The sequence below is a fragment of the Sorangium sp. So ce426 genome, assembly GCF_051475585.1.
Lineage (GTDB): Bacteria > Myxococcota_A > Polyangia > Polyangiales > Polyangiaceae > Sorangium > Sorangium cellulosum_B.
Genome location: NZ_CP150341.1, coordinates 6421576 through 6478605, shown reverse-complemented (window position 1 = coordinate 6478605; position 57030 = coordinate 6421576). Strand labels below are relative to the sequence as shown.

At 71.6% G+C, this 57030-nt stretch carries 46 protein-coding genes and 1 pseudogene (2 of these 47 cut by a window edge); 22 read left to right on the top strand and 25 right to left on the bottom strand.

Translation table 11 applies throughout. The features are described from left to right. Positions 1-426 carry the 5' portion of a GNAT family N-acetyltransferase gene (locus WMF44_RS24035; protein ID WP_437301433.1) on the bottom strand. Its footprint begins 723 nt before the window's first position, so 426 of the gene's 1149 nt are visible here — the first part of the coding sequence; the start codon lies at positions 424-426; its stop codon lies off the left edge, out of view. Further along, positions 416-1552 carry a quinone-dependent dihydroorotate dehydrogenase gene (locus WMF44_RS24030; protein WP_437301432.1) on the bottom strand — a complete coding sequence of 379 codons (1137 nt, stop codon included), beginning with the start codon at positions 1550-1552 and terminating at the stop codon, positions 416-418. The genes WMF44_RS24035 and WMF44_RS24030 overlap by 11 nt, the downstream gene beginning before the upstream one ends. 294 nt (positions 1553-1846) lie before the next feature. On the opposite strand from WMF44_RS24030, the gene WMF44_RS24025 reads away from it, so the two are divergent. After that, positions 1847-3139, top strand: a complete 1293-nt coding sequence (locus WMF44_RS24025) for a M18 family aminopeptidase (protein ID WP_437301600.1) — start codon at positions 1847-1849, stop codon at positions 3137-3139. Positions 3140-3205: 66 nt separating this feature from the next. Here the strand turns inward: WMF44_RS24025 and WMF44_RS24020 are convergent, their stop codons facing one another. Beyond that, entirely contained in the window at positions 3206-4258 is a 1053-nt protein-coding gene (locus WMF44_RS24020) for an agmatinase family protein (RefSeq protein ID WP_437301431.1), read from the bottom strand. Between the two features lie 433 nt (positions 4259-4691). On the opposite strand from WMF44_RS24020, the gene WMF44_RS24015 reads away from it, so the two are divergent. Then, positions 4692-5636, top strand: coding sequence for a fatty acid desaturase family protein (locus tag WMF44_RS24015; RefSeq protein ID WP_437301430.1), 945 nt, complete (start codon positions 4692-4694; stop codon positions 5634-5636). 238 nt (positions 5637-5874) lie between these two features. On the opposite strand, the gene WMF44_RS24010 is transcribed toward WMF44_RS24015, so the two are convergent. Both WMF44_RS24010 and serC read right to left on the bottom strand, forming a co-directional pair. Further along, positions 5875-6195, bottom strand: coding sequence for a KGG domain-containing protein (locus tag WMF44_RS24010; RefSeq protein WP_044965509.1), 321 nt, complete (start codon positions 6193-6195; stop codon positions 5875-5877). Positions 6196-6669: 474 nt separating this feature from the next. Continuing rightward, positions 6670-7755 carry a 3-phosphoserine/phosphohydroxythreonine transaminase gene (serC, locus tag WMF44_RS24005; RefSeq protein ID WP_437301429.1) on the bottom strand — a complete coding sequence of 362 codons (1086 nt, stop codon included), beginning with the start codon at positions 7753-7755 and terminating at the stop codon, positions 6670-6672. A 193-nt stretch (positions 7756-7948) separates the two neighbouring features. Between serC and WMF44_RS24000 the strand changes: the two genes are divergently transcribed. Beyond that, positions 7949-8935, top strand: a complete 987-nt coding sequence (locus tag WMF44_RS24000) for a ferritin-like domain-containing protein (protein WP_437301428.1) — start codon at positions 7949-7951, stop codon at positions 8933-8935. Positions 8936-8949: 14 nt separating this feature from the next. Continuing rightward, positions 8950-10116: a 1-aminocyclopropane-1-carboxylate deaminase/D-cysteine desulfhydrase gene (locus tag WMF44_RS23995; protein WP_437301427.1), complete on the top strand. Its 1167-nt coding sequence runs from the start codon at positions 8950-8952 to the stop codon at positions 10114-10116. 37 nt (positions 10117-10153) lie between these two features. Here the strand turns inward: WMF44_RS23995 and WMF44_RS23990 are convergent, their stop codons facing one another. Further along, positions 10154-10783 carry a hypothetical protein gene (locus WMF44_RS23990; RefSeq protein WP_437301426.1) on the bottom strand — a complete coding sequence of 210 codons (630 nt, stop codon included), beginning with the start codon at positions 10781-10783 and terminating at the stop codon, positions 10154-10156. Positions 10784-10942: 159 nt separating this feature from the next. On the opposite strand from WMF44_RS23990, the gene WMF44_RS23985 reads away from it, so the two are divergent. Then, positions 10943-12154, top strand: coding sequence for a hypothetical protein (locus WMF44_RS23985; protein ID WP_437301425.1), 1212 nt, complete (start codon positions 10943-10945; stop codon positions 12152-12154). 63 nt (positions 12155-12217) lie between these two features. Here the strand turns inward: WMF44_RS23985 and WMF44_RS23980 are convergent, their stop codons facing one another. Beyond that, complete coding sequence (locus tag WMF44_RS23980) at positions 12218-13270, bottom strand: rhomboid family intramembrane serine protease (protein ID WP_437301424.1); 1053 nt, start codon at positions 13268-13270, stop codon at positions 12218-12220. Positions 13271-13521: 251 nt separating this feature from the next. Between WMF44_RS23980 and apaG the strand changes: the two genes are divergently transcribed. Continuing rightward, complete coding sequence (gene apaG, locus WMF44_RS23975; protein ID WP_044965505.1) at positions 13522-13905, top strand: Co2+/Mg2+ efflux protein ApaG; 384 nt, start codon at positions 13522-13524, stop codon at positions 13903-13905. A gap of 233 nt (positions 13906-14138) precedes the next feature. Here the strand turns inward: apaG and clpA are convergent, their stop codons facing one another. The 6 genes from clpA to WMF44_RS23945 form a co-directional block, all read right to left on the bottom strand. Further along, positions 14139-16454 (bottom strand): ATP-dependent Clp protease ATP-binding subunit ClpA, encoded by a 2316-nt coding sequence (gene clpA / locus WMF44_RS23970; RefSeq protein ID WP_437301423.1) that lies wholly within the window; start codon positions 16452-16454, stop codon positions 14139-14141. Next, a complete protein-coding gene (gene clpS / locus WMF44_RS23965; RefSeq protein WP_044965503.1) occupies positions 16451-16774 on the bottom strand; it encodes an ATP-dependent Clp protease adapter ClpS in 324 nt (107 codons plus the stop codon). The genes clpA and clpS overlap by 4 nt, the downstream gene beginning before the upstream one ends. Before the next feature lie 272 nt (positions 16775-17046). Then, positions 17047-19623: a glycogen/starch/alpha-glucan phosphorylase gene (locus tag WMF44_RS23960; protein WP_437301422.1), complete on the bottom strand. Its 2577-nt coding sequence runs from the start codon at positions 19621-19623 to the stop codon at positions 17047-17049. A gap of 183 nt (positions 19624-19806) precedes the next feature. After that, positions 19807-20121, bottom strand: a complete 315-nt coding sequence (locus WMF44_RS23955) for a hypothetical protein (RefSeq protein WP_437301421.1) — start codon at positions 20119-20121, stop codon at positions 19807-19809. Between the two features lie 117 nt (positions 20122-20238). Continuing rightward, a complete protein-coding gene (locus WMF44_RS23950; protein ID WP_437301420.1) occupies positions 20239-21021 on the bottom strand; it encodes a DUF899 domain-containing protein in 783 nt (260 codons plus the stop codon). Further along, positions 21018-21170, bottom strand: coding sequence for a hypothetical protein (locus WMF44_RS23945; protein WP_437301419.1), 153 nt, complete (start codon positions 21168-21170; stop codon positions 21018-21020). The genes WMF44_RS23950 and WMF44_RS23945 overlap by 4 nt, the downstream gene beginning before the upstream one ends. Positions 21171-21269: 99 nt before the next feature. Between WMF44_RS23945 and WMF44_RS23940 the strand changes: the two genes are divergently transcribed. Then, positions 21270-22583, top strand: coding sequence for a helix-turn-helix domain-containing protein (locus WMF44_RS23940; RefSeq protein ID WP_437301418.1), 1314 nt, complete (start codon positions 21270-21272; stop codon positions 22581-22583). A 38-nt stretch (positions 22584-22621) separates the two neighbouring features. Then, on the top strand, positions 22622-23275 hold the full coding sequence (locus WMF44_RS23935) for a Vgb family protein (RefSeq protein ID WP_437301417.1): 654 nt from the start codon (positions 22622-22624) through the stop codon (positions 23273-23275). A 36-nt stretch (positions 23276-23311) separates the two neighbouring features. Here WMF44_RS23935 and WMF44_RS23930 read toward each other — a convergent pair whose 3' ends face one another. Beyond that, positions 23312-25654, bottom strand: coding sequence for a DUF3160 domain-containing protein (locus tag WMF44_RS23930; RefSeq protein ID WP_437301599.1), 2343 nt, complete (start codon positions 25652-25654; stop codon positions 23312-23314). Between the two features lie 642 nt (positions 25655-26296). On the opposite strand from WMF44_RS23930, the gene WMF44_RS23925 reads away from it, so the two are divergent. The 3 genes from WMF44_RS23925 to lspA all read left to right on the top strand — a co-directional run bounded on the left by WMF44_RS23925 (position 26297) and on the right by lspA (position 29969). After that, on the top strand, positions 26297-27979 hold the full coding sequence (locus WMF44_RS23925; RefSeq protein ID WP_437301416.1) for a DUF1588 domain-containing protein: 1683 nt from the start codon (positions 26297-26299) through the stop codon (positions 27977-27979). A gap of 22 nt (positions 27980-28001) precedes the next feature. Then, positions 28002-29387, top strand: coding sequence for a DUF1552 domain-containing protein (locus tag WMF44_RS23920; RefSeq protein WP_437301415.1), 1386 nt, complete (start codon positions 28002-28004; stop codon positions 29385-29387). A gap of 90 nt (positions 29388-29477) precedes the next feature. Beyond that, complete coding sequence (lspA, locus tag WMF44_RS23915; protein ID WP_437301414.1) at positions 29478-29969, top strand: signal peptidase II; 492 nt, start codon at positions 29478-29480, stop codon at positions 29967-29969. 159 nt (positions 29970-30128) lie between these two features. Here lspA and WMF44_RS23910 read toward each other — a convergent pair whose 3' ends face one another. The 5 genes from WMF44_RS23910 to WMF44_RS23890 form a co-directional block, all read right to left on the bottom strand. After that, positions 30129-30878 (bottom strand): hypothetical protein, encoded by a 750-nt coding sequence (locus tag WMF44_RS23910; RefSeq protein ID WP_437301413.1) that lies wholly within the window; start codon positions 30876-30878, stop codon positions 30129-30131. 46 nt (positions 30879-30924) lie between these two features. After that, on the bottom strand, positions 30925-31389 hold the full coding sequence (locus WMF44_RS23905) for a DUF3565 domain-containing protein (protein WP_437301412.1): 465 nt from the start codon (positions 31387-31389) through the stop codon (positions 30925-30927). 137 nt (positions 31390-31526) lie between these two features. Continuing rightward, positions 31527-32822, bottom strand: a complete 1296-nt coding sequence (locus WMF44_RS23900; RefSeq protein ID WP_437301411.1) for a ferritin-like domain-containing protein — start codon at positions 32820-32822, stop codon at positions 31527-31529. Positions 32823-33093: 271 nt separating this feature from the next. After that, a complete protein-coding gene (locus tag WMF44_RS23895; protein ID WP_437301410.1) occupies positions 33094-33540 on the bottom strand; it encodes a hypothetical protein in 447 nt (148 codons plus the stop codon). A gap of 404 nt (positions 33541-33944) precedes the next feature. Further along, positions 33945-38207 (bottom strand): hypothetical protein, encoded by a 4263-nt coding sequence (locus tag WMF44_RS23890; protein ID WP_437301409.1) that lies wholly within the window; start codon positions 38205-38207, stop codon positions 33945-33947. A 444-nt stretch (positions 38208-38651) separates the two neighbouring features. Between WMF44_RS23890 and WMF44_RS23885 the strand changes: the two genes are divergently transcribed. The 6 genes and pseudogenes from WMF44_RS23885 (at position 38652) to WMF44_RS23860 (ending at position 42877) form a co-directional block, all read left to right on the top strand. Continuing rightward, positions 38652-39749, top strand: coding sequence for a Nif3-like dinuclear metal center hexameric protein (locus WMF44_RS23885; protein WP_437301408.1), 1098 nt, complete (start codon positions 38652-38654; stop codon positions 39747-39749). A gap of 130 nt (positions 39750-39879) precedes the next feature. Continuing rightward, entirely contained in the window at positions 39880-40251 is a 372-nt protein-coding gene (locus WMF44_RS23880) for a hypothetical protein (protein WP_437301407.1), read from the top strand. Next, positions 40251-40514 carry a hypothetical protein gene (locus WMF44_RS23875; protein WP_437301406.1) on the top strand — a complete coding sequence of 88 codons (264 nt, stop codon included), beginning with the start codon at positions 40251-40253 and terminating at the stop codon, positions 40512-40514. Before WMF44_RS23880 ends, WMF44_RS23875 begins: the two co-directional genes overlap by 1 nt. A 240-nt stretch (positions 40515-40754) precedes the next feature. Next, a complete protein-coding gene (locus WMF44_RS23870; protein WP_437301405.1) occupies positions 40755-42215 on the top strand; it encodes an MATE family efflux transporter in 1461 nt (486 codons plus the stop codon). A 57-nt stretch (positions 42216-42272) separates the two neighbouring features. Continuing rightward, positions 42273-42482 carry a hypothetical protein gene (locus WMF44_RS23865; protein ID WP_012237004.1) on the top strand — a complete coding sequence of 70 codons (210 nt, stop codon included), beginning with the start codon at positions 42273-42275 and terminating at the stop codon, positions 42480-42482. Further along, positions 42479-42877 (top strand): annotated as a pseudogene (locus WMF44_RS23860) (type II toxin-antitoxin system VapC family toxin). The gene WMF44_RS23865 and the pseudogene WMF44_RS23860 overlap by 4 nt, the downstream one beginning before the upstream one ends. A 47-nt stretch (positions 42878-42924) precedes the next feature. Here the strand turns inward: WMF44_RS23860 and nudC are convergent. The 4 genes from nudC to WMF44_RS23840 form a co-directional block, all read right to left on the bottom strand. Next, positions 42925-43770, bottom strand: coding sequence for an NAD(+) diphosphatase (gene nudC / locus WMF44_RS23855; RefSeq protein ID WP_437301404.1), 846 nt, complete (start codon positions 43768-43770; stop codon positions 42925-42927). Positions 43771-43943: 173 nt separating this feature from the next. Continuing rightward, positions 43944-44255 (bottom strand): type II toxin-antitoxin system RelE/ParE family toxin, encoded by a 312-nt coding sequence (locus WMF44_RS23850; protein ID WP_437301403.1) that lies wholly within the window; start codon positions 44253-44255, stop codon positions 43944-43946. An 18-nt stretch (positions 44256-44273) separates the two neighbouring features. Next, complete coding sequence (locus WMF44_RS23845; protein ID WP_437301402.1) at positions 44274-44498, bottom strand: hypothetical protein; 225 nt, start codon at positions 44496-44498, stop codon at positions 44274-44276. 208 nt (positions 44499-44706) lie between these two features. Next, complete coding sequence (locus WMF44_RS23840) at positions 44707-47448, bottom strand: ATP-binding protein (RefSeq protein ID WP_437301401.1); 2742 nt, start codon at positions 47446-47448, stop codon at positions 44707-44709. A gap of 284 nt (positions 47449-47732) precedes the next feature. On the opposite strand from WMF44_RS23840, the gene WMF44_RS23835 reads away from it, so the two are divergent. From WMF44_RS23835 to WMF44_RS23820, 4 genes are all read left to right on the top strand, one after another. Beyond that, complete coding sequence (locus tag WMF44_RS23835; protein WP_437301400.1) at positions 47733-48089, top strand: hypothetical protein; 357 nt, start codon at positions 47733-47735, stop codon at positions 48087-48089. A gap of 22 nt (positions 48090-48111) precedes the next feature. After that, positions 48112-48507, top strand: a complete 396-nt coding sequence (locus tag WMF44_RS23830) for an HNH endonuclease (RefSeq protein ID WP_437301399.1) — start codon at positions 48112-48114, stop codon at positions 48505-48507. A gap of 216 nt (positions 48508-48723) precedes the next feature. Further along, entirely contained in the window at positions 48724-51033 is a 2310-nt protein-coding gene (locus WMF44_RS23825; RefSeq protein WP_437301398.1) for a serine/threonine-protein kinase, read from the top strand. Positions 51034-51097: 64 nt separating this feature from the next. Further along, a complete protein-coding gene (locus tag WMF44_RS23820; RefSeq protein WP_012236999.1) occupies positions 51098-51421 on the top strand; it encodes a hypothetical protein in 324 nt (107 codons plus the stop codon). Positions 51422-51437: 16 nt separating this feature from the next. Here the strand turns inward: WMF44_RS23820 and WMF44_RS23815 are convergent, their stop codons facing one another. Beyond that, complete coding sequence (locus tag WMF44_RS23815) at positions 51438-51746, bottom strand: rhodanese-like domain-containing protein (protein WP_231865002.1); 309 nt, start codon at positions 51744-51746, stop codon at positions 51438-51440. Between the two features lie 107 nt (positions 51747-51853). Then, positions 51854-54745, bottom strand: coding sequence for a hybrid sensor histidine kinase/response regulator (locus WMF44_RS23810; protein WP_437301397.1), 2892 nt, complete (start codon positions 54743-54745; stop codon positions 51854-51856). 350 nt (positions 54746-55095) lie between these two features. On the opposite strand from WMF44_RS23810, the gene WMF44_RS23805 reads away from it, so the two are divergent. Further along, on the top strand, positions 55096-57030 hold the 5' portion of the coding sequence (locus WMF44_RS23805; protein WP_437301396.1) for a DEAD/DEAH box helicase. The gene runs 645 nt beyond the window's last position; the window shows 1935 of its 2580 coding nt (coding positions 1-1935); the start codon lies at positions 55096-55098; the stop codon falls past the right edge of the window.

Here is a 57030-nt window from a genome sequence, read left to right as displayed (position 1 = left end):
GCGGCTCCGCGCGACCAGCTTGCGGAGCGTCTCGGCGAGGACGGGCAGCAGCGCCGGGCGGTCCTCCGGCCGCCGCACGAGCAGCCGCGGCGTCGTCGCGGGGGTGAACGGCACCGCGACGACGAGCTTCGGGTAGTACGGCGCGCCGATCTGGTGGGACGCAGAGGCCCAGCCGTGGTCGAAGACGAACTCTCCCTCGCTGTTGTCCTTGAGGTAGGCGGGCGCCGCGGCGAGCAGCGCCCCCTCGGCCCGGAGCGTGATGTGGTGGGGCAGCCAGCCCGCCGCCTCGCCCACGCACCCCGTCCGCTCGAGCGCGTCGAACCACGCCCACGTGAGGAACGGCGCCTCGCTCACCCCGTCGAGCGCGTTCCACTCGCTCTCCGGGATGTCGCGGATGGTGTCGTGGACGTGCGCTTCAAGCTCCATGGCCGATCATAGCAGCGCGCGTCGCGCCGCCTGGCCGGCTCACGAGGTCCTGGATCGATCGCGCGCCGGAGCGGGCCACGAGGTCCGACAGCCCGCGCGCGATCGCGGCGGGGAGCAGCGGGCCGCCGTAGATGAAGCCGGTATAGAGCTGCACGAGGTCGGCGCCCGCCTGGAGCTGGTCCATCGCGTGCTCCGCCGACTCGATGCCCCCGGCGCCGATCACCGTGACGTTGCTCCCGAGGCGCGCGCGGACGCGCCGCACCATCGCGAGCGAGCGCTGCCGGAGGGGCGGGCCGCTCAGCCCGCCCGCGCCCATCGCCTCGACGGCCGCCAGGCTCGTCGCGAGCCCGTCGCGCCGCACGGTCGTGTTGGTCGCGATGACGCCGGCGAGGCCGACCTCCTCGACCACGGCGAGCAACGCCTCGAGCTCCTCGTCGCCGAGGTCCGGGGCGACCTTGATGAGCAGCGGCAGCGGCGCCCCGGCGGCGCGGTTCTCCCGCGCGATCGCGGAGAGCAGCGCGCGCGCGATCGCCGGCCCCTGCATCGCGCGGAGGTCCTTCGTGTTCGGCGACGACACGTTGATCACGACGAAGTCGGCCGCGCGCCGCGCCTCCCGGAAGCTCGCGAGGTAGTCGTCGATCGCGGGCTCGATGGGATCGAGCGGCGCGACCCTGGACTTGCCGATCGAGATGCCCACCGGCACGCCGACGGCCGCCGCGCCGCCGCGGCCGAGCAGGCGCTCCGTGACGCGGGCCGCGCCCTGGTTCGGGAACCCGAGCCGGTTGATGAGCGCCCGGTCGGCCGGCAGCCGGAAGAGGTTCGGCGGCGGGTTCGCGGCCTGGGGCTGCGCCGTGACGGTGCCGAGCTCGACGAAGCCGAACCCGAGGGCGGCGAGCGCGCGGGCCCGGCGGGCGTCCTTGTCGAAGCCGCCCGCCACGCCGAGCGGGGAAGGGAAGTCGAGCCCCATGGTGCGCACGGCGATGCGCCCATCCCGGGGCGCGAGGCGGGCGTGCACGAGGGCGCGGAGCGGCGCTGCGTGCTCGAGCGGGGCGAGCGCGAGCATGCCGAGCTCGTGCGCAAGGCTGGGCGGCAGCGCGAAGAGGAGCGGTCGGACGAGGCGGTACATCGGGTCGCGTCTCCGTTACGGGTTGCGGCGCGCGGCGCCGGAGGAGGTCCTGCGAGCCGCGCGGTGGTGGCGGATACCATGGCGCACCGGCCGCGTGGGCCGCCATCTCGGCGCGTGGCGTGAGCGAGCGCGCGCCTCCGCACGCACGGAGGCGCGCGCCGGCGCGCCGGGCGAGGCCCGGCGGCTCTGCTAGACTCCGCGCCCTCCATGACGCCCCCCGACATCCTCGATCGCACAGGCGATCCCAGGCCACTGACCGACCTTGGCGAGCGCTTCGCGAGGAGCGCGGACGAGATGGCGGCGCTGCGCGAGCGCGGCGTCGCGGCCGCCCGCGACCTCTGCGCCTTCATCGATCGCTCGCCGACGCCGTACCACGCCGTGCGCGAGGTCGCCTCGCGGCTCGTGGCGGCCGGCTTCTCGGAGCTCGGGGAGCGCGACGCGTGGGCGGTCGCTCCGGGCGATCGCCGCTTCGTCATCCGGGGCGGGTCGACGATCGTCGCGTTCGTGGTCGGGGCCGAGCACCCGGCGCTCGGCGGCTTTCGCGTCATCGGCGCGCACACCGACTCGCCGAACTTCCGGGTGAAGCCGAGCGCCGAGCTCTCGCGGAGCGGCTACCAGCAGCTCGGGGTCGAGGTCTACGGCGGCGTCCTGTACTCGACCTGGCTCGACCGCGATCTCAGCGTGGCCGGCCGCGTCCACGTGCGCAGGGATGGGCGGATCGAGCGCCTCCTCGTCGACCTGGGCCGCCCGGTCGCCCGCGTCCCGAACCTCGCGATCCACCTGAACCGCGGGGTCAACTCCGAGGGGCTCGTGCTGAACGCGCAGAAGCACCTCGTCCCCGTGATCGGCCTGGGCAAGGAGGCCGATCTCAACGCCCTGCTCGCGCGCGCGGTCGACGCGCCGCGCGACGCCATCCTCGGCTTCGATCTCTGCCTGTACGACACGCTCAAGGCGTCGCTCGGCGGCCTCTCCGACGAGTTCATCTTCGCGTCCCGCCTGGACAACCTCGCGAGCTGTCACGCCGCGACGGCCGCGCTGATCGGCGCCGCTCCTTCCGCGGCGACGCGGGTCATCGCGCTGTACGACCACGAGGAGTGCGGCAGCCGGAGCGCCGTGGGCGCGGCGGGGAGCGTGCTCCGCGACGTGCTCGCGCGGATCGTCGACGTCTACCCGGGGCGCGAGCCGCAGGCGTTCGCCCGCGCGATGGCCGGGTCGCTGCTCGTCTCGGCGGACATGGCCCACGCGGTGCACCCGAACTATGCCGATCAGCACGAGCCGCGCCACGCCCCGCAGATCAACCGCGGGCTCGTGATCAAGTCGAACGTGAACCAGTCCTATGCGACCGACGGCGCGACGGCCGCCGCGCTCGAGGCGCTCTGTCACGACGTGGGCTACGCCCCCCAGCGCTTCGTCGTGCGCAGCGATCTCCCCTGCGGCAGCACGATCGGCCCGATCACGGCGGCCTCGCTCGGCATCGCCACGGTCGACGTCGGCGCGCCGATGCTCAGCATGCACTCGTGCCGCGAGATGGCCGGCACCCTAGACGTCCACCTCGCATCCGAGACCTACCGCCGCGCGCTTTCGTGAGCGTCTTCCGGATCTGCGCATCGCTGAAACTCCGGCACGACGCGGCGCAGCGGGTGACCGCTGCGCCTAGCGGTTGCGGGTGTCGTGGGAGAGAAGCGTGAAGCCGATGAGCTTGTAGAGGAGGCGGGCGCCGACGTTGCCGTCCCAGTCGTCGGCGTCGTCCTTCGGCGCGACCTCGTTCAGGTCGAAGCCGACGATGCGCCGGCCGCTCTTCTGGATGCGGCCGATCAGGGCGACGGCTTGCTGGAACGTCAGCCCGCCGGGGACTGGCGTGCCGGTGCTCGGACACAGCGTCGGATCGAGGCCGTCGATATCGAAGCTCACATAGACGTCGTCGGGGAGATCCTCCACGATCGAGTCGGCGATCAGGTGGAACGGCTCGCCCTCGAAGAGCCGATCGGCGATCGAGGCGTCGATGTGGGCGACGATGCGCCCGTTCGACTCGCGGATGAACCGGAGCTCGTCTTCGCTCATGTCGCGCAGCCCGACCTGGACGATCCGCGGGATCTTCGGGTGGTTCGTCGCGACGTTGTGCATGATCGAAGCGTGGGAGTCGGTGAATCCCTCGTACGCGTTGCGGAGATCGGCGTGCGCGTCGATGTGCAGGATCCCCATTCCCGGGTAACGCGCGGCGTGCGCCGCGATCGCGCCGTAGGGGGAGGAGTGATCACCGCCGATGACGCCGACGAGCTTGCCCCGCTCCATCCAGCGCATGGCGATCTCCGTGACGCGCTCGTTCAGCCGGCGGGAGAGCGCGTTGACCGCCGCGAGGCGCGCCTCCAGGTCCCGGTCGCCAGCGACCTCCCCGTGCGCCGCGATCACCGGCTCGGCCGCGGCGCACGCCTCCGCGTTCCAGCGCACGATGTCCGGATCGACGTCGAGCATCGCGATGCCCTGCTCGTACGGTCTGCCCGTGTGCAGGTCGAAGAGGTCGACCTGCCGGCTGGCCCGCAGGATCGCCCCCGGGCCCTTGGCGGCGCCGCGGCGGTAGGACACCGTCGGCTCCCACGGCACCGGGACGAGGACCACCCGGGCGTCCTCGGCAGTGTGTGGCAGCCCGTAAATCCCGTTTCCGATGGCGGGACCGTTCGGATCGAAGCCGAGAGGGGATGAGCTCACGCGGCCACGTTGGCGGTTCGCGACCAGGTCGTCAAGCGCGAGCCGCCTCTTGCCCAGCGCACGCCGGAGCGCGCCGGAGCGCGCCGGAGTGCTCCGCCGCACGCGCCGCCGAGCACCGGCGGAGCGGCTTCCTCACCGGCACACCGGCGGAGCGGCTTCCTCACCGGCACACCGGCTCCCACGCCTGCACACCGGCGCGAGGTGCGTAAAGACGATCGCACCGAGCGTGAGACATCGGCGTGAAACACGGATGTCGGGTGGGGATGGCGCGGAGCGCTCGTCGGAATGCAACTTCGGGCTTCCAGCTGCGACGAAATGCGCTAGGAAGAGCGCCGAGACGATGGGCCGCTGCGCCCGTCCGGGCCGGTCAGCGCCGCTCGGCGCTGCCGGTCGGTTCGGCGCGTGGTCCTGGTAGTAGCCGCGAAGAACAGCCATGCTCCGGTACCGCGCCGATATCAAGACACTCCTCTTCGTCGCGACGTATTTCGTGCTCGTGGCGGTGCAATGGGTCTACGCGCCGCGCGCGCTATGGCTCGCGATTCCGCTCCTCGCCACGACGTGCGTGTTCTCGTTCCTCGGAGCGGTCGCGACCCACAACGCGGTCCATTGCCCCGTGTTCCGGCGGCGATGGATGAACCGCGCGTTCCAGGTCGCGCTCACGCTCACCTACGGGCACCCCGTCAGCGCCTACGTCCCGGGCCACAACCTCAGCCATCACAAGTACACGCAGTCCCGGCGTGACGTGATGCGGACGACGAAGGTGCGCTATCGGTGGAACCTGCTGAACGGCCTCTTTTTCATGAGCCGCGTGGTCCGGGACATCCTGCCCGCCGACATGCGCTACTTCAAGGCGATGTACCGGCGGAACCCGCCGTGGTTCCGTCAGATGCTCCTCGAGTCGGCGGTGTTCCTCGGCGCGACGGGGGCCTTGCTCGCGCTCGACTGGCAGAAGTTCCTCCTCTACGTCCTGATCCCCCACCAGTACGCCGCGTGGGGGATCGTGACCATGAACTACCTCCAGCACGACGGCTGCGACGAGGACAGCGAGTACAACCACTCGCGCAACTTCGTCGGCCGGCTGGTCAACTGGTGGACGTACAACAACGGCTTCCACTCCATCCATCACATGGAGCCCGGCCTCCACTGGAGCCTCCTGCCGGCGGCGCACGCGCGGCGCGTGGCGCCCTTCATCCACCCGGGCCTCGACCAGCCGTCGCTCCTCGCCTACCTCTTCCGCAGCTTCGTCTGGCCTGGCAAGCGCCTGCGCTACGACGGCGCCCCGGTCGTGCTCCCGCCGGAGGAGCCCGACGAGGAATGGATCCCCGGCCCGAAGGAGACGCCCAGCGACGTCTCGCTGGGCGCGATCGCGCCCGGCTGACCCGCCGGCGCCTGCCCTGCGCTGGAGGCTCGGCGCCGCCCTCCTGGGCGGCGCGCCGGGTGTCTGGCCGAGATGTGCGGGGCGGGCCACGCCGGCGCGGCGCGCGCGGTCCTGTGGCGCCTGGAGACCTCCCGAGAGGCACCTTGCGGCGACGACCGGGAGGCCAGGGTCGTGGCCGTCGCGAGGGGGTAGGGGGCTGGCCCGGCGCCCCCGGCGCCGGGCCGTGCGCGTCCCCTGGTCAGCGCGGCTGATTCTCCCGCGGCTGGTCCCCCCGCGACTCGCCGCCACGACGGCCGATCTCGGCCATGTGCTGGCGATCGCCGCTCACGGCCTCGCCGCCTTTGCGGCCGATCTCGGCCATGTGGGCCCGGTCCTGGCTCACGCGCTCGCCGCCACGGCGACCGATCTCGGCCATGTGCTTGCGGTTCTGGCTGACGACCTCGCCGCCCTTCTTGCCGGCGGCGCGCGCCTCGTCGCGCGTGAACTCGTGCGCCGTGCCCTTCTCGTGGGCTGCCTTCCCGCCCTTGCTGGCGATCTTGCGCTGACGGTCCTCGTCCATGGCGGCGAAGCCACGCTGCTGCCGCTCGTTGGCAGCCCGCTGCGACGCTGAAGAAGGCGGGGGTTCGCTCGGCGAGGCCCCTCTCTCCTCCTGGCCCTCCTCACTCCTGGAAATCATACGATCATCCATGCTCGCCATCATCCTCTCCTTACGGTTGGCTCGCTCGATTCAGGTCTCCGAACGGGGCCTGCGAGCCGGTAAAGGACGGCGTTCCCCCCGTCCCCTCCCAGTGCTGGTCAGGGAGCGGCGTTCGCCGTCCCCTCCCGGTGCTGGTCGGGGAGCGGCGTTCACCGCCTCCCTCCCAGCTGCGGAAAGGCCGACAGACCCTTTCCGCGAAGGCCTGTTGTGCCGGGCGGAACAACGTCAAGCGGGCTGAAGGTTGGGACGCGACGAATTAGGGGGAGGTTCGCCGAGCGTGTTTTGGAAACAGCGGCGAACCTGGAAATACCGAGAACGTCGTGCTCCCGCCGCGAGTCAAGCCCTCTTGGCGAAATCCCGCATGAACGCCGTGAGGCGCTCCACCGATGCAACGGGTACTGCGTTGTAGATCGAAACCCGGATACCCCCGGTCGACCTGTGTCCGGCGAGCCCCACCATACCCTCCTTTGCGGCCTCGGCGACGAAGCGTTTTTCCATCTCCTCGCTGGCCAGCCGGAACACCACGTTCATGAACGAGCGGCTCTCCTTCTCGACCGGCGCCCGGAAGACGTCCGGGTGCGCGTCGATGGTTTCGTACAGCAGCTCACCCTTCTTGCGATTCCGTCGCTCGACCTCCTCGAGCCCACCGATCTCAAGCGTATACGCGAGCACGTTGCGCATGAGGTAGATTGCGAATGTCGGAGGTGTGTTGTAGAGCGAGTTGTTGGCAGCGTAAGTGGCATAACGGAAAATGACGGGAATGTCTTTTCGGGCACTGTCAACGAGATCCTTGCGGGCGAGCACGACCGTGATCCCGCTCGGTCCGATGTTCTTCTGGGCGCCGGCGTAAACCAGGGCAAACCTGGAGATATCCATCTTTCGCCACAGGATGTCGGACGACATATCCGCGACGAGCGGCACGTCGCCCGTATCGGGCAGCCAGTGCCACTGCGTGCCGAACAGCGTGTTGTTCGTCGTCATGTGGACGTAGGCGGCGTTCGGATCGAGCGAGAGCTCTCCCTGGTGGGGGATGCGGGTGTACCGCTTGTCGACGGCGGTGCTGCCGGCCACGCGCACCGTCCCGACGCGCTTCGCCTCCTCCAGGGCCTTCTCCGACCAGCCGCCGGTCAGGATGTAGTCGGCGCTCCTGCCGGGCGGCAGGAGGTTCATCGGCACGACCGCGAACTGCATGGCCGCGCCGCCCTGCATGAACAGCACGTGGTAGTCGTCCGACAGGCCGAGCAGCTGCCGGAGCAGCGAGATCGCCTCGTTGTGCACCGCCTCGAACGCCTTGCCGCGGTGGCTGTGCTCCATGATCGACATGCCCGTCCCCTCGAAATCGAGGAGCTCGCGCTGCGCGCGCTCGAGGGCGGGGAGGGGGAGCCCGGCAGGGCCGGCGTTGAAGTTGTGGACACGCGCCATGGTGCTTCTCCTGAGGTTCAAGTCGGCGGTCCCTGATGCCGCCGTGTCGGCCGTATACCACGGGGGGCGCCGCCTCCGCCGGACGGGCCGAGCAGGGGCGCCGCCCCGGCGGATCGCGCCGCGCCGGGCCCTTCGCCTCGGACCTGCCGGCGGCCGCGATCTGGGCTAAATTCACCGCTCCGGAGGGCGAGTGATGCTGGTGACCCGCGAAGAGATGGCGTTCGATTTCCAGGGCGCCAGGCTCGATCCCGTCAAGGACAAGGACGTGATCGTCTGGGCCGTGCAGCAGTTCCTCTACGGGGAGATCACCGGCGTCCAGATTGGGCACTGGCTCTACAACGCCCCCGACCTGGAGTCCGCGCGCTTCCTCGCGCGCCAGGCCGTCGAGGAGTTCCAGCACGTCGGCAACTTCCTCCGCATCCTCGAGATCCTGGGCGCGCCGCCGGACAAGGCCGCCTGGAGCGTGCGCTTCCTCGCGACCGGGCTGATGGGCGGGGACTGGGCCGAGCACGTCGCCCTCGAGATGGCCCTCGGCGAGGGCCTCGTCCTCCAGGCCTTCTACGCGATGATCGAGACCGTGGATGAGCCGGAGATCGTCGCCATCCTGAAGCGCGGCGTGCGGCAGGAAGAGCGGCACGTCGATTTCGGCGAGCAGCAGACGAGGAAGGCCATCGCGGGCAGGCCGGCGCTCCGGAGGCGGCTGCTCGGCCTCGCGCTCGTGTCCCTCTGGGGCGTGTCGCGGCTCGAGGCGTTCATGAAGAAGCGCCTGCCGATGGACCACCCGGCGCTCAAGCGCCTGCCCGATCTGGTGCGCCACACGGTGCGCGTCGCGGAGCTCCGGCTCATGCGGATCGGCCTGACCGAGGCGCCGATCTCGTCGATGTCGGCCGGCCGCAAGCTCGCGCTGGTGGCGGAGGCGTACGGGGGCAAGCTCGCGCTCGGCCTCGCGTCGTGGGTGCTCTCGGTGCTGCTCTTCCCGCTCCGGCTGCTCGGCCTCGCGGGGCCGAAGCGGCTGACGGACACGTACCTGAGCGATCCCCTGGTCGCGCGCGGCGGCCGCCTCGGCGCTGGCGCGGAAGCTGGCACGGGAAATGGCGCGGAAGACGACCCCGGCGACGCCGGTGAGCAGGCGGGCCCGGGCGGCGGGCAGGCGGGGCACGGCGCGGCGGCGCGCGCCTGAACGCGAGGTGGAGCGTGGCTGACGGCGAGGACGAGGAGCGAGCCACCCGCGCCCGGGCGGCGGGCGCGGCGGGGCCTCCCGGGGCGCGCCCTGCCGTCTCGCCCGCGTTGCCCGCGTCGCGGGAGCTGCCGCTCTTCGCCGAGCTGCCCGAGCTCTCGGGGCAGGTCCCGTGGCGCCCCCTCGCGCACGCGCCGACGCCGGTCGTCCCGTGCGCCGCGATCGAGAAGTACCTCGGCCGCGGCGGCGTCTGGGTGAAGCGCGACGATCTGATCTCGCCGCTCTACGGCGGCAACAAGGTGCGTCGCTTCGAGTTCCTGCTCGCCGACGCGGAGCGGCGCGGCGCGAGGACGCTCGTCACCGTCGGCGGGCTGGCGTCGACGCAGGTCACCGCCACGGCCCTCTTCGGCCGCGCGCTCGGCTTCGCCGTCACCGCGGTCCTGTTCGATCAGCCGATCACCCGGTTCGGCCGCGGCGCGCTCCTCGCCGACGCGGCCAGCGGCGCCGAGCTCGTCCATGGGGGCGGGTACGCGACCACCGCGGTCCGGGCGATCCGCGCGCTGCGACGGGCCGACCGGCCGTATTTCATCCTGCCGGGCGCCTCGTCCGCCCTCCCGTGCCTCGGCTACGTCGACGCGATGCTCGAGCTCGCGGAGCAGGTCCAGCGCGGCGAGGCCCCGCGGCCCGATCGCATCGTCGTCCCCTCGGGGACGGGCGGCACGCTGGCGGGGCTCACGCTGGGCGCCGCGGTGCTCGGCTGGCCGACCACGATCGTCGGCGTTCGCATCACCGAGCGCATCGCGTCGAACCGCGCCGTCGTCCGGTACGAGATCGGCAGCATGCAGCGCCTGCTCGCCCGGCGCGCGCCGCGCTTCACCCGGCGCCGGCTCCCGCCGGTCCGCTTCGAGATCGATCACCGCGCGATCGGCCCCGGCTACGGCATGCCGACCCCTGCGTCCATCGCCGCGATCCCCGAGGTGGAGCGGCTGATCGGCGTGCCGGGGGAGGTCACGTACAGCGCCAAGGCGCTCGCCGCGCTGCGCGGGATCGCGCAGGAGCGCCCGCGGGAGACGATCCTCCTCTGGCAGACGCTCTCGAGCGCGCGACCGCCGCTCGCGGAGGGCGGCGCGGCGGCGCTCCCGCAGGCGTTCGCGCGGTTCTTCGACGGGGAGATCGCGTACTGAGGGGCGCGGCGCGTGGTCCACGCGCCGCGCTGCGGCGTCACTTCAGGCGCAGGCTGTTCACGAGCTTGTCGAAGTCGGCGCGCGCCCCGGTGACCGTCTTCTCGGGGCCGGTCATCTTGAAGAACCAGGGATCGCCGGAGGGCGTCTCGACGATCGCGCCGAGGAGGGCGTAGTTCGGCTTCGGATCCGACGCGGGCATGCCGGGCATCCCGGAGCCGGCGAACGTCCCCTTCACCTCGACGATGGTGACCTTGAGATCGCCGGCCTTGAGGTCGGTGCGCTTGGGGGAATCGTCGCTCTTCTGGGAGAACTGGCCGGCCCAGCGCGTGATGTTCGCGTCCACGCTGCCGCCCGCCTGGCTCACGCTGAGCTCGGCGTCCTCGGCGTCACCGGCGGCGCGCTTGATCTTGTACGTGGCCTTGCGCATCGAGTTGGGGTTCGGCGCGCTCTCGAAGCTCGCCGGGGCGTCCCACGCGAGCGCGCCGCCCGCCTGCTGGCCGCTGGCCGGCGCCGGCTTCGGGGCGGGCGCCGCCTCGGCGGGCGCGGCGGGCTTGCTGGTCGCCGGGGCCTCCGGCGCGGATGTGGCTGTCGGCTCGGGGGTCTTCGAGCACGCCGCGGCGAGCGCGGCGACGAGCGGCAAAACCATGGCGGAGCGGAGCTTGATCATCGTGGGAGGCCTCGGCGGGGTTCGCGGCGACTGTAGTCGCCGTGCCCGCGGCCTCAAGCCGGATCGGACCGCGGGGAGCCCCCGGCGCGCTCTTGCTGGAGGCGCCCGGCGGGTCGTTCAGCCGCGCGCGTTACCGTGATACCAACAAAATACAAATACATGGACCCCACCTTCCGGCGCGCGTTCAATGCTGCCTTCGGGCCGTCGACCTACGCGGACTACCTCGGCCGGCTCGAGCGGCGGCTCGGGTGCGCGATCCCGTTCCGCGTCGCCGAGACGCCGCTGTTCCTGCCCCACGGGCTGCGCGACGACCTCGAGCGCTCCGCGACGGAGATCGTGCGACAGATCTCGAGCCCCGCGCTCATCGAGCGGATGAAGCGCGCCATCCCTGCGCACCTCGACGTCCCGGGCATGGATCCGCTCCCCAACTGCGTGCAGGTCGACTTCGCGATCGTGCGCGGCCCGGACGGCGAGCTCACGGGCAAGGTGGTCGAGCTGCAGGCGTTCCCGTCGCTCTACGCGCTCATGCTCGTCCAGGTCGAGATCATGGCCGAGGTGCTCGCCGGGATGCCGGGCCTCGACCGGCGCTGGTCGTGCTGCTTCGGCGGCCGGAGCACCGCCGACGTCCTCGCGCAGCTCCGCCGCGCGATCCTCGCGGGAGAGCCTGAAGAGTCGGTGGTCCTGCTCGACCTCGCGCCGGAGAAGCAGAAGACGTACCCCGACTTCGTGGCGACGAAGCTCCTCGTCGGCGTCGACGCCGTCTGTCCGACGGTGCTCGTGCGGGAGGGGGACCGGCTGTTCCGCCGCGTCGGCGGGCGGCTCGTCCAGGTCCGCCGGCTGTACAACCGCGTCGTGTTCGACGAGCTCCTGTCGAAGCGGGTCGAGCTCCCGTTCCGGTACGGCGATCCGCTGGACGTCACGTGGTGCTCGCACCCGAACTGGTACTGGACGTGGTCGAAGTACACGCTGCCCTACATCGATCACCCCGCGCTCCCCCGGGCGCGGGCGCTGAGCGCGCTGGAGGGCGCGCCGCTGGATCTCGAGCGCTACGTGCTCAAGCCGCTGTTCTCCTTCGCGGGCTCCGGGGTGAAGGTGGATGTCACGCCCGAGGACATCGCCGCGATCCCGGAGGGGGAGCGCTCGGGCTGGCTGCTCCAGGAGAAGGTCGCGTACGAGCCGGCGCTCGCGATGCCGGACGGGAACGGGGTGAAGGCCGAGGTGCGGATGATGTTCCTGCGTGCGCCGGACGAGCCCGAGCCATCGCTCGTCCTCAACCTGGTGCGGCTCTCGCGCGGGAGGATGCTCGGCGTCGATCACAACCGCGACCTGACCTGGGTCGGCGGCACCGTGGGGATCTGGCCTGTCGACTGAGGTCGCGCGCAGGCGATGAGCGCGCGCCGCGCGCCGGGGACGAGCGCCGCAGCGGTCGCGCGCTCAGGCGATGAGCGCGATCTGCCACGCGCCGAGGACGAGCGCCGCCGCGGTCGCGCCCAGCGCGACCTGGACGACGGGGCGCCGCGGCGCGGGCCGGTTGCGCAGCGAGAGGCCGGCGACGACCCCGATCGCGGCGCCGCTGAGCAACCCGAAGGCGTGCGCGCCGAGGTCGGAGCGTGGGCTCGCGCCGAGGGCGCCGAGGAGGGCGAGGCCTCCCACGAGCGGCGCGACGAGGTGGAGGAGGTGGCGCTTCTCGCCGCTCTCCTTGTCGTGCGCGCGGTCGAGCATCAGCTGCGTGGCGGCGAGCAGCCCGATCGCGCCGAACACCGCGGTGGAGGCGCCGATCGAGGCGTGGTGCTGGCCCAGGCTCTGGTGCCAGAGCGCGTTCGCGAAGTTCCCGAGCGCGCCCGAGGCGACCACGGCGAGCGCGGCGCCGCCCGGCCCGAGGCGGCGCTGCACGGCGGACGCGAAGACCGTCCCGGAGATGACGTTGCCGATCACGTGGGCCGAGTCGGCGTGCAGCGTGAGCGCGGTGATGGCGCGCCACGGCTCCGGTCCCACGACGAGGTCGGCGACGGACGCGCCGCGCTGGAACCAGCGTCCGCCGCCGCTCGCGGGCCCGGTGACGAGGAAGAAGAAGAGGGCGAGCGCGGCGAACGCGACGCCGGCGACCATGGACGGAGGGTGGCGCAGCCGCTCGCGCGGGCGGAGCGGGGGCCAGTTGCGGTTCTCCGCTTCGTACCGATCGATCGAGCCTGCGGCGAGGGCGTAGTCCTCGTCGCGCACGAGGAGCACCCAGCCCGCCGGCGTGTACCGCACGGCGTGCCAAAGCTCGCTCGACTGGAGGACGAGGGCCCACTCGCGGATCTTGCGCTCCGGCATGACGGGGCCGATGGCCGTGAGCCCGAGGCCGTGATTTTCCGCCTCTCCGGAGGTGGGATCGCCGTTCTGGATCATCGCCGCCCTCTCGCCGCGCGCCGGCGGCAGGATCGCGATCGGGACGAACGGCTCGCCAACTGCATCTCGAACACAGATACGGTTCTGTTCGCCCACGGCGGGTCCTCCACGGTTCGTCGACCCAAGGTTCACCGAAACGTGCGGATGAGCCCGGAAGCTGTCAACGCCGGGTCTCCCGGAGCCTGGCCGTCTCGTCGTCACGCCGAGCCGCGGCGCTCCTTGCCGGTTGCCGGCTCTGCGCGCGCTGCGCGGCCGGGCCCTTGCGCGCGCTGCGCGGCCGGGCCCTTGTGCGGGTGCTGCGCGGCCGGGCCCTTGTGCGCGCGCCGCAGCGGTGGCAGTGCGTGGTTGTGTCGACGGCCATCACGCAGGGCATCCGGGTCACCGTCTCGACGGTCTACGTCCCCACGCAGTCATCCCCGACGGAGCACCGCTACGTCTTTGCCTACACCGTGCGGATCGCGAACGAAGGCACCGAGCCTGCCCAGCTGAGGACGCGGCACTGGATCATCACGCACGGCAGCGGGAAGGTGGAGGAGGTGCGCGGCCCTGGCGTCGTTGGCCAGCAGCCCTCGCTCAAGCCTGGCGAGCACTTCGAGTACACGAGCGGCTGTGTGCTCGAGACCCCGCGCGGCACGATGCGCGGCACCTACCAGATGCACCGCCCTGACGGCCGCGTCTTCGACGCCGAGATCGCGTCGTTCACCCTGGCGATGCCGCACTCCCTGAACTGACCCCGCCCCCGTTACCCCCTTGGAAGAGCCAGCGGGGAGGGGGTGCCCGTGCGCGCGGGCGGCGGGGTAGGGCCCCACGAACCCGAGCGCCGGCCCGCATCGCAGCTATCCCTCCCGGCCCACCTCTCCCGTACTCACGGCAATCGCCTCTCAAGAGGCGCGAGTTCGTGGGAGGGGCCCCCGCCGCCCGCGCGCACGGGCACCCCCTCCCCGCTGGCTCCGTCGCAGCCGTCCTAGCCGACGGCTTCCGGCTCGACTGCCGCCCCGTTCGCCTTCGCCTTCTCCGGCCCCCCCCCGTTCGCCGCCGAGAACTTGAACGTGAACTCGCCGCCTTCGAAGTCGACCGCGACGTTCCCTCCGTTCTCGAGGGCCCCGAAGAGCAGCTCGTCCCCGAGCCGCCGCTTGATGTCGTTCTCGATGACGCGCCCGAGCGGCCGCGCCCCGTTCGCCGGATCGTACCCTCGCGTCGCGAGCTCCGCCCGCGCCCGGTCCGTCACCTCGACGGTCACCGACCGATCCGCCAGCATCGCCGCGAGCTCGCCGACGAACTTGTCCACGATGCTGCCCATGACCGACGGATCCAGCGGCCGGAACATGATGCGCGCGTCCAGCCGGTTCCTGAACTCCGGGCTGAACGTGTTCTTGTAGGCCTTGTCGTCGTCGCCCGCCGTCCCTCGCTCGCCGAAGCCGACGCGCGCCTGCGCGAGCTCCCGCGCGCCCACGTTGCTCGTCATGATCAGCACCATGTGGCGGAAGTCGCTCTTCTTGCCGTTGTTGTCGGTCAGCGTGCCGTGGTCCATCACCTGGAGCAGGACCTGGAACACGTCCGGGTGCGCCTTCTCGATCTCGTCGAGCAGCAGCACCGCGTGCGGCGTCTTCGCCGCCGCCTCCGTGAGCAGGCCGCCGCGGTCGAAGCCGACGTAGCCCGGCGGCGCGCCGATGAGCCGCGAGACGGTGTGGCGCTCCTGGTACTCGCTCATGTCGAACCGCAGGAACCCGATGCCGAGCGCCCTGGCGAGCTGCTTCGCGAGCTCGGTCTTGCCGACGCCGGTCGGGCCCGAGAACAGGAACGAGCCGATCGGCTTCTCCGGCGCGCGCAGCCCCGCGCGCGACAGCTTGATCGCCGACGAGAGCTGCTTCACCGCCTCGTCCTGCCCGAAGATCACCGAGCGCAGCGACTGCTCGAGATCCTTGAGCTGCGCCTTGTCCGACGTCGACACCTGGCGCGGCGGGATCTGCGCCATCTTCGCGACGACGAGCTCGATGTCCGCCGCCTCGACCGTGTACCCGTCGCCGTGGCGGAGGCGCGCCGCCGCGCCCGCCTCGTCGAGCAGATCGATCGCCTTGTCGGGCAGCCGGCGATCTTGCAGGTACCGCGCCGACAGCTTGGCCGCGGCGTCGATCGCCTCGGCCGTGTACGTGATCTTGTGGAACTCCTCGTAGCGCTTCTGCAGGCCCTTCAGGATCTGCGCCGTCTCGTCGACCGAGGGCTCCGGCACCTCGATGCGCTGGAACCGCCGCGCGAGCGCGCTGTCGCGCTCGAGGTGGCCGCGGTACTCCTGGAACGTCGTCGCGCCGATGCAGCGCAGGCGGCCCGAGGCCAGCGCGGGCTTGAGCAGGTTCGACGCGTCCATCGTCCCGCCGCTCGCGGCGCCGGCGCCGATGATCGTGTGGATCTCGTCGATGAAGAGCACCGAGCCCGGCTGCTTCTCCAGCGCGCGCAGCACCGCCTTGAGGCGGTTCTCGAAGTCGCCGCGGTACTTTGTACCGGCGAGGAGCGCGCCCATGTCGAGCGCGTAGACGGTCGCGTCCTTGAGCGGCGCGGGCACGTCCTTCTTCTCGATCCGCTGCGCGAGCCCCTCCACGATCGCCGTCTTGCCGACCCCGGCGTCGCCGATGAGCAGGGGGTTGTTCTTGCGCCGCCGCGCGAGCACCTGGATCGTGCGGGCGACCTCGTTCTCGCGGCCGACCAGCGGATCGATGCGGCCCTCGGCCGCCTCCTTGTTGAGGTTCATCGTGAACGCCGCGAGCGGATCCTTGATCGGCTGCGCGGCGCCGGGCTCGCCGCCCTCCTCCGGCGGCTCCTCCCGGAGGCCGTCGTCCTGGCCCGTCTTCGAGATGCCGTGCGAGATGTAGTTCACGACGTCGAAGCGGCTGATGCCCTGCTCGCCGAGGAGCGTCACGGCCGGGCAGTCGCGCTCGGCGAACATCGCCACCAGCACGTTCGCCCCCTTGAGCTCCTTCTTGCCCGAGGACTGCACGTGCATCGCGGCGCGGCCGACCACGCGCTGGAACCCGAGCGAGAGCGTCGGGCTCGTGTCCGCGTCCTCTGGCAGCACCTCGATCTCCTCGTCGAGGAAGCGCTCGAGCTTCTTCTTGAGCAGCGGGGTGTCGCCCCCCGCGTGCCGGAGGACCTCGGCCGTCTCCTCGTCGAAGAGCAGCGCGTAGAGCAGGTGCTCGATGGTCACGAACTCGTGCCGGCGGCGCGAGGCCTCCCGGGTGGCGAGCGAAAAGGCGATCTCAACTTCGGGGCTGATGCGCATGGTCATTCCGGCTCGGCGGTCAACCGAAGGGGCATCCCGTGCTCCTTGGCGAAGTCCTGTACTTGGGCGACCTTGGTCTCGGCGACATCCTTCGTGTACACGCCGGCGACCCCGTGGCCGCGGTGGTGCACGCTCAGCATGATGTGCGTGGCCTCCGTCTCGGTGCGGTGGAAGAACTTCATGAGGACGAGCACGACGAACTCCATCGTCGTGTAGTCGTCGTTGTGGAACACGACCTTGTAGCGGCGGGGCTTCTCGACTTTCCGTTCCCGCTCCGTCGCGAGGTCGCCCTGCCTGTCTTCTCTTTCCTCAGGATCGTTCGGCATAAATCCGTCGGGAAGGATAGCAAGAGCCCCGCCCCGGCGAGCGGCCGACGAAGCTGGCTCATGCCCCGGAAGCATGCTCCGCCGCGGCGCCCTTCGCCACGCGCGGGCCTGGATTTTCCGTCCGCCGTGGCGCACGGCTCATGGAACCGGGCCGAGGGTGCTGCTGGGTTCGTTCGCGGGCGCCGGCCTGGTGCGGCTGGCTCCGGCTGGCGGGGCGCGGCGCCCCGCCGCAGGCGCGCGAGCGGCCCGCGGCGGAGGGCGCGCCGGCGCCGTCACACGAGCGACATGGCCGCGCCGAGGTCGATCTCGACGGGCGTGAGGCCCCAGATGTCGCGCGCGTACTCGCGCACCGTGCGGTCCGAGGAGAACTCGCCCACGCGCGCGATGTTGAGCGCGGACTTGCGCAGCCAGCTCTGCCGGTCGGCGTAGGCCGCCTCCACCTCGCGCTGACAGGCGCAGTACGCCTTGAAGTCGGCGAGCATCATGTACTCGTCCCGGCCGAGGAGCCGGTCGAGCAGGGGCTGGAAGAGCTCGCGGTACTCCGGGGAGAAGAAGCCCGACGAGATGAGCTCGATCACCTCGCGCAGCTCCGGGTCGGCGGCCACCGCGGTGCGCCCCTCGAAGTGCTCGCCGCGGCGGGCGATGACCTCGTCGGCGGTCAGGCCGAACAGGAAGAAGTTCTCCGGGCCGACGGCGTCGCGGATCTCGATGTTCGCGCCGTCGAGCGTGCCGACGGTGAGCGCGCCGTTCAGCGCGAGCTTCATGTTGCCGGTGCCCGACGCCTCCATGCCCGCGGTCGAGATCTGCTCGGAGACGTCGGCGGCGGGGATGATGCGCTCGGCCAGCGAGACGCGGTAGTTCGGCATGAACGCGACCCGGAGCCCGGTGTGGCGCCGGTCGCCGTTCACGACGTAGGCGACGGCGTGGATGAACTTGATGATGAGCTTCGCCTGCCGGTAGCCGGGCGCCGCCTTGGCGCCGAAGATGAAGGTCCGCGGCGTGATCTGCTCGCCGCGCTTCTGGCGCAGGTAGAGCGCGACGATGTGGAGCGCGTTGAGCAGCTGGCGCTTGTACTCGTGGAGGCGCTTGATCTGGACGTCGAAGATCGAGGAGGGGTCGACGTGGATGTCGAGCTCCTGCGCGATGACCTTCGCGAGCGCCACCTTGTTCGCGCGCTTCACCGCGGCGATCCGCTCGATGAACTCCGGGTCGTCGAGGTGCCGCTCGAGCTCGCGCAGCCGCTCGAACTCCGTCACCCACTTCGGGCCGACCTTCTCGGTGACGAGCGCGGCGAGCGCGGGGTTGCAGGCGAGCAGCCATCGCCTGAACGTGACGCCGTTCGTCTTGTTGTTGAACCGCTCGGGCCAGAGGTCGTAGAAGTCGCGGAGCAGGTCGCGCTTGACGAGCTCGGAGTGGAGCTTGGCCACGCCGTTCACCGAGTGCGAGCCGACGACCGCGAGGTGGGCCATGCGCACGTGGCGCTCGTGGCCTTCCTCGATGAGGGACATCCGCGCCACGCGGTCCTGGTCCTGCGGGTGGGCGTCCATGACCTCGCGCAAGAACCGCCGGTTGATCTCGTAGATGATCTCGAGGTGCCGCGGCAGGAGCCGCTCGAAGAGCGCGACGGGCCAGCGCTCGAGCGCCTCGGGCAGCAGGGTGTGGTTCGTGTACCCGAAGGCGCCGACCGTCTGCTTCCACGCGTCTTCCCAGGGGAGCAGGTGGTCGTCGATGAGGACGCGCATCAGCTCGGCGATCGCGATGGCGGGGTGCGTGTCGTTCAGCTGGATCGCGTTCTTCTCGGCGAAGCGCGAGAAGTCCGGGTGGACCCGGTTGTAGCGGTTCACGATGTCGGCGATGGAGCAGGCGACGAAGAAGTACTCCTGCCGGAGGCGCAGCTCCTTGCCCTTGTCGAAGTTGTCGTTCGGGTAGAGGACCTTGGAGATGACCTCCGACTGGTTCTTCTCGTGGACGGCGTGCACGTAGTCGCCGGCGTTGAAGAGCTCGAAGTCGAACTCCTCGCCCGCGCGGGCCGACCAGAGGCGGAGGGTGTTGACGGTGTTCGACTGGTAGCCCGCGATGGGCGTGTCGAACGGGACGCCGATGACCTGCTCGGAGTGGCGCCAGACCACGCGGAAGCCGCCGCGCTTGTCGGGGACGCGCTCGGTGTAGCCGCCGAACGAGACGGGGACGGCGTGCTCGGGGCGCTCGATCTCCCAGGGGTTGCCGAAGCGGAGCCACTCGTCGGCGCGCTCGACCTGGTAGCCGTCGCGGATGACCTGCTCGAAGATGCCGAACTCGTACCGGATGCCGTACCCGTAGGTGGGCAGGCCGATCGTGGCCATGGAGTCGAGGAAGCAGGCGGCGAGCCGCCCGAGGCCGCCATTGCCGAGCCCGGCGTCGGGCTCCTGCTCGACGAGCTCGTCGAGGTCGAGGCCGAGCTCGCCGAGCACGGTCTTGTAGCTGTCGTAGATGTCGAGCGCCTGCAGGTTGGCGACGAGCGCCCGGCCGAGGAGGAACTCTGCGGAGAGGTAGTAGCCGCGCTTGACGTCCTGCTCGTAGTAGGTGTGCTGCGTCTTCGTCCACCGGTCGACGAGGCGGTCGCGCGCCGAGAGGGCGAGGGCGACGTACCTGTCGAACGGCGTGGCGGACATGGACTCCCGGGCGCGCGAGTAGTGCAGGTGATCGGCGAAGGCGCGGCGCAACGCGATCGGGTGCATGCCGGTGCGGGCGTCGGGCGCCGGGTTGCCGCGGAAAAATGCGGCGGGGGTGTCGCGCTGCTGGGCGTTGCCGTCTCTCTGGGCGGGGGTTTCTCTCTGACGGTTGGGATCGGCGTCGATCGGGTTGGCCATGGCGGCGCACTTTAGACGGATCTGGCCCGCTCTGGTTGGCTGCGCGACGTGCCCGGATGAGGTTCCGTGTGGGCGGGGGTTGCCGATGGTCCCGAGCTAAATTGTGGCAGGAACGGAATCCAATCCGGCGACCTGTACGGGGCGAGCGCTCTCAGCCGATGCCGCGGACGCGCTCGCGTCGTCTCAGCGCGGGCAGCCGCCGAGCAGCGGCGCCCCGAGCAGATCGAGCTGCTCGACCGCGCGCCGCGGCCGGCGCGCGCGCAGACCCGCGTCCGCCCCCGGGGCGGCGCTCCAGGAGCTCGCCCGCAGCACGAGCTCCTCGCGGAGCGCCACGAGCTCGCGCGACGGCAGGGTGCTCGTGTCCGTCACGAGCCGCGCTCCGTCACGGTAGCCGGTCCACACGGTGTAGCCGTCCCGTGTGACCTCGATCCCGAACCTGGGGCCATAATCCGTGATCTCGTAGCTGCGCCCCAGGGCCAGGAAGCTCCACTTCTTCATCGCGACCGTCTCGCCAGTGTCCGTCGAGGCGGCCGGACCGGCCAACAAACCGGGGGGCGGGCCCCGCGCACCGCGGCCGGCGCGCGTGATCCGCGCGGAATTCGTGAGGAGTCCGGGTCACCCGGGCCCGCGCGCCGGAGCGGCGCACCCACACGAGCCGCCCTCCCCAGCCGCTTCGCTTCGCGAGGTGCCTGACGTCGTGGGGTACCTGTCGTGATGGCGGACCCACGCCATCGTGAAAGGGAGCGCGGCCTCGTCCCGGCCGAGGGGCGTGAGATCCAGGTAGTTGTAGGTGCCGATCAGGACATCGAGCCCGCGCGCGTAGGTCGAGTAGGTGTGGAAGACCTCGTCGCCTTCGCGGGCGAAGACGCTCAGCCCAGGGGCCTCGGGGAAGGGGGAGCTCGCCTTCTTGAAGTTGTACTCCATCTCTCCTCGAGCGCGCTCGTCCTCACGGAACGAGACGTGATAGTCATAGTTGAAGTCCGTCTCACCCGAGGAGACCCACGGGAACGTCCAGCCCATTCGCGCCTTGAACGGCTCGATCTTGGCGAGCGGCGCGCGGGAGACGGCGCAATACGCCGTGTCGCGGGCGGCCAGGTGGACGTGACCACCCTGGATGTTGTCGGCCACGTACGAGCAGCTCTTGCAGCCCTCCTCCCAGCTCGGCGCGAACATGAAATGGTAGACGAGGAGCTGCCGGCGCTCGCCGAAGAGCTCGCGCAGCGTCAGCTTGCCTGAAGGGGCGTCGAACACATAGGCCTTGTCGACCCTCACCCATGGCAGCTCGCGGCGCGCGGCGCTCAGCGCGTCGCGCCGCCGGTCGTGCTCTTTCTCTCGCTCCAGCAGCGCGAGGCGCGCCGCCAGCCACTCTTCCCTTGAAACGACCTTGGCGCGGCTCATCGACGCTCTCCCTTCGACGCGGGGGCGCCGGCGGCGCTCCTGCCATGGCTCCGGTTCCGGAGCTTCTTGACGGCGATCGCGGTCACCGCGCCGGCGGAGGCCGCCTGGGCGAGGACCCATCCGATGGACGCGAGGCACGCAGGGCACATGGGGATCTCCTCCTGTGGGCGGCGCGCGCGGCGCCTCGCCGCGCCGGCCGCTGACCCGTGGAAATGACCACGGCGCCTCTGGCCGCGACAGCAACATCGATGTCGCGATCCGTTGGCGCGCGCCGCCGGGCGTGCGACGCTGCCGCGATGGATGCGACGGCCGAGGTCCCCGCCGAGCTCGGCGCGCTGGCGGCCCGCTCGCTCGCGGCGGGCGACGCGCTCGACGCGCTGAAGGTGGTCGGCCCCTTCGGAGGTCCACACGCGCTCGCGCTCCGCGGGATCGCGCTCGCGCAGATGGGCGCCTATCCGGAGGCGAAGGCCGCGCTCGGCCGCGCCGCGCGGGCGTTTGCTGCTGCGGGCGCCGAGCGCGCCCGGGCGCGCGCGAGCGCGGCCCTCGCGGAGATCGCGCTCGCGCAGCGGGAGATCGGCGAGGCGTGGCAGGGGCTCGTCGAGGCGGGTGATGCCCTCGAGCGCGCCGGCGATCTCACGAACGCGGCGTGGGCTCGCCTGGGCGCGGCGCGGGCCGCGCTCCTCGAAGGCCGCGTCGCCGAGGCGGAGCGCGCGCTCGCCGCCGCCGAGGCCACGGTCACGAGCGACGCGCCGGTGTTCACCAGGGCCGCGCTGGCGCTCGTGCGCGCCGAGGTCCACGCGCGGCTCGTGCGCGCGTCCTCGGCGCGGCGCGCCGCCGAGCAGGCCGCGGCGTGGGCGCGGGCGAGCGGACATCCGCTGCTCATCGCCGAGGCCGAGCGCTTCCTCCGCGCGCACGACGAGCCCGTGGCGCGCCTCGTCCAGGGCGGCCGCGACGAGCCCGTGCGCCTCGCCGACGTCGAGGCCCTGGTCGCCGCGCCCGCGGGGCGGGTCGTCGTGGACGCGCTCCGCCGCCGCGTGCTCGACGGCGGCGACCTGCGGGCCGACCTCGCGCGCCGGCCTGTCCTGTTCGCCCTGCTCGAGGCGCTCGCGCGCGCCCACCCGGCGGCGCTCGCGAGCGACGACCTCGCGCGCGCGGCGTTCGGCGTTCGCGCGGTCAACGAGTCCCACCGGCGGCGGCTGCGCGTCGAGGTGGGGCGCCTGCGCGCCGAGCTCGGCGGCGTCGGGGTCGTGCGCGCGCTCGGGAACGCGTACCGCTGGGAGCTCGGCGCGGGCGTGGAGGTGGTCGTCCTCGCGCCGCTCGAGCCGGGCGACGCGGGCGCCATCCGCGCGCTCCTCTCGGACGGCGCCGCGTGGAGCGCCTCGGCCATCGGCGCCGCGCTCGGCAAGAGCGCGCGCACGGTGCAGCGCGCGCTCGCGGAGCTCTCGCTCGCGCGCGCGGTCGAGGTCACCGGCAGCGGCCCCTCGCGGCGCTACGCGAGGCCCAGAGCGGCGCTGTCGATCGCGTCACAAATGTTGCTCCTCGGGCTCGCGCTTCCTGGTTGAGTGCGCGTTGAGTGCGCGGGGCGAGGAAGGAGTGGACAGTGAAAGCCCGGCAGGCCGAGATCATCGCGGAGCGCACGTTCGAAGGGGTGGAGTCGATCCACGGGGTCGCGTTCGACGGACAGGCGGTGTGGTTCGCGCACGGCGATCGCGGAGACCTCCTGTCCGCCGAGCCCGAGAGCGGCCGCGTGCTGCGTCGCCTGAAGGCGCCCGCGAGCGCCGGGGTGGCGTTCGACGGGCGCCACCTGTGGGTCGTCGGGGGCGGCAGGATCCGGAAGATCGATCCCGCGAGCGGGGCCGCGGTCGGCGAGGTGCCGGGCTTCGACGCCACGCCCGTGAGCGGGCTCGCGTGGGCCGACGGCGCGCTCTATGCGGGCATCTACCGCGAGCGGAAGATCCTCAAGATCGATCCCGAGCGCGGGGCCGTCCTCCGCACGCTCGTCTCCGATCGGCTCGTCACCGGCGTCACGTGGACCGACGGCGATCTCTGGCACGGCGTGATGTGCGAGGAGGAGGGCGCGCCGTCGGAGCTCCGCCGCGTCGATCCCCGGAGCGGCGAGGTCCTGGACAGGCTCGCGCTGCCGGAGAGCGTGCGCCTCTCCGGCGTCGAGGCCGACGCGAGCGGCCGCCTGTGGTGCGGCGACCCGGCGACAGGCAGGCTCCGCGCGGTGAAGAAGCCGCGAAAGGCGGTCTGATTCACCCAACTGGAAGTGAGGCCCGCAGACCCGGGATCAGCGGGAGACGACAGCCTTCATCCAGGGCACGTCGTCGGGCGTCGCATTCTTGAGCTCACCGGCCCACTCCTGATCGGTCAGGCGCTCGAAGTCCCCGGTGATCTTCTCGAAGTACGACGAGGCGAGCCCCACGAACGCGCGCGGCGCGCGGCCGCACGGATCGGCCGTCACGACCATGAGCCGCGGCAGGCCGGTGGCCACGTGCAGCACGCGACCGACCGACGCGCCGCCCTCGTCCGTCGGCTGGGTGTGCACGTCGGCGATCGTCGGATCCTGCGCCACGCTGTTCATCTGATCGAAGAAGAGCTGCGCGTACCACCCGTCGGCGCCCACCGCCGGGCCGCCGCCACAACCGCTCCGGAGCCTGACGGCCTGGTTGATGAAATCGAGGTGTGCCGGCGCGAGGGGCAGGCCGGCGCGCTGATTCGCGGCCATCTCACCGAGCGCCTGCGCGACGTCGCGGAGCCGCGAGAAGTACGTCGATAGACGCTGTTCGAGCTGCGGTTCGGTGAGCGGCGACGCGCCCGACAGATCGAGCGTGCTGGCGATCTCGGCGCCGTGCTCGGCCAGCTCGGCGATGCGCGCGAAGAACGCCGGGTACGGGTCGACGTACGCGTCCGGGAACTCGCACTGAGCCCCGCCCGTGTACGACTGCTTGGCGTAGAGCAGGGTGTTGTGGCGGAGCTCGGCCCAGGAGGCGAGCTGGGTGCTCAGCAGGCGCCGGCCCCACGCCTCGGTCTTGGCCACGCCGGGCAGCTGCTCGCCGTCGCCGAGCGCCCGCGCCGGCGACAGCTCCCGCAGCGCGCCGAGCCAGCGGTTGTAAAGGTTCTTCCCCCAGAAGTCCCCGGGGTGCGCGTCGACGAGCACGCGCATCATGTGCAGGTCGGGCGCGTAGTCGAACTGCCTGAGCTCGGGCGCGAGCATCTGGCCCGCTTGATCATTGCCGAGCGCGGCGAAGCCCACGTCGAGCGGGCTCGGCATCATGCGCTTGACGGTGCCGCCCTTCACCCGGTCGTAGACCACGTTCGAGAAGACGTGAGAGTCGACGACGTACCGCTGGCCGAGCAGCGCGAAGCTCGACGAGAGGGGCATGGTGCCCTTGCCGAGCCCGTTGATCATGATGTGGCTCGAGATCCGCTGCGTGCCGTGGCCCTCCTTCACGATGACCTCGGTGATGCGCGCGTCCGGGACGCCGGCGAGGCCCGAGGCGTCGCTGAGGCCGAGATCGGCGAGCAGGTCGTCGAGCTCCGGCAGGGTCATGTAGTCGCTCTCGCCGACGAAGGCCTGGATCGCGTCGTCGATGCGCTTGTAGCGGGCGAGGGTCTCCGCGCCGGCGAGGGCGCGCAGCACGTACGCGCCCTCGAGCTGCCGCCGCTTTAGGACCTGCGAGCCGTCGCTCTGGGTCTCGAGGAAGCGGAAGTCGACGCGGCCGAGCCACATCATGCTGCGGAAATAGCGCGCCAGCTCGGGACGCGCGAAGTCGACGTAGTGTCCGCGGGGCTCGAACTGCGAGAAGTCCATGAGACGTTCGGAGCCGAAGAGGCGCACGTTGCCTGTGCCCTGGTGGGCCTCGGCGCCCGCGACGAGCGCGTCGATCGTCGCGGCGCTGGCGCCCGCGACGGGGGCGACCGGCGCGCCCTCGAGCAGCGCGAGGGCGACGGCCGTGAAGAGATCCGCGTCCGCGCGCGCCTCGGCGCCGAGCTCTCCTCCGGCGCCCTCGGCGAGCCGCGCGCGCATCTCCTTCAGCATCTTCCCGAGCTCGGGCGCGAGCGAGGCCGCCTCCAGCGACTTCAGGATCGCGTCGTACGAGCGGTGGACCGCGAACAGGATCGAGTCCGCGGACACGTAGAGCGGCAGATCGAGCCCGTAGATGCTGTCGTAGCCATAGACGAACGTCGGGAAGGACTTCTTGCCAGAGATGACGAAGCCGTTCTCGGAGAGCTTCGCGAGCTCGTCCTGGTCGAGCGCGAGCGCGGTGTCCTGGAGGAGCGAGAGGCCCGCGGCGTCCGCCGGCGCGTAGGACAGGCCCGACGTGAAGGAGACGGGGTACCGCGAGGCGAAGTCCTCGGCGGTCATGTTCGCCGAGGCCTCCTGCTCGGCGAGCAAGGCGCCGAGCTCCTCCTGCTGCTCAGGTCCGAGCGGCTGATCGGGCGGCTGATCAGGCGGAGAATCGGGCGGCTGATCAGGCGGAGAATCGGGCGGTTGATCAGGCGGAGAATCGGGCGGTTGATCTGGTGGGAGATGGGTGCCGTCGGCGCCGGGGCCGGGCTGGCTCCCCCCGCCCGAGCAGCCGGCGGCGAGGGCCACGAGCAGAGGGATGACGTGACAGCGAAGAAGCATGTGGCGCATCGAGTTTCCGCTTCCAGGGTAAGTCCCTGCGCCCAGGGCACGGCGGCCCCGCCGAGAGCAACGTCAAAGAAGGTGCCGCGGGCGAGGGAAGCGAGGCCGTCCTCCTGCAACAGGATAACACAGCCCTGCTCCGGCCCTACCGGAGATGAGATGTGCCGCCGTCGAGGGCGCGTCGTCCACCCTCTGCAACGCGTCACGCCCGCGAGCGCGCGGCTGCCCGTGCTCGCGCGGGATCCACCTCTCCTCGACGATTCGACCCCTGCTGCCCGCGAGCCCGGCAAGAGGACTGAGCGCTGTCGATATGCCCGCGCAACAGATTTACCATGCACCTGCGGGCTGTCGCGCAGGTGCCCGGGAGTCCGCATCCATCGTGCTCGAGGAGCGCCACGAGCGGGCCGATTGGAGTTGAAATCGGAAGTATGCTCGTTCACTGTCCATCCGAGGGGACCGTTCTGCTCGGCTCTGGATAGGTCGTCTTGCGCAGCGGGATCTTCGCCATTCACTGCAGCGCAACAATGACGCTGTAAGATGGTAGGTTGCTTCGGACGGTTTGATTTGCGACAGCGTTGGACTTCCAGCCTCCTCGACGGGAGCGGTCTCGATCGGCGCCGCGCACCCATGTGGAGATCCGATATGCGTTTTCGCTCTCTGGGCTGGATCTTCGTTTTGGGTTCTCTGGCGCCCGCCTGCACCGGGCAGCTCGGCGATCCGTCCTCGGGCGCGGCTGGCGGCGAGACCGGCGGCGACGTTCCCTCGCCGCAGGCCGACGGGAGCTTGCCGTACGCGGCGCCCGCGCCCGCCTCCGCGGCGCTGCGCGCCCGCACATGGCTGCTCACCCCGGAGGAGTACGGTCGCTCCGTCCAGGGCTTGCTCGGCGTGTCGATCGACATTTCCGACATGGAGCCCGTGCCGGACAACGGCATCTATCCGAACATGTCCACAAGCGGGCTCGTCCGCGTGACCCTGGCCGAGCAGTACGCGGCCAAGGCCGAGGCCGCGGTGCTCGCGCTCGGCGATCGGCAGCTCAGCGCGCTGATTCCGTGCGGCAAGGTCGACGCGACGTGCAAAACGGACTTCGTGCGCGCGGCGGTCAGCAAGGCGTTCCGGCGGCCCGCGACGGCGGAGGACCTGACCCATTATGGCGAAGTGTTCGATATCGCCGCCGAGTCCGGGGATCCGGCGCTGCCGTTCCGCTGGGTGCTGAAGGGCGTGCTGAGCTCCCCCTATTTCTTGTACCGGACCGAGATCGGCGCGCCGAGCGACGAGGCGAAAGCGGCGTTCCGGCTGACGGACCACGAGATCGCGACCTTCCTTTCGTACAGCGTGCTCGGCGAGCCGCCCTCTGCGACGCTGGTCGCCGCCGCCGATCGCGGCGAGCTGGCCGATCCCGCGCTGCTTCCCGGTCACATCGACCAGCTGCTCTCGACGCCGGGCGCCGCCGACCAGCTCGGTCACTTCCTCGTCCAGTGGTTGCGGCTGCACACGTTCGAGGCCGAGGTGGAGAAGTTCGAGGACGTGTTCCCCGGCTTCGCCGATGTGAAGGGGGCGATGTTCGCCGAGACGCAGAGCTTCCTCCGCGCGAACGGAGGCATGGAGGGCTCGATCGCGAGCCTGCTCACGGCGCCTGTACCCGAGGTCGATCCGGCGCTCTCCGCGTTTTACCGCAGCGACGCCTCGGGCGCGACGGACACCGCGCGGAGCGGCCTGCTCTCCCTCGGATCCGTGCTCTCGAAGACCGCCAAGCAGTACCTCACGTCCCCGACGCTCCGCGGCCTGTTCATCCGCGATCAGCTGCTGTGCCAGCACATCACGTTGCCCGACAACTTCACGCCGCCGCCGATCGAAGAGAGCGAGCTTCGCATGGCCCCGAAGACCACGCGCGAGCTGTACGATACACACGCCGCGCAGCCGGCCTGCCGGAGCTGCCACGCGTTGACCGACAACGTCGGCTACATGCTCGAGAATTTCGACGGGGCGGGCCGCTATCGGACGCTCGAGCAGTACAGGAGCCCGTCGCTCACCGAGCCCGTGGCCGCGCCGCAGCCGATCAACGCGGTGAGCCTGCTGCTCAACACCGACGTCGACGGCGAGTACGACAGCGCCGCCGGGCTGGGGGAGGCGCTGTCGCGCAGCAGCTGGGTCCGCGAGTGCGTGGCGCGGCAGGCCTTCCGCTTCTATTTCGGCCAGGTCGAGGCTGCGCGCGGTATTCCGCCGGTCGTGCAGGGCACGGCGGCGCTGGATCGCACCGGTCTCCTGCGCGACCTGCTCGTGGCGCTCCTCTCTTCGCCGAGCACGCTGGAGCGCGTGCGCGACTAGCTACGGCCATCGAGGATCGAACATGCCCAGGCCCTTCGACGTATCCAGACGAGACATCCTGAAGACGGCGGCCGGCGCCATCTTCCTGGCGCCGCTGCTGCGCCACCGCGAGGTCGAGGCGCAGACCGTCGTGCCCAAGCGGCTGGTGCTGATCTTCACGCCCGACTCGCACCCGCCCGAGTGGTGGCCGACCGGCAGCGGGTCGAGTTTCCAGCTCCAGGAGCCGCTCGCCGATTTCCGTGGCCTCGAGAGCAACATGCTGTTCTTGCGCCGGCTCGACCATGCCTGGACGGTCGGGAATCACCACGAGGCCGGCATGGCGCAGCTGTTCACGGGCGCGCGCTTCATCGACGAGAGCTCACACCACGCGAACGGCCCCTCGCTCGATCAGATCCTGCTCAAGAGCTCCGACCTGCGCGGCGGCACGCCGATCGCGAGCATCCACCTGTGCGTCGCCGATCGCGGCGGCGCCGACAAGCGCCATATCATCTCGTACAGCGGCCCCGGCCAGCCCATGACCCACACGGCCGACCCCGCGCGCGCGTTCAGCACGATCTTCAGCGGCGTCACCTTCGACGGCGCCGCGCCGACGCCCGCGCCCGGCGGCATGTCGGACGCCGTCGCGGCCGCGAAGCGCAAGGCCGACCAGCGGATCCTCCAGATCAACACGGGCGAGCTCAAGACCATCCAGGGCTTCCTCGGCCAGGCCGAGCGCCAGAAGCTCGAGCTCCACGTGGAGGCGCTGTTCGAGCTCGAGAAGCGCATCGCGGGCATGGGCGGCGGCACGTCGGTCCCGGCCGGCGCGGCGTGCGAGCGCGCGGACACCTCCGGCTACAACGGCAGCACCAACAACGCGACGACGATCACGCGCTGGGCGCAGATCCAGGCCGACATCATCGTGAGCGCGTTCACGTGCGATCGCACGCGGGTCGCGGACTACCACTTCAGCTTCTCCGGCGGCCACCACGAGGGCCTCCTCGGCTTCAGCCAGAGCTGGCACGACGTTGTCGCGCACGTCAGCCGCACGAACGACAGCGTCAGCGTCGGTGGTGAGTCGATGACCACGCGCCAGGCCTTCATGCTGTTCGATCGTTTCTGGGCGAGCCATATCGCGTACCTGGCGAAGCGGCTCGCGGGCATCCGCGAGGGCAGCGGCACGATGCTTGACAACACGATCCTGCTCTGGGGCGTCGAGAGCGGCACGAACCACAGCCACAACCCGCGGGACATGCAGTACCTGGTCATCGGCGGGAAGAACCTGGGCGTGAACGTGGGCCAGTACATCAACAACACCACCGCGCAGAGCTCGAACAAGCTGCTCACGTCCGTGATGAACGCGCTCGGCCACGCCGCGACGGGCATCGGCATCGAGCCGAACTGCGGACCGCTGCCTGGCTTCCTCGCCTGAAACCCGCACGGGGGCGGCGCTGGCTCCAGACCGTCATCTCTCGCGCGAGAAACCGGGAAGAATCCACCGGGGCCCCGTGTTCCATCGGCCATGGCGCGACGTGTGATGGGCTGGGTCCTGATTCTGTTCACGCTGGCCTTGGTGGGGTGCGATCATGCGACCAAGGCGGTCGCGCAGGCCGCGCTCGAGCGGCGAGGTCCCCTGTCGATCGTGCCGGGGGTGCTCGATCTCCGCTACGCCGAGAACCGCGACATGGCCTTCAGCCTGCTCCGGGGCATTCAATCGCCGGCGAAGGTGGCGGTCCTCCTGGTGTGCTCGATGGTCGTCCTCGGCGTGGTGCTCCTGGGCTGGTGGAGCAGCCGCCGCGCTTCGGTCACCGAGCAGGCCGGGTACGCGCTCATCGTCGCCGGCGCGCTCGGGAACGCGATCGATCGCGGCGTCCGCGGCTACGTCATCGACTTCATCCACCTTCACCGCTGGCCGGTGTTCAACGTCGCTGACATCGCCATCGTTGCGGGCGGGATCCTGCTCGGGATCGCGATGTTCCGGCGCGCGCGCCAGGAGCCGCGCGAGGTGTCCTGAGCTTCGCCTCGTGAGACAGCCTCGCCCGAGCATGCCGGCCCCACGAGCAGCTCGGCCAGCGGCGGCAAGACCTGGAGCAAGAGCATGCGCGCCGCATGTCTTCCGGTCCGGTGTCCGAGAACTCTCGAGAAGATTGGCCGTGCAGTAGCGCAGCTGGGCTCAGTTGCAGAGCAGCCTTTTCAGCTCATCCGTGGTCCTGGGCTTCGCGCCCGCCAGGGCGGCGGAGGCGATCTGCTGCGTCTCCGTGGCCCTGGAGCAATCGTCAGGGCGGTTGGGCGCCTGCTCCAGCAAGGGGCCGAGCTTCTCCGTGGGACCTTTCGCGTGCTTCTTGATGCAAAGGACGGGCTCGCCTTCGTGAACATAGTACCGGCGCTGCGTGACGCTGCTCGTCGTCGCCGGCTTGTCCGGCGTACCCCTCGTCCCGTCGAAGGCCCAGGATCCATCGTCGTGCAGCGCGAAGACCAGCTGGCCCTGGTCGTAGTAGAGCTGGTACGCCGACTCGCCGTGCCCCGCGTCGGCGGCCGCGATCTCCGCCTTCTGGATCGCGCCGTCCGCCTGGTACAACCGGAGCTCGCCGCGTCCCTCGCCGCCGGCGCACTCGAAGCGGAGCTCGCTTCGCGTCATGTCCTTGCGGGCCTGGATGTCCTGATACCGGGCCCTGATCTTCTGGATCCGCGGATCGTCGAGGCTCACCTTGGAGCCACCGGCGGTGTCCGTGGCGGCCTGGGGTGCTGCCGCGGGCGCCGGGCTTTCGGCGGCGGAGGTGCCGGCCTGGGGCGTGGTCGCGCCGGGCGCCGGAGCTCGGCCTGGCTCTGCAGGAGCCGCGGAGACGCTCGCCGACGGGGTGGGAGGAGGCGGGCTACACCCGATGACGGCGGCGACCAGCAGGGCGATGGAGGATCGGCTCATGAGGACCCAGAACGCCTGGTGCGACCGTCCCATTCAGCGGGTCGGGTTACCCGCCCTTGCGTCGAAACTCCACGAAGAACCGCACCGGGCCGTCGGGGTCGACGTGGTGCAGCACCTCGGGGACGACGACCCCTGGGCTCTCTGGATCGAGAGAGAGCTCTCGACCGCCGAGCCCATCGATCCGGTAGCGCAGCCGCCCCGAGACCACGTGGATCACCCCCCATACGCCGGGCTTGGTGGAATGGTTCTTTCGCAGGCCGGAAGGGATCGTGACCTCGTCGAACTCGGCCGTCCGACTGTACGCGATCAGCCCGTCGGGCATCTCGATCCGATCGCAGCGCACGCAGTCGAGCTCGGTGCCGAGCATCGATGCGCGGCCCTCGGACGTGACGACCCAGGGGCGCGAGAAGAACGGGGGCTTGTGCCGGACGTGCTGGCCATGTCCACAGCTCAGCTCGGCCACCCAGTCGTTCGCATCGTCCTGGTGGTAGCCTGTGATCGATCGGCGCATCGTCTCGATCTACTGACCGCCTTCTGCATGGTTTTCCACTCGATCTGCGCGCGGCGTGTCCGGAGCGAGCTGCGCCTGCGCCTGCGCTTGCGCATCGTCCACCTTCCGGTACACGCCGGATCGCGTCCTCGCTAGGATCACGCGCCCAGCAGCGCGCGCATCGCAGGCGCGATGACCTCCGCGACCGCGCGGCGGTGGGAGGCGGCCAGCGCCGCGCCGTCAGGGCGCCCGTGCGCGGCGAGGGCGTCGGCCTCGGCGTCCGGCGCCGTGGCGGCCGGAGGAGGCGAGGCGAGGGCCGCCTCGAAGGCCTCGGAGACCGCCCGGCGCACCGGCTCGCCGCCCGTCTGGAGCGCCCAGGCCACGAAGCGCCACGCGAGCTCGGCGTGCCGGGCCTCGTCCTCGGCGATCGTGGCAAGGGCGCTCCGGACCGCGGCGTCCGTGGCGAGCGAGAGCTGCTCGCTGGCTTGCAGGGCGGCGAGCGTCTCGCCGACGCAGCCCTCGCGGACGGCGCGCGCCGCGAGCTCGGGCAGGCCCGAGGCGACCTCGACCCGCCCGCCGAACGCGAACGGCGCCGGCGCGAGCGCCGCGCCGGCGTACGCGCTCGCCAGGCCGAAGCAGAGCGCCGCGTGGCGCACCTCGTCGCCCGCGGCCTCGTGCGCGGCAGCGAGCATGTCCGGGGGGGCCCCGACCGCCATCAGCTCCAGCGAGAACCGCGCGAAGGAGGCGACCGACGCGTGCTCGAGCAAGGCGTCGCGGAGCCATGCCTCGGCCAGCGCGGCGCGGGTCGACGGCGTCAGCGCCGCCACGTCCGGGCGCGCCGCGGCGCCCCACGCGCTCGCCGCTCGCCGCTCTGCCCGCGCCGTGCGCGCGCGCTCGCCCACGAGGAACGGGCGGCCTGTGCCGCCGCAGGTCGCGACGAACTCGTAGCAGCACTCGCTGCCTCGGAGGACGCCTTCACCGAGGCTCGTGTACCAGCACCCCGCGGGCGCACCCGGCGGCGAGCCCGGGACGGAGGAGCCGTAGGGGTCGAAGGTTGGGCACGTGCCCGCGGGTGAGCCGCCGATGCCGCCCTCGCCGGCAGCCCCCCCTTCGCCGGCAGCTCCCCCGACACCGCCCTGTCCTCCCTGTCCCGAGGGCCCCACGGCGACACAGATCGTTCCTTCCTCGGTCCACTGGACGCCGCCTGCCTGGATTGACGTGAAGCCATTGCCCCCTGGCCCGCCATCCCCGCCCATCCCTCCGCGTGCCCCCGAGCTCTCGTCGCCCGACGCGGGCCCACCGCCTCCGCCCGACGCGCGCTCCAGGGTGACGTCGCCGCCGCAGGCGGCGCCTCCAACAGCCACGTTGAGCGTCGCGGTGGCGAGGATCGCGCGTGTCAGCTGGTGAGCGAGCGCGATCCGAAATTGAGCCGGAGAAGAGGGGAGACTGGCCATGGTGCCAGAGAATAGCAGCATCCGTACCAGCGCAGGATCCGCGGGCGCAGCCTCTCAGCGCGGGATGCCCGGCACAGCATGGCACAGGCCTGGTCTGCATCGATTGCGCCGCTGGCGCGGCGAGCCCTCGCGGCGGCGAACGGCGGTCGCCGTGTCGCCGCGAGACACCCCTCGGCGATGGCTGACCGAATAGAGGCCGCATCGCCGGGGCCGACGACATCGGGCGAGGGGGGGCGCGGCGAGCGCGGCGTGTGGCCCGCAGGCGGCGATCTCAGTCGATGGTCCAGGAAGCCTTGGCGGAGCAGCCGTAGGCGTCGAGGGCGCCCTGATGAGAGAGGGAGACGTTCTTGGTGGCGCCCTTGGCGAGGGGCCCCGTGGTGGAGCCGCAGAACGGCGCGGGAGAGCCGTAGTAGTGGGTCACGGTATAGGAGAGCTTGGCGTAGTCGGGGATGGCATAGATGGAGGTGTTCTTGATCGAGGCCGTCACGTTGAACATGCTGGGGTAGGTGATCGAGCAGGCGAGGGTCACGTTCCTGGTGATGCCGCCGCCGCCCTGCTCGCCGCCGGGGCCGACGATGGCCTCGGCGTCCTCGCCTACGAGCTCGGTATCGTCGATGGCGGCCTCGTCGCCGAGGTCGCTGTCGAGCGGCTCGCCGACGCAGGCGACGAGCGAGAGCGAGGAGAGGAGCGAGCCGAGGAGCAGGTTCTTGAGGTTCATGATGGTGGTGTCCTTTGGTCGGGGGTTCACGCTCGCGAGAGCGCGAGTTGATGGTCTCGGACCATCGTCCCGGCGGCTCGCGTCGCTGTGTCGCGGCGTCGCGAGCGGATAGAGCAACCGGCGGGCCAGGCTGTCGGGCGCCTCGGGCAGCCGCCTGGCGTATCCAGGATCTGCGACATCGGCGGGGTTTGGTTCGACGTGCTCCGCCGCCCGCTGCGGCGGGGCGGGCGACCGTATGGCGCGGTGGAGGTCAGCGCCACCATCCAGACGGCTCGAGCCTCCGTCAGATGTTCACCGGCGGCCTTCTGCCCGTGGCCCCTGCACCTTGGTTGGTGCGGGTGACCGCGCTGTTGGTCAGATGTACGACGCGTCTCGAAGCGACGCGCAGCTGTGGGCCAGCCCGTCTACGCGCTGCCGGTCGCGACAGAGCACGAAGGAGCACGACGGGGGGCTCGGCGTCCCCGGCCCCACAGCACAAGCAGGCCAAGGCCGAGCAGGCCCAAGTGCGCTCGGGGGCTGGCGCCCGTGAAGGCACCGGCCGTGTGGCAAGCACAACCGCTGGTGCTCGTGGAGGTTGAACTGTCACTCACGCTACTGCCGCCGTCACCGCCGTCGCCTGCGCTGCCGCCGTCGCCGCCGTCGCCTGTGCTGCCGCCGTCACCGCCGTCGCCTGTGCTGCCGCCGTCACCGCCGTCGCCTGTGCTGCCGCCGTCGCCTGCGCTGCCGCCGTCACCGCCGTCACCTGCGCTGCCGCCGTCGCCGCTGGCGCCTGCGCTGCCGCCGTCGCCGCTGGCGCCTGCGCTGCCGCCGTCGCCGCTGGCGCCTGCACTGCCGCCGTCGCCGCTGGCGCCTGCGCTGCCGCCGTCGCCTCCTCCGCCGCTGCCTGCACCGCCCAGGCACGTGCCGGCGACGCATGTACCATCAGGGCACGTCGTGCCGTCGGGGGCGCTGGCGTCCGCGGGACAGGTACCTGCCACTCCATCGCACGCCTCGACCACGTCGCAGTCGCCTTCTGCGCCGCGGCACGTGGTGCCCGCGGCCACCTTGGTGTCGGCCGGGCAGCCGTTGCTTTCCCCGTCGCACGCCTCGGCCACGTCGCAGTCGCCAGCTGCGCCGCGACACGTGGTGCCTGCGGCTGCCTTGGTATCGGTCGGGCAGCTGTTGCTTGCTCCATCGCATGCTTCGGCCATGTCGCAGTCGCCTTCTGCGCCGCGGCACGTGGTGCCAGCGGCTGCCTTGGTATCGGCCGGGCAGCTGTTGCTTTCCCCGTCGCACGCCTCGGCCACGTCGCAGTCGCCAGCTGCGTCTCGGCACGTGGTGCCTGCGGCCGCCTTGGTGTCGGCCGGGCAGCTGTTGCTTTCCCCGTCGCACGCCTCGGCCACGTCGCAGTCGCCTTCTGCGCCGCGGCACTGGGTGCCCGCTGCAGCCGGCGCACAGATGCCGTCCACGGCGGCTCCCGCCGCCACACTGCAGGCCTGGCAATCGTTCGATGCCCCGCCGCCACAGGCGGTATTGCAGCAGACGCCATCGACGCAGAACCCTGTCGCGCACCCAGCGCTGCTCGCACATGCGCTGCCCACCTTGAGCAAACGGAAGGGGTAAGCAGAGCCCTGGTCTGTGTTCGCGTCGACGTCGTCGAAAGGCGCCCCCACGACCGCCGTGTCCCCCGCGATCGCGACCGAGCTGCCGAAGCGGTCTTCCGTCGCACCACCCGCGGCGACGAGCTGTGCCTGCTGGGACCAGCTCGTCTCGCTGCGTACGAACACGTAGGCCGAGCCTTGGTCTGTGTTCGCGTCGACGTCGTCGAGAGGCGCCCCCACGACCGCCGTGTCCCCCACAATCGCGACCGACTCGCCCAAGGAGTCGCTCGCCGCGCCGTCCGCGGCGACGAGCTGTGCCTGCTGGGACCAGATCGTCTCGCTGCGTACGAACACGTAGGCCGAGCCTTGGTCCGTGTTCGCGCCGACGTCGTCGGAAGGCGCCCCCACGACCGCCGTGTCCCCCACAATCGCGACCGACTCGCCCAAGGAGTCGCTCGCCGCGCCGTCCGCGGCGACGAGCTGTGCCTGCTGGGACCAGATCGTCTCGCCGCGTACGAACACGTAGGCCGAGCCTTGGTCTGTGCTCGTGCCGACGTCGTCGGAAGGCGCCCCCACGACCGCCGTGTCCCCCGCAATCGCGACCGCGCGACCGAAGCGGTCGTCCGCCGCGCCGTCCGCGGCGACGAGCTGTGCCTGCTGGGACCAGCTCGTCTCGCTGCGTACGAACACGTACGCTGAGCCTTGGTCTGCGTTCGTGCCGACGTCATCGGAAGGCGCCCCCACGACCGCCGTGTTCCCCGCGATCGCGACCGACGAGCCGAAGTTGTCGCTCGCCGCGCCGTCCGCGGCGACGAGCTGTGCCTGCTGGATCCAGCGCGTCTCGCCGCGTACGAACACGTAGGCCGAGCCCTGGTCTGCGTTCGCGCCGACATCGACGAAAGGCGCCCCCACGACCGCAATGTTCCCCGCGAGCGCGACCGACCAGCCGAAGTTGTCGCTCGCCGCGCCGTTCGTGGCGACGAGCTGTGCCTGCTGGGCCCAGCTCGTCCCGCTGCGCACGAACACATACGCCGTGCCTTGGTTCTCGTTCGCGCCGATGCCGACCTCGTCGAAAGGCGCTCCCACGACCGCCGTATCCCCCGCGATCGCGACCGAGTTGCCGAAGGAGTCAGTCGCCGCACCGTCCGTGGCGGCGAGCTGTGCCTGCTGGGACCAGCTCGTCCCGCTCGACGTGAACACGTACGCCGAGCCTTGGTTTGCGTTCGTGCCGACGTCGTCGGAAGGCGCCCCCACGACCGCCGTGTCCCCCGCGAGCGCGACCGAGCTGCCGAAGGAGTCCGTCGTCGCGCCGTCCGTGGCGACGAGCTGTGCCTGCTGCGCCCAGCTTGTCCCGCTGCGCACGAACACGTACGCCGAGCCTTGATTCGCGTTCGCGCCGACATCGTCGTAATACGCCCCCACGACCGCCGTGTCCCCCGCGAGCGCGACCGCGCGACCGAAGCGGTCGTCCGCCGCACCGTCCGTGGCGACGAGCTGTGCCTGCTGGGCCCAGCTCGTCTCGCTGCGCACGAACACGTACGCCGAGCCTTGATTCGCGTTCGCGCCGACATCGTCGTAATACGCCCCCACGACCGCCGTGTCCCCCGCGAGCGCGACCGAGTAGCCGAAGTTGTCGCCTGCCGCACCGTCCGTGGCGACGAGCTGTGCCTGCTGGGACCAGCGCGCCCCGCTGCGCGCGAACACGTAGGCTGAGCCTTGGTCTGTGTTCGCGCCGACGTCGTCGAGAGGCGCCCCCACGACCGGCATGTCCCCCACGATCGCGACCGACCAGCCGAAGTTATCGTTCGCCGCACCCCCTGTGGCGACTAGCTGCGCGTGCTGGGACCAGTACGTCCCGCTGCGCACGAACACGCAGGCCGAGCCCTGGTGTCTGTTCGCGCCGACGTCGTCGAAAGGCGCCCCCACGACCGCCGTGTCCCCCGCGATCGCGACCGAAAAGCCGAAGTAGTCGTTATGCGCAGCAGCCGTGGCGATGACCTGTGCCTGCTGGGACCAGTGCGTCCCGCTGCGCACGAACATGTACGCCGTGCCTCGGCCTGCGCTACCGTAAGGCGCCCCCACGACCGCCGTATCCCCCGCGAGCGCGACCGAGTAGCCGAAGTAGTCGTTCGCGGCGCCATTCTCGGCGACGAGCTGTGCCTGCTGGGCCCAGCTTGTCCCGCTGCGCACGAACACGTACGCCGTGCCTTGGTCTGCGTTCGCGCCGACGTCGTCGTAACGCGCCCCCACGATCGCTGTATCCCCCGCGATCGCGACCGAGTAGCCGAACTCGTCGTACGCCTGCCCTCCGGGGACGAGCTGCCCCTGTGGGCTGGAGAGCAGGGGATCGATCTCGATGGGATACACGGCATCTGCATCGTCCACGTGGATCGCGACCTGCCCGCCGTCCACGCTCAGCCACGCCGGCAGGTCCTTGCCCGTTGCGTCCTTCACGAACAGGTCGGTGTAGCGGAGCGGGCGCCCGCCCGCGTCGTCCACCAGATCCAGCGTGTCGCCCCGTCCGTCGCCGTCCTCATCCTCCAGCGCCGGCCGCAGCGCGCCGCCCAGCTCGAGGACGATGACCTTCGTTCCACGGCACGCGGGCGCTTGCGCGACAACGAACCCCTGCTCGATGCCCAGAGGACCATTGAGATACCATGTCTCCAGATCCTCGTGCACGTAGCGCACGCGCTTCGTGTCCGCGTCGTCCACCTCCGGCGCCACGTCGGGCAAGGCCCTGGCTGCGCCGGCGCACCCGAGGGCCGCGGTGCGGACCGACAACGACCAGTCCGCTTCGCTCGACGTCACCTCCATGCCCGCGACGTCGAGGATTGCTGTCAAGCGCTGGGCCGCATTGTCCACCGAGAGCTCGCCCGGTCCCAGGACGGCCGCGCCGTACACCTGCTCCGAGGCCCCCGCCTGCACCGCGGCGATATACGCCGCGCGCAGCTCCCTGGGCATTGCCGTGGGCGCGTCCATCGCCCGAGGCGCCGCGGGCTCCCACGTCTCCGGCAGGTCCCCCGGCGTGCTGTCGGCGCCGCAAGCGGCCACGATGACGAGCATCAGATACGTAAGCCACGCGCGCATCGAGCGTCCTCCATCCCTGCGGCGCATGTTCGGTCTCATGTGAATCAGCCCCTTCTTGACGTTCGCATGCGTCGGGGGTCGGCATTCGCCGTCCGCTTCAGCATGGGCCGGAGAGCGGCTTCGCCGTCCCCTTGAAGCCGTGCCCCGTCCGCCCAGACGCCACGGTACCAGCGGCAGGTGACAGACATAGAAGTTTCCATGAAGGTGCGAAAAGCTCACATTCGGGTGATACCTCCGCCCGCGACGAGCGCGTTGCGCGGGGCACGGTTCAGATCAAGGACGGCCTCAGGAGTGGCGGGCAGGCTGAGCAGCGGGAGGAGCAACAACGCGCGGAGGAGAGGCGATTCCGCCCGGACGCCCGGCCCTCGGCTCACCTCAGCCTGCGGCGGACGACCTCGTCCTGCCACGGCGCGCTCCACCGCCGCCGCTGGTATAGAAGCGCGCATGCCCCTCCTGAAAGACGCCCTCGCCGCGCTCGAGTCGATCGCGCCGCTCCGGTTCGCGGAGCCCTGGGACAACGTCGGCCTGCTCGCGGGCGACCCGGCGCGGCCTTCGTCGGCGGCGCTCCTCGCCATCGATTACACCCCCGAGGTCGCCCGGGAGGCGCGCGATCTCGGCTGCGATCTCGTCGTCGCCTACCACCCGCCCCTCTTCGAGGCCGTGAAGCGCGTTGTCGCGCCGAGCCCGATCTTCGCGGCCATCCGCGACGGCATCGCGCTGTACTCGCCCCACACCGCGCTCGACGTCGCCGAGGGGGGCACCAACGATGTCCTCGCCGACGCGCTCGGGATCTCGGAAGACCGCGCGCCGCTCAGGAGGGCGCCCTCCAAGGCGTTGCAGCACAAGCTGGTCGTCTTCGTCCCGGAGGATCGCGCCGACGCCGTGGCCGACGCCCTCGCCGAGGCGGGCGCGGGCCGGATCGGCCGGTATTCTCGCTGCAGCTTCCGCACGCTGGGGACGGGCACGTTCTTCGGGGAGGAGGGCGCGAACCCCACGGTCGGCGAGAAGGGCCGGCTCGAGCGGGTCGCCGAGGTGCGGCTGGAGATGGTCTTCCCCCGCGACCGGACCGCCGCGGTCGTGCAGGCGATGCGCGCCGCGCACCCGTACGAGGAGGTTGCGTTCGATCTCGTCGAGCTCGCCGCCGAGCCGCTCAGGGCCGGCATCGGGCGGATCGGGCCGCTCGCCGGGGCCGCGCCGGTCTCCGAGCTGCTCGGCCGCATCAAGCAGGGCCTGGGCGTCGACGCGCTGCTCGTGGCCGGCCCCGAGCAGCGCGCCGTCTCCCGCGCGGCCACGTGCGCCGGCGCGGGCGGCGCGCTCCTCGACGACGCCATCGCGCAGGGCGCGGAGCTCTACCTGACCGGCGAGCTTCGCCACCACGACGCGCTCCGCGCGGCGAGCGCGGGCGTCACCGTTGTGTGCGCGCTGCACTCGAACAGCGAGCGCGCCGCGCTGACGCGCCTCGCCGAGCGCCTGCGCGCCGCGGTGCCGTCGCTGCGCGTCGCCATCAGCGCGCGCGACCGGGATCCGTTCTCGATCCGCTGACGGCGCGGCGCGGCGCCGGGAGGGGACGGGGCGCGGAACACGCCAGGGCTCGGCGGCGCGCCCGGCTCACCGAGGCCCTGGCTCGGTCGGGACCCGCCGAGAACGGCAGTGAAGTGCTACGATGCCAACCATGCGGACCGTGAACGAAGCGCTCCCTCCGCCAATCCCCCCTGCAGAGCACATTCGCAAGCTGGTGGAGGCCAACCGGGTCGAGGAGGCGCGCCGTTATGTCCAGGAGTTGCTCGCCCAGGGGGACGCGAGCGTGGAAGGCTGGGCGAAGGTCCTCCGTCCGCCCCGGATCGTTGCCTCACCCGACCTTGCCCGCAGTGACTTTGCGGCAGACTACGCCTGGCTGCGAGAAAACCGGCAGGCCTACCTCGATCGCTGGGTGGCGCTCCAGGATGGCAAGCTGCTCGACACCGACGTCACGCTGCGCGCGCTGGTCGAGCGGCTGACGGAGCGTGGGCAGATCGAAGGTGCGTTCGTGGTGCAGGTCGACTGATGGCCAAAGGCACGATGCGCCTTGAAGGGGTCGCGCAGCCGTGGGCCGATTCGTCAGCGCGGTATCGGGTCGACGATCTCGACGTCCTGCTCGTCGCCGAGCGCGGCGAGAGCCTCACGGTGTCGGGCAGCATCCTTATCGCCCCGGGATGGATAGGACCGGTCGTCCTTGGTTACCGTGGGTTCCTCGAGCGCCTCCGCTTCGCGCTCGATCCGGGCTGTGGCCCGGACGACGCTTGGTTCTTCTTCTCGAGCGCAGGTTGAGCGGTCGTGGAGGGAGAGGAGAGCCTCCCGCCCGAGGGGGGATGTGGTCGCGGAGGAAGCGTGGAGGGGCGCCCGGCGGTTCGGCCTGGTGATTGGCCGGCGACTCGGCCCGGTGGTTGACAGCCGATCGGCGTCGATGGCACCGCCGCCGCGCGCGCCAGGAGAGTAACCCCTCCCATCTGTAAAGGTGTGCAACGCCGCTGGACGAAACGGCCCGCAGCGATCAGCTTGCCGGCCTTCATGCGCGACCACGGCACGCCACCCGCCCCCGATCTGCGCGCGGACGCTCTTGCGCCCTCGCCGCCCTCGCGCCGCGGCGCGGGCGTCTGGTCCACGCTCCGCGACGCGGTCCGCGGCGGCGAGCACGACTTCACCACCGGCTCCATCGACCGGGCGATCGCCCTGCTCGCGATCCCGATGGTCATGGAGATGCTCATGGAGTCGCTCTTCGTCGTGGTCGACGTCTTCTGGGTCTCGCGGCTCGGCGCCGACGCTGTCGCCGCCGTCGGGCTCACGGAGTCGCTCCTCGCGCTCGTCTACGCCATCGCGCTGGGCCTCGCTGTCGCCGCGTCCGCGACGGTCGCGCGGCGGGTCGGCGAGGGGCGCCACGAGGAGGCGGCCGCCATGGCGGGGCAGGCGATCGTGCTCGGCCTGCTCATCTCGCTGCCCATCTCGGCGGTCGGCGCGCTGCTCGCCCCGCGGCTGCTCGCGGCGATGGGGGCGACGCCCGGGGTGATCGCGATCGGCGCGCCGTTCGCCTCGATCATGCTGCTCGGCAACGCGACGATCCTGATGCTGTTCGTCATCAACGCGATCTTCCGCGGGGCGGGCGACGCGGCGCTGTCGATGCGGGTGCTCTGGCTCTCGAACGCGCTGAACATGGCGCTCGGCCCGTGCCTCATCTTCGGCCTCGGCCCGTTCCCGGAGCTCGGCGTGGCCGGCGCGGCGGTCGGGACGACCCTTGGCCGCGGGACCGGCGTCGCGCTGCAGGTCTTCTTCCTCACGCGCGGCAGCGGCCGGGTGAGGGTGCGAGCGCGGCACCTCGTCCCCGACCCGGGGGCGCTCGCGGCGTTGCTGCGGCTCTTCGCGAACGGCGCGCTGCAGAACGTCATCGCCATGGCGAGCTGGAGCGGCCTTGTGCGCATCATCGCGCCCTTCGGGAGCGCGGCGCTCGCCGGGTACACGATCGGGATGCGCGTCATCGTGTTCGCGATCCTGCCGGCGCTCGGGCTCTCGAACGCCGCCGCGACCCTCGTCGGGCAGAACCTTGGCGCGGGGCGCCCCGACCGGGCCGAGGCCGCCGTGTACCGCGCGGGCATCTGGACCACCGTCATGCTCGGCGCGGTGGGCGTCGTCTTCGCGGTGGGCGCCCGCGCCATCGTCGGCGCGTTCACGGACGACGCCGAGGTGCTCCGGTTCGGCACGCAGACGCTGCGGATCCTCTCGTGCGGGTTCCTGTTCTACGGCTTCGGCCTTGTGTTCACGCAGGCGTTCAACGGCGCCGGCGACACCTGGACGCCCACGCTGCTGAACTTCGTCTGCTTCTGGCTCTGGGAGATCCCGCTCGCCTGGGGCCTCTCGGGCGCCGCGGGGCTCGGCCCGGCGGGCGTGTTCGTCGCGATCGCGGTGGCGTTCTCGACGTTTGCCGTCGCGGGCGGGCTCGTGTTCCGCCGCGGCGCGTGGAAGCTGCGGCGCGTCTGAGGCGCCGCGGCGGGCGGCGGCGGGGTCGAGCGGGGCGGCGCCAGGCTATACTGAGCCATGGAAGCGCACCGCCTTGAGGCGACGGTTCGGCCGGATGGGACTCTGACGATCGAGGGGCTGCCGCTCGGCCCCGGGACGAGCGTGGAGGTGATCGTGCTCGTCAAGGAGCGGCCGCAGTCTTCGGCATACCCGCTGCAGGGAACGCCATACCGCTTTGACGATCCGTTCTCTCCGGCAGAGCCCGGAGGGTGGGAGGCGGAACGATGATCGTTCTGGATACCCACGTCTGGGTATGGTGGGTCCAGCGCGATGAGCGCCTCACCTCTGCCTGGGCGGAGTTGATACGGCGGAGCGAAGCGAATGGCCTCGGGGTGAGCGCGATCTCCTGATGGGAGGTGGCGAAGCTCGTCGAGCGCGGACGGCTCGCGCTGCCGTGCGACATCGACGCCTGGCTCAGAGCTGCGCTGGCGTATCCCGGCGTGCTGCTCCTGCCGCTCACGCCGAGCATCGCAGCTGAATCGACCCGGTTGCCCGGCGAGTTCCACAGCGATCCTGCGGACCAGATCCTCGTGGCCACGGCTCGGATTCACGGCTGTCCTCTGCTCACCGCGGACGCGAAGATCCGCGCGTATCCGCATGTGAACCTCGCCGACGCATGTTAGGCGTGCGTCGACATTGAATCGCACGTCGAAGCGGTCGCCCGGCGCCGCTACCGCGCCGGCCGCGCGAGCCAGGCCTCGATGAGCTTCCGGGCGATGCTGAGCGGCGGCGGCAGGAGCGGCAGCGCGTCGCGGTGGAACCAGCGCGCGTCCTCGAGCTCGCGCGTGTCGACGCGGAGCTCGCCGCCGGCGTAGCGGGCGGTGAAGCCGACCATGATCTGGTGGGGGAAGGGCCACGGCTGGCTGCCGAAATAGACGATATCGGCGACGTCGACGCCCGTCTCCTCGTGGACCTCGCGCGCGACGCACGTCTCCAGCGTCTCGCCCGGCTCGACGAACCCGGCGACGAGGCCGTACATGCCCGCGGGGAACCGCGCCTGGCGCGTCATCAGGACGCGCGGGCCGTCCTCGACGAGCACGATGGTCGCCGGCGTGATCCGGGGGAAGTAGTTGCTCGCGCAGCGGACGCAGCGCTTCACGCGCTCGTCCTGCCCGGCCTCGAGCGCGGCGCCGCACGCCGCGCAGTACTGGTGCGCCTTGTCCCAGTGCTGCACCTGGTACGCCGTGCCCGCGATCTCGAACAGCTCCGGATCGATGCGCCCGTGGAGGCGCCGCAGCGAGACGTAGGCATACCCCGCCGGCGCCGGCGCGCCCTGCGCGAGCTCGGCGGAGCGGCAGGCGCGCCCGTCCAGCTCGCCGAGCGGCTGCGCGCGCGTGACGGAGACGCCGAGATCGGCGAGATCGGCCGCGATCGGGAGGTCGAAGCGATCGCCGCCGCCGTCTTCCGACGCTCGCGCGCGGACGAGGAGATCGTCGCCGTGGAACGCGAACCACGCGATCTCGGCGGGCGCCGAGCTCGGACGGGCGAGCCCGGCGCGGAAGCGGGAGGACGGCATGACGTTACCTGGGGCAGAGCCGCGCGGGCTCCCCGTCGAGGCGTCGCTCACGTGAGCCGATCGGCTGCATGCGGGGGAGCCTAGCGCCTCGATGGTGGGAGGGATACCGCGACGTCGCGGGAGCGTAGCGACTCGCTGCCAACGTGAGCGCAGAGCGCCCTCGCGGCGAGAGATCAGCGAAGCGGAGGCCCATGGCCTCGGGCCGAATGCCACACCGCCATGATCGTCACGGTCCGGGTCGTGTCGTTGACGACGTAATACACGTGGTAGCTCGTTCGTGGCAGCAGGACGCGGCGCATGCCGTCGACGTCGCTCTCCTCGTACGATGTGCCTGCGTCAGGGAACGCGCTGAGACGCGCTGTGGCGGCGGTGAGCTCGTCTCGGAACAGCGCCGGGTTGCTGGGCCGGTTCTCACGCCACCAGCGTGAGACGGTCTGCATCTGGGCGCGGGCATGCGCCGTGCTCTGGACGCCGTAGCGCTTCACTCGGGAGGAGCTGCTCTCTTAGAGCCCCGCCAGCACGTCCTCGACCGGTACGACATCGCCTCGCTCCAGCTCGGCCCGAGAGGCTCGCAGCGCTTCATGCAGCTGGGCACGGTCGGCAGCGTCCAGGCTGTCCTGTTCTTCCATGAGCACCATGAGCTCGACCTCGGTGTCATCGGGCAGATCGAGCGGGGCGTCGACGAGAAGCCGACCGCGCGAAACCCGGCCACGTACCAGGACGCTCACCCTGTCGAGCCTACGCTGTCCGCGCGCGTTCGCCAAGCGTGGGCGCACGCCCGCACTCCGGCTCCGTGGAACGCGAGCTCGGGACGGAGGCGCGCTGTACTGCACGGAATCCCTGCAGCGAGCTGGGCTGCGCTCGGGATCGCCTCAAGCGGGCGCACCGGACCCCGGACGGGCTTCGGGTCGAGGTCGCGGGCGTCCCGCCGCGGGCTCACGCAGGGCCGGCGAGCGTCGCGGCCCAGGCGAGCGCCACGAACGCGACCTCGACGTCGTTCTTCTTGGGGACGAGGCGCTTCGTCTCGATGCCCTCGCCGGCGCGCAGCGGGAGCTGCTCCAGCGCCGCGAGCTCGGCGGCCTGCGCGGCGTGGAGGTCGCGGAGCGCGGCGTCCGCCTCGGTCCACTCCTGCCGCGCGCGCTCGAGCTTCGCGGCGGCCTTGTCGCGCTGGGTCCCGGCGCGCCGGGCGGTGTCCCGGCCGGCGACGAGCCCGAGGAGCGCGGCGCCCACGGCGCCGGGGAGCGCGGCCACCTCGGCCTCGGCCTCGCCGTACCGCGCCTTCGCGACGGCGATGCGCTCGCCGAGGCGCGCGATCCTGGGCGCGAACCGGCCGACGACCTGCTGCTGCTCGGCGGCGGCGAGCCGGGCCGCGGCGGCGCGGCAGCGGGCGGCGAACGCCTCGACGGGCTCGCCGTCGTCCTGCGCGAGCCCGAGCTCCTTGTGGACGGCCACCGCGGCCTCGGTCGTGCGGTAGGCGTGCTCCCGGAGCGCGCGCGCCGCGGCCTGCGCGGTGGCGCGCTTCGCGAGCGGGGCGGGCAGCTCGGCGAAGCGGGCGCCCGCGGCGGGCGCCGTGGCGAGCAGCGAGGCGTCGAGCCGGGAGACGCGCGAGAGATCCGGCCTGCCGTCGGGCAGGAGCGGGGCGGCGAGGAGCTGGCTCCGGTTGAGGGCGACGCCGAGCTTCGTGTCGCGCAGGTGGGCGATCACGGAGGCAGCAACCCAGGGGATGTAACGGAAGCCCTCCGGCGCGGCGGCGGGGGCGTGCGCGTAGAGGCTCCGCCATCCATCGGGCGCTGGCGGGGGCGCCGTCGCTGCCGGGGGCGGCGGCGCGGGCGCGGGGGCGCCGGCGCCCGCACGAGCAGCCGCGCTGCGCCGCGCGGGCTGCGGGGCGGCGGGCGTGTGGCGCGGGTCGAGCACGACCGTCCCGCCCGGGCCCACGAGCGCGCGCGGGGCGTGGCTCGACGGAGCGGGCGAAGCGCGCCTCGGATCGGGAGATGCAGGCCTTGGATCGAGAGAATCGACTCTGGAATCCGGATGTACGGGCTTGTAATCTAGAGAAGTGTCCTTGAAATCCGGATGTGCAGGCCTTGGATCGAGAGGAACGTACTTGGAATCTGGATGTACAGGCCTTGAATCTAGAGAATCTTTCTTGGAATCCGGATGTACGGGCTTGGAATCTAGAGCAGTGTACTTGGAATCTGGATGTACAGGCCTTGAATCTAGAGAAGCGCGTGTCGGATCGGGCGCGGGCGGGGGAGGGGAGATGCTCCGGACGAGGCGGCCGATCTCGCGCCGGGTGACCGGGCCACGCAGCCACGACAGGCTGAAGCGCGTCTCGGCGAGGAACGACGGCGGCTGCATGTGGACGTCGCGTACGAAGAACGTGCGCGGGGGGAGCGCCTTCAGCGTGGCCGAGAGGGCCGCGGCCCCGACGCCGCCGGCGCCGCCGTCCGCGCCCGAGAGCCCCTCGACGACGCGCTCGCGGTCGGCGTCGGTCTGGAGCCGGCCCACGAACCACGCGCCGGCGTTCGAGAGCGCCTTGTAGTCGAGGTCCATCGGGTTCTGCGTGGCGAGGACGACGCCGACCCCGAAGGCGCGCGCCTGCTTCAGCAGCGCGAGCAGCGGCCGCTTCGTGGGCGGGTTCGCCGGGTGCGGCGGCAGGAAGCCGAAGACCTCGTCGAAGACCACGAGGGCGCGCAGGTCGCTCGTGCCCGGGAGGCCGCGCACCCACGAGAGCAGCTGATCGAACAGCAGCCCGAGGACGAGGAGCCGCTCGTCGTCGTCGAGGTGCGCGACGCTGACGATCACCGCCGGGGTCTTGCCGCCGCCGCTGCCTGCCTGCGGCGCGAGCCACGCCGCGACGTCGAGCGGCGCGCCCTTGCGCCAGGTGGCGAACGTGGGCGAGGCGAGCAGGGTGTTGAGCTCGCGGGCGAGCGCCTGGCGCTCCTTGGGGGCGAAGAACTCGTCGACGCCGAGGGCGCCCACGGCGGCGATCGGCGGATCGGCCAGGTCCGCGAGCAGCTCCTCGAGCCCCGCGGCCCGCCGCGCGCGCAGCCGCCGCTCGGCGAGGTGCGCGAGCAGCACGTGCTCGCGGCTCCGGGCCGGATCCGGGTCGCGGCCGACGAGCCGGAGCAGGAGCGACAGCGAGGCCGAGAGCGCCTCGCGGGCGGCCTCCTCGTCCTCGTCCCAGAGCGGGGAGGGGGCCTCGAGCGCCGACAGCACGTGGACCGGCTCGCCCGCCGTGGTGCCCGGCGTCAGCAGGCGCGGGGCCATGCGGGCGCGGAGCGCGGCGACGTCGCCCGACCCGAGCCCCGACGAGGCGAGGCCGTCGCGCCAGCGCGCCGCGAGCCCCTCGGCGACGTCGGCCGTGGAGCGGCCGTCGCGCGCGGCCGCCGAGGGGTCGATCCACGGCTCGAACTCGGCCGCGGAGAGCTCCGGGAACGTGAAGAGCAGGTTGGGCAGGTCGCCCTTCACGTCGACCATGAGCACCGGGACGCCCGAGCGCAGCGCCTCCTCGACGAGGACCATGACGAGCCCGGTCTTGCCGCTGCCGGTCATGCCGACGACCACGCCGTGGGTCACGAGGTGGTGCGCCGGCAGCTCGAACGGGCGCGCGCCCGCGGCGCCGGGATCGCCCGAGAGCGGGCGGGAGCGGCCCAGGGTGAAGGGGCGGGTCGGCATGAGGGCGGGCTCGTGCCATGGCGAGAGGGATGTCGCAATGCCGGAGGGGGCGGGGAAGGCGTCGCAGGCGAGGGGGTGCGGGCAAGCCCGGCGTCGTCGCGTCGCGCGTTCTCGCGACGGGTGGCGAACGTGACGCGCGGCGGGACCCCCTCGAGCACGGCGCCGCGTGCGGTACGCCGTTCTTGCGTTTGCCGCGCCTCGCGAGGGAGTCACCATGAAGTTCGCGCGACGGCGATGGCGCCGGACGCGCTAGGCTCACCCGAGCCAACGCTGCGCGAGGTGCCATGTCGTCGATCACCCTCGACGTCCCTGACGAGGTTGCCGAGAAGCTGCACGCTCTGGCGGATCGATTGCCTCGGATTCTCGACCTCGGGCTGCGTGCGCTGAGCGCGGAAGCCTCCTCGGAGTACGAGGGGGTCGCGGATATCCTGGAGCTCCTGGCGACCTTGCCGACGGCCGAAGAGGTGCTGGGCCTCCGGGCAGCCCCGACGCTGCAGCATCGGATCCAGGAGCTCCTGGAGAAGAGCCGCCGCTCAGGGCTCAGCCCCGAAGAGCAGCTCGAGTGGGAACGGATCGACTACATCGAGCATCTGGTCCGGATCGCCAAGGCGAAGGCGGCGATGAAGCTCAAGGACAGATGAGCCCACGCAAATCACGGCCGCGTTGCGGCGGCTCGTCGGCGAGCGAGCCGGGGGTCGCTGCGAGTACTGCCTCATCCCGGAGCAGATGACGCTGGCGGCGCACGAGATCGATCACATCGTTGCGCTGAAGCATGGTGGCGCGACCGCACCGGAGAATCTCGCCCTCTCTTGCGTCCTGTGCAACAAGCACAAAGGGACTGATCTCGCTTCCATCGATGTGGAGACCGGGGAGCTCACAGCCTTGTTCAACCCGCGGCGGGACGCCTGGAGCGATCACTTCGAGGTGCATGGGGAGGAGCTCGTCCCGAAGTCCGCCGTGGCACGGGTGACGGTGCGCCTGCTCCAGCTCAACCACCCGCGCCGGCGCGCGGAGCGACGGTTGTTGGTCGCGGCAGGGCTGCTCCCGGGGCCGCGGTAGCTGCCAGGGGCGAGCGCGGGGGGGCGCGTGAGGACGTCTGGGCCTCGCGCGCCGCGCGTGGCCGATGGCGCCCACCATGGGAGTGATGGAAGGTGCGCGGCCCGCCTACGGCGACCCTCGCGACCGCGTTCCGCTGCCCCCGCATCCGGCCGCCCCCACCCCCGACGTCCCGCATCTTCGCGTCAAAAAAAGCGGGAGCGCGGCTATAGTGTGCCCATGGAGGTCGGGCCATCGGAACCGGATGCCCCCGCGTCAACGGCGGGCATCCCAGCGATAGGCGAGGTCTTCGCGCAGAAATACCGCCTCGAGCGCAGCCTCGGCCGGGGCGCCATGGGCGTCATCTTCGCCGCCGAGCACGTCTCGCTGCGCCAGCGCGTGGCCGTCAAGTTCCTCCTCCCCCGCGCGATGACGCTGCCCGGCGCGAGCGCCCGCTTCCTGCGCGAGGCGCGCGCCGCGGCGGCGATCCGCAGCGAGCACGTCGCCCGCGTCATCGACGTCGGCACGGGCGATCTCGGCGTCCCCTACCTCGTCATGGAGTACCTGCGCGGCCGCGATCTCCAGCGGGAGATCGAGGCGCGCGGGCCCTTGCCCGTGTCCGAGGCGGTCGATTACGTGATCCAGGGCTGCGAGGCCATCGCCGAGGCGCACGCGCGCGGCATCGTCCATCGGGACCTCAAGCCGGGGAACCTCTTCCTCACGACCGGCGCGACCGGCGCGCCCATCGTCAAGGTGCTCGATTTCGGCCTCTCCAAGTCGGCCGCCGCCGAGGACGACGGCAAGCTCACGGCGTCCGAGATGATGCTCGGCTCCCCCTGCTACATGTCGCCCGAGCAGGTGCGGTGCTCGAAAGACGTCGACGCGCGCACCGACATCTGGTCGCTCGGCGTCATCCTCTACCAGCTCCTGACGGCGCGCTTTCCCTTCGAGGTGTCCAGGATCTCGGCGCTCTTCGTCGCCATCGCCATGCAGGCGCCCACGCCGCCGCGGGTGCACCGGATGGATCTTCCGGCCCGGCTCGAGGACATCATCCTGCGCTGCCTCGAGAAAGAGCCGGAGCTGCGCGTCCAGACCGTGGCGCATCTGGCGCGCGAGCTCGCGCCGTTCGGCTCGGAGCACTCCGCCCGCGCCCTGGCGCAGATCGAGGCGATCGCCCGGGGCAAGGCCTTTCCGTCGTCGCGGCCCCTCGGGCCCTCGGGCGACGGCGTCGCGAGCACGCTGCCCGCCGCGGCCAACGACGGCCCGGGCGCTTCGTCGACCCTGCCGGACGCGCCGGACGCCGAAAAAGGGGCGGGAGCCGGGGCAGGTCCCTGCTCGACGGCGCTCGCGCCCGGCGGCGACCACGTGACCACCCTGCCCAGCCAGGGCGCTGCGGCGGCGACCTCGTCCAGCGCCGACGCCCCGTCCAGCGAGCGTCGCACGCTCCCCCTCGTGGCCGTCGCGGAGCGGCCCACGCTGGCGCTGGCGCGGAGCAGCGGCCCCACGACCCCGGCGCAGGACAGCAGGCCCACGCTGAAGATGGTGCGGAACGACCGGTCCTCGCACGGGGGGAGCGCCGAGGACGGCCCCACGCTGACGATGCCCCGGAGCGACGGCCTCGCGCTGAAGATGGCGCAAGGCAGCGGTTCCGTGCTGGCGACAGCGCAGGGCAGCGGCGCCGCGCTGAAAATGGCGGAGGACATCGGCCCCGCGCCGGCGACGGCGCAGGACAGCGGCGCCGCGCTGAAGACGGCGCAGGACAGCGGCATCGCGCTGAAGGCGGCTCCCGAGGACGGCCCGACGCTGACGATGGCGCGCGATGAAGGCCCGACGCTGACGATGGCGCGCGAGGAGGGCCCCACGTCGGCGATGGCGGGCGAAGAAGGCCCCACGCTGACGATGGCGCGCGAGGACGGCCCCACGCTGACGATGGCGCGCAAGCGGGGGGCGCCGCCGCAGCAGCTCGGCGCGGGCAAGCGGGCGGTGCCGCTGACCCAGCCGGACGGCCAGCCGGACGGGAAGGAGATCGCCTGGAGCCGGCGCGAAGGGACCGAACGCCGCCGCGAGCGGTGGCGCTCCCGCGCGTTCCGCTGGCGCCGCAACGCGGGCGCGTGGATCGCGGCCGCCGCAACGCTCCTCGCCGCGGTAGCGCTCGCCGCGGCGCGCTGGTCGGCGAGCTCGAGCGCGCCGGTGGCCGCCAGGTCGCCGGCGGGCCAGGACGCGCCGATGACCCTCGCGGGCACGGCCGGCCCTGCGCCGTTCGGCACGCCCGCGCCCTCCGGCGTCGCGCCGGCCCCGGAAGCGCCCTCGCAACCCGCGGATCCGGCCGGGGCCGACGCGCCCTCCGCGGTCGACGCTGCCGCCACGACGCCCGAGCCCGCAGCGGTCCCTGAACACCGCCCGCAAGGGGTCCGGCCCCCCAAGGTGCGGCGGCGGCCCGGCACCCTCGCGCCCTCGCGCTCGCGCACCGTCTCGCCAGAGCGCGACGTGTACGGCGGAGGCGCCGAGGACGTGTACGAGGACCTGGAGACGATCCGCGACAAGCGGTAGACCCGGCCTCGCGCTCCCCGCGCGGGCGGCGTCTCCACACCGGCGGGCCGCAGGGACAGGCATCATGGCGAAGAAGAAGCTCTCGGCCCGCGCCGCCCGGCGCGAAGGTGATCGCACGTCGGCGAAGCTCACCCGCGATATCGAGCGGCTCGCGCTGCTCGAGCCGGGCCACACCCCCGGGCGCGCCATCCCCCTCGACGCGGCCTCGCAGGTCGAGGTGGCCGCCCGGTCGATCCCGTGCCCGCGCTGCCGCGGCGCCTTCCGCGTGGAAGACCACACGGCCGAGACGCTCGACGGCGTCCGCCTCCGCGTCGCGAAGGTCGCCTGCAGCGCGTGCGGCGCAGGCCGATCGCTCTACTTCCGGCTCGGCGCCGCCTCGCTCAACTGAGCTCGTCGATGGGGGATCAGTACCGCGGGACGCTCTCGTCGATGTGGATCGACCACGCGTCGATGCCGCCCTGGAGCGAGGCGACGCGCTCGTGGCCGAGCTTCTCGAGGAGGGCGGCGGCCGAGAGGCTCCGGACGCCGTGGTGGCAGTAGGCGACGACCAGCGCGCCCTCGCCCGGCGCGACCTCGTCGGCCCGCTCGACGAGCTCGTTCAGCGGGATCAGCGTGCTGCCCGGCAGCGCGGCGATCTCGTGCTCGCCGGGCGTGCGCACGTCGAGGAGGTACACGGGCTCGCCCGCCTTCAGCTTCAGAAAGAGGTCTTTCACGGAAATCTGTTGGACCATGGCCGTGCTCGCCATCCCGCCGTGGACGGCGCTGTAAAGGCTTCTACCTAATCCAAGGAGCTCCCCCGGAGCAACCGCCGCTCATCGGCTCATCGGCTCGTCCGATCGGTCGGAGCCGTCTCGCTCGTCTGGTTCGTCTGGTTCGCCCGATCCTTGGCCAGCGCCGCGATCACCCCGACGAGCTCGGCCGGATCCAGGGGCTTGGCGACGTGCGCCTGGTACCCGGCGCCGAGCGCCCGCGCCTTGTCCTCGGCCCGCGCCAGCGCGCTGAGCGCGACGGCCGGCGTCGCCCCGCCGAGCGCCTCGTCGAGGCCCCGCACCCTGCGGATGAGCTGGAAGCCGTCCTCGCCAGGCATCCCGAGGTCGCTGACGAGGACGTCGGGCCGATCCTGCGAAAGGATGGCCAGCGCCTCGGCGGCGGATCCCGCGGTCGTGACCGTCGCCTCGCACTCCTCCAGCACGCGCTGGGCGACCTCGCGCGCGTCGGGCTGGTCGTCGACCACCAGCACCCGCATGCCGGCGAGCGACGCGCCCGGGTAGTCGGCCAGCGCCTCGGCGCACGCCTCGCTGGGGCGCTCCGCCGCGTCGGGCGCCTGCTGCGAGACGCCGGCGAGCGGCAGCGTCACGGTGAAGGTCGCGCCCAGGTGCTCGCCCTGGCTCGCGACCTCCACGGTGCCGCCGTGCAGCTCGACCAGGTGCTTGACGATCGACAGCCCGATGCCGAGCCCGCCGTGCTTCCTCGTCGAGGACGCGTCCGCCTGCCGGAAGCGCTCGAACAGGTGGGGGAGGAACTGCGGGGCGATGCCCATGCCGGTGTCGGTCACCGACAGCGCGGCGTGCGCGCCCTCGCGCCGCAGCGCGACGTCGATCCGCCCGCCCGGGGGCGTGAACTTCACGGCGTTCGACAGGAGGTTCCAGACGACCTGGTGGATCCGCGCGGGATCCCCCCTCAGGGAGCTCGCCTCGGGGTCGATGCTCGAGGCGACCGCGATCCCCTTGGTCTCCGCCGCGAGCTGGATCGCCTCGATCGCGCTCTGGATGACCGTCGGCAGGTCGACCGGCTGCACGTCGAGCCGCAGCTTCCCCGAGACGATCCGGCTCATGTCGAGCAGCTCGGACACCATGTCGGCCTGGAGCCGCGCGTTGCGCTCGATGACCTCGAGCCCCCGCGCGAGCGTCTGCACATCGGGCGCCCGGCCCCGCAGGATGCGCGCCCAGCCGAGGATGGCGTTGATGGGCGAGCGCAGCTCGTGCGAGAGCGTCGCGACGAAGTCGTCCTTGACCCGGCTCACCCGCTCCGCCTCGTCGCGCGCGGCGCGCTCGCTCTCGAGCAGCTTCTGGCGCTCTTCCTCGGCCAGCCGCTCCGCGGTGACGTCCTCGGTGATCCCCATGAACGAGTCCACGCTGCCCTCGGGCCCGAGCTCGGGGATGATCCGGGCGCGGAACCGCCGCCCGCCGAGGCTGAACTCCATCCGCTGCGGTCTGGCCGTCGCGAGCGCCTCGCGGCACGCGGCCTCGCTCACCTCGATCACCTCGGTCGGGAGCCCGTTGTCGTGGGGCGTCCTGCCGATGTAATGCTCCGGCGGGAACCCCATCACCGTCCACGAGGTGGGCGACATGAAGGTGCAGCGCAGGTCGAGGTCCAGGCGGTAGATCACGTCGGGCGAGTTCGCCATCAGCGACGCGAGCTCCCGCTCGCGCGCGCGGAGCTCGTCCTCCAGGCGCCCGCGCTCCGCGATGACCCGCTGCGCCTCGTCGAGCGCCGCGCGGAGCCGGCCCTCGCTCTCGCGCAGCGCGTCCTCCGTGCGCTTGAGCCGGCTGACGTCGAGACAGATGCCGACCCAGGCGGTGATCTCGCCTTGCTCGTCGCGGACCGGGACGCCCCGGTTGAGGACGGGGTGGACGGCGCCGTCAGGGCTGACGTAACGGAGCTCCTCCTCGAACGGCTCACCCCGCCGTACGCACTCCTCGAAGATCGCGACCTTCTGCCGGTCGTCCGGGTGCAGCGTCTCGATCCACCCGTGACCCGAGCATTGCTCCTGCTTTATCCCGGCCATCTGGAGGAACGCGTGGCTGCTGTAGATGTTCTGTCCTGCCGCGTCGCTGACCCAGAGGCCATAGTCGATGGACTCCCCGATGGCGCGGAAGACCTGCTCGCACCGCTGGACCGCCGCCTCCGTCTGCCGGAGCGCCGTCATGTCGAGCACGATCGCGAAGCCGGCCTCCTCGTACCGCTCACCGGGCAGCAGACAGCCGCTCACCAGCATCTTGAGGCGCGTGCCGTCGCGCAGCACATAGGTCCTCTCGAAGGGCGTGAACGTCCACCGGCTCGCCCGCAGCTCCGCCAGGGCGCGGTCGCCGGCGGCGCGATCCTCCGGCGACATGTCGGCATCCCAGCGGACCAGGCCGGCCGCGACCTCTTCCCGCGTGTGGCCCACGAGCTTCAGATAGGCGTCGTTCGCCTCGATGATGCGTCCGTCATGCGTCCAGAAGGCCATCGGGGCCATGTTGCTGTGGAAGATGTTCCGCAGCTTGGCCTCGCACTCCGCCAGCGCCTGCTCCGCGGCGAGCGCCCGCTCCTCCGCGTTCCTCGGCTCGGTGATGTCCTCGACGAACACCACCGCGCGATACGGCCTCTGCCGGACGTCACGGACGAAGACGCCGGTCACGTGGAGCGAGCGGACGTCGCCGTCCTTGCAGCGGCAGCTCATCTCGAAGGTGAGCTCCTCCTCGTCGGCTTCGAGGAGCGAGCGCCACGCGGCCAGCGAGCCCGCGCGGTCTTCCGGCAGCGCGAGATCCGACAGCTTTTTCTGGAGCAGCTCGCCCTCCGAGTAGCCCAGCAGCAGGCAAAGCGAGCTGCTGACGCGCAGGATCCTCCCGCTCGACGCGTCGATCCGCGCGGTCCCCCTGCTGGGCGCTCGCGTCGCCCAGGCTGGTTGTCCGGCCGTTTCCCCCATCCGCCGCTCGCCCTGATCCTCCATGCACCCGCCCGTTCGGCCGTGGTTGCATGGCGTTCCCCCCTGGTGTTTCGTCCGGCCACGCTATCACGATCGCGTGACGCTGCGGGCGGCATGGTGCCCCGAACGCCACCGTCCTCTTCTCGTCCGGCTTGCCTGGGCGGGGCCTGCTGCGTCCGCTCCGCCTCTTCCGTCTGCCGTGTCGGCCGCGCCAGCGCGACAGCGGTGTCGGTTGCGCCTGCCGCGTCGGTCCCGCTCCTATCGCGCGTCGCGGGCGATCCGGCCTGGACATGGAGGAGTTTGCTTGCATTCTCGCTGAAACCAGGCTTCTGCATGGTGGGCCCGCGCCCATGGGCGCGCGCCCGACAGCCGCCATGGATCAAGCCGCCGCCCCGCTCCTCGCTCGCCTCCCGCCGTCGCCTCACGACTTCACGGCCGACGATCTCCTGAACGGCTTCCTCGACTACGTCGCCGAGCGGGGGCTCGAGCTCTACCCGGCGCAGGAGGAGGCCATCCTCGAGATCTTCGGCGGCAAGAACGTGATCCTCAACACGCCGACCGGCTCGGGCAAGTCGCTCGTCGCGGCCGCCATGCACTTCAAGGCGCTCGCCGAGGGGATGAAGTCGTACTACACGTGCCCGATCAAGGCGCTCGTCAGCGAGAAGTTCTTCTCGCTCTGCAACGACTTCGGCCCCGAGAACGTGGGCATGTTGACGGGCGACGCGGCCGTGAACCGCGACGCGCCCATCATCTGCTGCACCGCGGAGATCCTCGCGAACATCGCGCTCCGCGAGGGCGAGAAGGCGCTCTGCGACTACGTGATCATGGACGAGTTCCACTACTACTCGGATCGCGATCGCGGCGCGGCCTGGCAGATCCCGCTGCTCACGCTGCCGCAGGCGAGGTTCTTGCTCATGAGCGCCACGCTCGGAGGCACCGAGTTCTTCCAGGAGGAGCTCACGCGCCTGACGGGCGAGCAGACCGCCGTGATCAAGTCGACCGTGCGCCCGGTGCCGCTCGACTTCGAGTACCGCGAGACGCCGCTCCACGAGACCGTCGCGACGCTCGTGAAGAGCGGCAAGGCGCCGATCTACATCGTGAGCTTCACGCAGCGGGGCTGCGCCGAGGAGGCGCAGAACCTGATGAGCCAGGACTACTGCACCAAGGAGGAGAAGCGGGCGATCACCGCCGCCCTCGCGGGCGCGGGGCCGGGCTCCGCGTTCGGGGATCCGTTCAAGTTCTCGAGCCCCTACGGCCGCGAGGTGCAGCGCTTCGTCAGGCACGGGATCGGGCTCCACCACGCGGGGCTCCTGCCGAAATACCGGCTGCTCGTCGAGAAGCTGGCCCAGCAGGGGCACCTCAAGATCATCTGCGGCACGGACACGCTCGGCGTCGGCGTCAACATCCCGATCCGCACGGTGCTGTTCACGAAGCTCTGCAAGTTCGACGGCGAGAAGACGGCCATCCTGAGCGTGCGTGACTTCCAGCAGATCAGCGGCCGGGCCGGCCGGAAGGGGTTCGACAACCAGGGGAGCGTCGTCGCCCAGGCGCCGGAGCACGTCATCGAGAACATGAGGCTCGACGCGAAGGCGGGGAACGACCCGGCCAAGCGGCGGAAGATCGTCAGGAAGAAGCCGCCGGAGAAGGGCTATGTGCACTGGGACCGGCAGACGTTCGAGAGGCTGATCCAGTCGCCGCCCGAGCCGCTCGTGTCCCGGTTCCAGGTCACGCACGGCATGCTCGTCAACGTGCTCGGGCGCGAGGAGGGCGGCTGTCTGGCGCTGAAGCGGCTCATCCGCGGCACCCACGATCGGCCGGCGGTCCGGCGCCAGCACGGCAGGACGGCGATGCTCCTCTTCCGCTCGCTCGTGGAGGCGCGCATCATCGAGTTCGTCCCCAGGGAAGACGGGCCGGGCAAGCGCCTCCGCATCAACGCGGATCTCCAGGAAGACTTCTCGCTGAACCACGCCCTCTCGCTCTACGTCCTCGAGACGGTGGGCAAGCTGGATCCCGACAGCGGCACCTATCCGCTCGATCTCTTGACGCTCGTCGAGTCGATCCTCGAGAACCCCGACCTCATCCTGCAGAAGCAGCTCGATCGGCTGAAGACCGAGAAGCTCGCGGAGCTGAAGGCGGCGGGCGTGGAGTACGAGCAGCGGATGGAGGAGCTCGAGAAGCTCGATTATCCGAGGCCGAACCGCGAGTTCATCTACGGGACCTACAACGACTTCGCGCGGCGGCACCCCTGGGTGGGGCAGGAGAACATCCGTCCGAAGGGCGTCGCGCGCGAGATGTACGAGCAATACCTG

Bases quoted from the DNA above. Each gene is read 5' to 3' on its own strand.
- WMF44_RS24030 (WP_437301432.1), bottom strand. From the start codon at position 1,552: ATGTACCGCCTCGTCCGACCGCTCCTCTTCGCGCTGCCGCCCAGCCTT.
- WMF44_RS24025 (WP_437301600.1), top strand. From the start codon at position 1,847: ATGGCGGCGCTGCGCGAGCGCGGCGTCGCGGCCGCCCGCGACCTCTGC.
- WMF44_RS24015 (WP_437301430.1), top strand. From the start codon at position 4,692: ATGCTCCGGTACCGCGCCGATATCAAGACACTCCTCTTCGTCGCGACG.
- WMF44_RS24010 (WP_044965509.1), bottom strand. From the start codon at position 6,195: ATGGACGAGGACCGTCAGCGCAAGATCGCCAGCAAGGGCGGGAAGGCA.
- serC (WP_437301429.1), bottom strand. From the start codon at position 7,755: ATGGCGCGTGTCCACAACTTCAACGCCGGCCCTGCCGGGCTCCCCCTC.
- WMF44_RS24000 (WP_437301428.1), top strand. From the start codon at position 7,949: ATGCTGGTGACCCGCGAAGAGATGGCGTTCGATTTCCAGGGCGCCAGG.
- WMF44_RS23990 (WP_437301426.1), bottom strand. From the start codon at position 10,783: ATGATCAAGCTCCGCTCCGCCATGGTTTTGCCGCTCGTCGCCGCGCTC.
- WMF44_RS23985 (WP_437301425.1), top strand. From the start codon at position 10,943: ATGGACCCCACCTTCCGGCGCGCGTTCAATGCTGCCTTCGGGCCGTCG.
- clpA (WP_437301423.1), bottom strand. From the start codon at position 16,454: ATGACCATGCGCATCAGCCCCGAAGTTGAGATCGCCTTTTCGCTCGCC.
- clpS (WP_044965503.1), bottom strand. From the start codon at position 16,774: ATGCCGAACGATCCTGAGGAAAGAGAAGACAGGCAGGGCGACCTCGCG.
- WMF44_RS23960 (WP_437301422.1), bottom strand. From the start codon at position 19,623: ATGGCCAACCCGATCGACGCCGATCCCAACCGTCAGAGAGAAACCCCC.
- WMF44_RS23955 (WP_437301421.1), bottom strand. From the start codon at position 20,121: ATGAAGAAGTGGAGCTTCCTGGCCCTGGGGCGCAGCTACGAGATCACG.
- WMF44_RS23950 (WP_437301420.1), bottom strand. From the start codon at position 21,021: ATGAGCCGCGCCAAGGTCGTTTCAAGGGAAGAGTGGCTGGCGGCGCGC.
- WMF44_RS23945 (WP_437301419.1), bottom strand. From the start codon at position 21,170: ATGTGCCCTGCGTGCCTCGCGTCCATCGGATGGGTCCTCGCCCAGGCG.
- WMF44_RS23940 (WP_437301418.1), top strand. From the start codon at position 21,270: ATGTCGCGATCCGTTGGCGCGCGCCGCCGGGCGTGCGACGCTGCCGCG.
- WMF44_RS23930 (WP_437301599.1), bottom strand. From the start codon at position 25,654: ATGCTTCTTCGCTGTCACGTCATCCCTCTGCTCGTGGCCCTCGCCGCC.
- WMF44_RS23925 (WP_437301416.1), top strand. From the start codon at position 26,297: ATGCGTTTTCGCTCTCTGGGCTGGATCTTCGTTTTGGGTTCTCTGGCG.
- WMF44_RS23920 (WP_437301415.1), top strand. From the start codon at position 28,002: ATGCCCAGGCCCTTCGACGTATCCAGACGAGACATCCTGAAGACGGCG.
- lspA (WP_437301414.1), top strand. From the start codon at position 29,478: ATGGCGCGACGTGTGATGGGCTGGGTCCTGATTCTGTTCACGCTGGCC.
- WMF44_RS23910 (WP_437301413.1), bottom strand. From the start codon at position 30,878: ATGAGCCGATCCTCCATCGCCCTGCTGGTCGCCGCCGTCATCGGGTGT.
- WMF44_RS23905 (WP_437301412.1), bottom strand. From the start codon at position 31,389: ATGCGCCGATCGATCACAGGCTACCACCAGGACGATGCGAACGACTGG.
- WMF44_RS23900 (WP_437301411.1), bottom strand. From the start codon at position 32,822: ATGGCCAGTCTCCCCTCTTCTCCGGCTCAATTTCGGATCGCGCTCGCT.
- WMF44_RS23895 (WP_437301410.1), bottom strand. From the start codon at position 33,540: ATGAACCTCAAGAACCTGCTCCTCGGCTCGCTCCTCTCCTCGCTCTCG.
- WMF44_RS23890 (WP_437301409.1), bottom strand. From the start codon at position 38,207: ATGCGCGCGTGGCTTACGTATCTGATGCTCGTCATCGTGGCCGCTTGC.
- WMF44_RS23885 (WP_437301408.1), top strand. From the start codon at position 38,652: ATGCCCCTCCTGAAAGACGCCCTCGCCGCGCTCGAGTCGATCGCGCCG.
- WMF44_RS23880 (WP_437301407.1), top strand. From the start codon at position 39,880: ATGCGGACCGTGAACGAAGCGCTCCCTCCGCCAATCCCCCCTGCAGAG.
- WMF44_RS23875 (WP_437301406.1), top strand. From the start codon at position 40,251: ATGGCCAAAGGCACGATGCGCCTTGAAGGGGTCGCGCAGCCGTGGGCC.
- WMF44_RS23870 (WP_437301405.1), top strand. From the start codon at position 40,755: ATGCGCGACCACGGCACGCCACCCGCCCCCGATCTGCGCGCGGACGCT.
- WMF44_RS23865 (WP_012237004.1), top strand. From the start codon at position 42,273: ATGGAAGCGCACCGCCTTGAGGCGACGGTTCGGCCGGATGGGACTCTG.
- nudC (WP_437301404.1), bottom strand. From the start codon at position 43,770: ATGCCGTCCTCCCGCTTCCGCGCCGGGCTCGCCCGTCCGAGCTCGGCG.
- WMF44_RS23840 (WP_437301401.1), bottom strand. From the start codon at position 47,448: ATGCCGACCCGCCCCTTCACCCTGGGCCGCTCCCGCCCGCTCTCGGGC.
- WMF44_RS23835 (WP_437301400.1), top strand. From the start codon at position 47,733: ATGTCGTCGATCACCCTCGACGTCCCTGACGAGGTTGCCGAGAAGCTG.
- WMF44_RS23825 (WP_437301398.1), top strand. From the start codon at position 48,724: ATGGAGGTCGGGCCATCGGAACCGGATGCCCCCGCGTCAACGGCGGGC.
- WMF44_RS23820 (WP_012236999.1), top strand. From the start codon at position 51,098: ATGGCGAAGAAGAAGCTCTCGGCCCGCGCCGCCCGGCGCGAAGGTGAT.
- WMF44_RS23810 (WP_437301397.1), bottom strand. From the start codon at position 54,745: ATGGAGGATCAGGGCGAGCGGCGGATGGGGGAAACGGCCGGACAACCA.